We start from the raw sequence: 54076 nt of genomic DNA, 5'->3' as shown, positions 1-54076 counted from the left end.
GCGAGCCGGTCGCCCCGCGGTGACCAGCGAGGGGACTGGTCCTGGCCGGGCCCGCGCGTCAGCTGGCGGGGCGGACTGCTGCCGTCGGGCCGCACCGACCAGATGCACGACACGTAGTCGTCCTGCTCGCGGTCCACGGAACGGACGGTGCAAGCCACTTCGGAGCCGTCCGCTTGCGCGTCCAGTTCCTGGACGGATCGATGCAGGTAGAGGTCTTCGACGGTGAAGGGTTTGGACATGCGCACCATGTTGCAGCGCTCGGCGGTCCACCCTTGTAGGCGGCCGGCGACGCCTGCGCGGCGCCGGTTCGCACAATCCGCCTCAAGCCGCGGCGTAGGCGGGCTGGTTGGCGGCGCGGCCCTGTGCGGCGATGAAGTCCGCCGGCACCAGTTGCTCGAGATCGTCTTCGGCCTCCGGCGCCATCGCGGCGTGGTCCCAGGCGGCCCGGATGGCCAGCATCGCGTCGTCCAGGCTCAGGCGCGAGTCGCCCTTGATCCGCACCCAGTTCGCGCAAAGCGACTTCTCGGCATCGTCGAACTTGCCGCCGTACTGGGCATAGCCGATGTAGCCGACGCAGAAGGCAGGGGCGTAGTCGTCATAGCCGAGGTCGGCACGGTAATAGGGCTGGGCCCAGTAGGCGCTCTGCCAGTACGCGTCCTCGCTCGCGGGACGGACGCGGCCGTCGACGCGGATCTCCGGGTCGTCCACTTGTTCTTGCCAGATATCGTCTTGTGCCAGGGCAGTCATCACCATCTCTCCGTGTTTGTCGCTGGAGTGAATGATCGGCAAGAGGCCAGCCCGACCGTGTAGGACGCGCGGGCCGCGACGCTGTCGGAGCGCGTACCCGCACGGTGCAGGCCACCCCCTTGGCGCCGCGCGCGACGGCGACGGCTCGGCGGGTACGCGTGCTGCCCCTTCGCGCGGCACGCCTGCGCGCGACGGCGTGTCGCCTCGGCGGCTGGCAGGCTGGACCGCATGGTCCGATACTCGCGCCACATCGGAGGTCGCATGGAAATCAAGGACAAGGTGGTGGTGGTCACGGGTGCGGCGAGCGGCATCGGTGCGGGGCTGGCCCAGCGGTTCGCGCGCGAAGGCGCGCAGGGCGTCGTGGTCGCCGACGTGAACCTCGAACGCGCGCAAGGCGTCGCCCGATCCATCGGTGCGCAGGCGATCGCGGTGCGCTGCGACGTGAGCCGGGAAGAGGAGATCCAGGCCCTGGCCGCCAAGGCGCGCGAGCGTTTCGGGCGCATCGACGCCTATGTCTCGAACGCCGGCATCCTGGGGCGCATGGGCGGGATCGAGCTGGAGGACGCCCTCTGGGACAGCATGTGGAAGATCCACGGCATGGCGCACGTGTGGGCGGCACGCGCGGTGATCCCCGAGATGGTGGCCCGCGGCGAGGGCTACTTCCTGGTCACGGCCTCCGCCGCCGGACTCCTGAACATCGTCGAGACGGCCCCTTACGGGGTGACGAAACACGCGGCCGTCGCCATCGCGGAGTGGCTGCGCATCGCCTACGGGCGCAAGGGCGTGCGCGTGTCCTGCCTGTGCCCGCAGTCCGTGCAGACGGACATGACGCGCGACGGCACGGGTTCCGCCGGCATCAACGGCGTGCTGACGCCCGAGCAGGTTGCCGAGGTGGTGCTGCAGACCATGCGCGAAGAACGCTTCCTCGCCCTGCCCCACCCCGAGGTGCAGCAGTACTTCCTGAACAAGGCGCAGGACTACGACCGGTGGCTGGGCGGCATGCAGAAGCTGTACGCCCACCACATGGGCGCCAAGCCTTAGCAGCAGGCTGCTAGCGCCCGAACAGGCCGACGAGGCCGGTGACGATCAGGTAGAGGGCGATGATGTAGTTCAGGAGTCGCGGCATCAGCAGGATGAGGATGCCGGCGATCAGGGCCGTGACGGGACCGATGTGCTGCAAGTAGGGCATGGCTGCTCCCGGGATGCGAGAGCGGCAGTATCGCGGCGCGCGGCCCGCCGTGGGGCGCAAGCGCCTGCGCCGCGCAGATGCTGCGCGGCCATGGCTCCCCGCCGTCGGCCGTCCTCAGGACGACGTGATGTGCCGCTCCCGGATCACCGCCCCGTAGCGGCGGCTGTCGTCGCGCATCACGCTGGCGAACTGCGTGGGCGTGAGCGGCGTCGGATCCGCGGCCAGGGCCGCGATCTGCGCCTTCACCGCGGGCAAGGCGAGCGCCGCGTTCACCTCGCGATTGAGCCGCTCGATGATCGCCGGCGGCACGCCGTCGGGGGCGTACAGGCCGTGCGTCGTCCCCGCGTCGAAGCCCTTGAGGCCAGCCTCGTCCAGCGTCGGCACGTCCGGGTACAGCGGCGAGCGATGCGGCGCCGCGATCGCCAGCATCTTGAGCTTGCCCGCCTTCACGTGCTGCAGCGCGATGCCGGGATCGAAGTAGAAGTCGATGGCGCCGCCCAGCAGGTCCTGCAGCGCGAGCGAGGCGCCGCGGTAAGGCACGTGCACGGCAAAGACCCCGGCCTGGCTCTTGAGCATCTCGCCGGCCAGGTGCAGGCCGGTCGCGTTGCCGGCGGAGCCGTAGGTGAGCTTGCCCGGGTTCTTCTTCAGGTAGGCCAGGAACTCGCGCACGTTGTTCACCGGCAGGTCGCCGCGCGTGACCAGGAACAGGTTCAGGCGCGCGAGCGCGGCCACCGGCACCAGGTCCTTCGCCGGGTCGAAGGGCATCTTGCTGAACACGTGCGGGTTGGTCGTGATGGTGCTGCCCGCCGTCATGAGGAGCGTGTAGCCGTCGGCCGGCGCCTTGGCCACCAGTTCCGCGCCGATCATGCCGCTCGCCCCCGCGCGGTTGTCGATCACGACCGGCTCGCCCAGTGCCTGCTGCAGCGGCTGCGAGATGGCGCGCACCAGCGCATCGGGCGAGCTGCCCGCCGGGAAGTTGCACACGATCTTCACCGGCCGCGAGGGCCAGGCCTCGCCCTGCGCCTGCGCGCTCCAGGACAGGCCAGCGGCCGCTGCGGCACCGGCCTGTGCGAGGAAGCGCCGGCGGCTCGAAAGGAAACGCGGATTCATTGTCTCTCTCCTTGTTCTCAGGCCGCGATCGGCAGCCCGGTGAAATTCTCGGAAAACTGCAGCCGTCCCGGGACGGTGGTGGTCATGTACTCGAGGTCCGCCCGTTGCAGGCGCCGCACGAAGGGGTTCTCGCCCGGGAACTGGTGCACCATCGTGCACAGGCCGGCCGAGAAGCGCTGCACCAGCCACATGCGCTGCAGGCAGACGTCCGAATAGCGCTCCAGCCATCCGCCATTGCCCTGGCGGTAGTGTTCGGTGAAGGCGCGCGCCAGCACCTTGACGTCGGCCATCGCCGAATTGAGGCCCTTCGCCCCCGTGGGCGGCACGATGTGGGCGGCGTCGCCGGCGAGGAACAGGCGGCCATGCTGCATCGGCTCCGAGAGGAAGCTGCGCATGGCCGTGACGCCCTTTTGCGTGATGCGGCCCTCGTTGAGCGTGGGCAGGCCGGGCACGTCCAGGCGCTTGTGCAGTTCGGACCAGATGCGGTCGTCCGACCACGCGTCGGGGCTGTCGTCCGGCGCGCACTGCAGGTACAGGCGCGTCACGCTGGGCGAGCGGATGCTCATCATCGCGAAGCCGTCCTCGTGGCAACCCCAGGTGATGTCCTCGATGGCGGGCTTGGCCTCCGCCAGGATGCCCAGCCAGCCGAACGGATAGATGCGGTCGTAGACCTTGAGCTTGTCCGTCGGGATCGCCGAGCGGCTGACGCCGCGGAAACCGTCGCAACCCGCCACGAAGTCGCACTCGAGCGTGGCGGCTTCGCCCTGGTGCTCGAAGTGGATGACCGGCCGCTTGCCCTCGAGACCCTCGATGCGCGTGACCGGCGCCTCGTACAGCACGGGCCGGCCGCTGCGCTCACGCGCCGCCATCAGGTCCGTGACCACCTCGTGCTGCGGGTACACCCAGGTGTTGCGGCCGCACTCCGCCTCGAAGTCGATGGGGTGCGATTCGCCGTTGAAGCGGAAGTCGATCGCGCGCTGCTTGAGGCCGACGGCGCCGACGCGCTCGCCCACGCCGAACTCGCGCATCATCTCCACGGTGCCCTGCTCCAGCACGCCGGCGCGCAGGCGGCCGCGCACGTGCTCCTGGCTGGAGCGCTCGATGATCACGGATTCGATGCCCTGCAGGTGCAGGATCTGCGCCAGCATGAGGCCCGACGGCCCGGCGCCGATGATGCCGACTTGCGTGCGCATCAGGCGTCCTCCCCGAAGGTGATCAGGCCCATGCCCGTGGTCATGGGGGCGTAGTAGCTGCGGTGCACCTTCTTCGCGCCGCCGGAAAGCGCGCCGCGCATCACGAGCCACATGATCAGCTCGATGCCCTCCACGCCGTACTTGTGCATCATCTCCTCGTGCGTGAGGCGCGCGAGGCTCTCGGGGTCCGTCTCCAGCCTGTCGAGGAACTCCCGGTCTTCCTTCTCGTTCATCGCACCGAAGCTGGGGCCGGTGAGCTGGTGCGACATGCCGCCGGTGCCGACGATGGCCACCCTGATGTCCTTCGGGTAGCTGTCCACCGCGCGGCGGATCGCCTGCCCGAGCTTGTAGCAGCGGCGCGCCGTGGGCAGCGGGTGCTGCAGCACGTTCACTTCCAGCGGCACGCATGCCACGGGCCAGTTGTCGCCCTGCGGGTCGAAGCACAGGTGCATGGGCACGAGGAAGCCGTGCTCCACCGCCATCTCCTGGCAGATGGTCAGGTCGAACTCGTCGTACACGAGCGAGGTGCACAGGTGCTGGGAGAAGGCGACGTCGCCGCGGATCTCCGGCAGCGGCCGCACGCCGAAGCCCTCGTCGGCGATCGCGTAGCGGTCGGCGCAGCCCACCGCGAAGGTCGGGTACTTGTCGAAGAAGAAGTCCGCGCCGTGGTCGTTGTAGACCATGATGCAGACGTCCACCTTCTGCTCCCGCAGCCACTGGCGCACGGGCACGTAGGCGTCGAACAGCGGCTTCCAGGCGGGCGTGGCCGTCTTGCCGCGGTCGTAGGCGCCGCCGATGGAAGGAACGTGGGAGGTGCCGATGCCGGCGACGATGCGTCCCATCAGGTGGCTCCTGCGTCGTTGCGGGTGGCGAGGAACTGCTCGTAGCTTTCGCCACGCATCTTCGCGCCCATCTTGTAGAGGCCGTTGCCGGTGACGACACCGAGCTTGAGCAGGAAATAGATGTTGCCACCGGCCGCCAGCAGGCCGGAGAAGTCGCGGCTGCGCACGAGCTGCTTTTCCTGCTCGCTCAGGGCGAAGCGGGCCATGAAGGCCTCCTCGTCCTGCTGGAAGGCGCTGCGGTTTGGTGCCTGCGACAGCGCGTTGCACATCTTGTTGATGCGATAGCCGCGCCAGGAAGCGGCGAGGTCGAAGACCTCGGAGCCCTGGATGCGTAGGCCGGGGGTGAGTTGGGGGACGGACATCGGGTGGTGCTTCAAAGGATGCCGTCCAGTCTAGGAGCCACCCCGATAATTCATCTATACAACTACCCGCAACGATGTCCCTGGACCGGCCCCGCACCGTCGACGACCTGTTGAACTACCGGCTCAGCCGCCTGTTCGCGGCCAGCGGGGCCATGGTGGTGCGCCTGTGCGAAGGCCGCTACGGCATCACGCGCCGCGAATGGCGGCTGATCGCCCTGCTCGCGGCGCACGGAGCCATGTCGCCTTCCGAGCTGGCCGAGCGTGCGCACCTGGAGCGGGCCCGCACCTCGCGCCACATCACCGAGCTGGCGGCCAAGCGCCTGATCCGGCGGGTGCGCGACGCCGAGGACCGGCGCCGGGCCGAGGTGGACCTCACCGCGGAGGGCCGGGCCCTCTACGACGAGCTGTTCCCGCAGTCCGTGCGTTTCAATGGCCAAGTGCTGTCCGTGCTCTCGCCGCAGGAACTCGCCGCCTTCGAATCGGCCCTGGACAAGCTGACCGGCAATGCGGAGCGCATCTCCGCCGGCAAGCCGGTGGCGGAGAAGGCCGACCGCCGCCACGGCGGCGCGCGCCGGCTGCGGGGACGCTAGTTGTCCGTGGTGCCCGGCGCAATGCCGGTCACCACGCGCGCATAGCGCTGCGAGCTCCAGTAGGCCGAGGCCCAGTCGATCAGCACGACCAGGCGGTTGCGAAAGCCGATCAGGAAGTAGATGTGGGCGAACAGCCAGAACACCCACGCGAGCCAGCCGCTGAACTCGATCCTCTTCCACGGGGTCCACAGGTCCACCACGGCCGAATTGCGGCCGATGGTGGCCAGGTTGCCGTAGTCGCGGTAGCGGAAGGGCTGGGTCGCCTCGCCGCGCAGGCGGCGCAGGATGTTCGCTGCGGCGGTGCGCCCCATCTGCTTGGCCGCCGGCGAGACGCCCGGCACCGGACGCGGCTCGCGCCCGGACACGTGGCTGCGCGCCGCGGCGAGGTCGCCGATGACGCTGATCTCGGGGTGCCCCGGCAGGCTCAGGTCCGGCTCCACCTGCACGCGGCCCGCGCGGTCCACGCTGGCCCCGGTCGCGGCGGCGATCTGCTTGCCCAGCGCCGACGCGGCCACGCCCGCAGCCCAGATGACGCAGCGCGCCGGCAGCCGGTAGGCCTGTCCTTCCGGCGGTTCGACTTCCAGGCCGGCGCCGTCGATGGCCGTCACGCGCGAGCCGGTGCGCACCTCCACGCCCAGGCGCTCCAGTTGCTTTTGCGCCGACGCGCTGAGCGCCTCGGGCATCGCCTGCAGCACGCGCGCGCCGCCTTCCAGCAGCAGGATGCGGGCGGCAGCCGGATCGATGTTGCGGAACTCGCCGGGCAGCGTGCGGCGGGCGATCTCCGCCAGCGTGCCCGCCATCTCCACGCCGGTGGGACCGGCGCCGATCACGACGAACGTCAGCCAGGCGGCGCGCGCCTCGGGATCGCCTTCCTTTTCCGCGGCTTCGAAAGCGAACAGCACGCGGCGCCGGATCTCGAAAGCGTCCGCCAGGGTCTTGAGGCCGGGCGCGAACCGGGCCCAGTCGTCCCGGCCGAAGTAGCTGTGGGTCGCGCCCGCGGCCACGACCAGGTGCTCGTAAGGCAGCGCGGCGCCGTCGGCCAGTCGCACCAGACGCGCGGCAGCATCCACCTCCCTCACCTCCCCCAGCAGGCTGGTCACGTTGGCCTGGTCCCGGAACAGGTGACGCACCGGGGCGGCGATGGCAGGCGCCGACAGTCCCGCCGTGGCCACCTGGTACAGCAGCGGCTGGAACAGGTGGTGGTTGGTCCGGTCGACGATGGTGATGGCGACATCGGCGGCTGCCAGGGCGCGCGCGGCCTCGAGCCCGCCGAACCCGCAACCGATGATGACGACGCGCGGCTTCTTGTTGTTCTGCGTCACGCGTTCAGTCTAGCAGCCGGTGCTTGAGCGCGTAGTACGTGAGGTCGCTGTTGGAGCGCGCATCGAGCTTGCGCATCAGGCGCGCGCGGTAGGTGCTGACGGTCTTGGCGCTGAGCGACAGTTCCGCCGCCACCTCACCCGCGGTGCAACCCTGCGCGAGCTTGAGGAACACCTGCAGCTCGCGCGCCGACAGCTGCTCGTGCAGCCCGCCGGGGGTGGGCGTGATCACCTGCGTCGCGAGCAGTTCGGCAACCACGGGCGTGATGTAGCGCGAGCCCTGCGCCACCCGCCGGATCGCGTCGGCGATCTCGCCGGGCTCGCAGGCCTTGTTCAGGTAGCCGCTGGCGCCATTGCGGATCAGGGGCACCGCGTACTGGTGTTCGGGATAGCCGGAGAGCACCAGCACGCCCACGTGTTCGGCCTTGGCCTTGATCATCGTGAGTGCGTCGATGCCGCTTTGCCCCGGCATGTCCAGGTCCAGCAGCAGCACGTCCACGGCCTGTGTCCGCACGAGGTCGATGGCTTCACGGCCCGAGCCCGCTTCGGCGATCACGCGGATGCCGTCCTGTTCGTCGAGATAGCCGCGCAAGGCCGTGCGCGTGATGGGATGGTCGTCGGCGATGCCCACGCGGATGACGCGACCCGTCCATGAAGCCTGCAGCGGGCCCCCGCTCGGATCGTTCGCAGCAGCGCGTTGCAGCTTCACGGCCGGTACCTGTGCTCCCGGGCCTCGCGGCCCCGACAAGCGCATTAGGAAACGCCGGCCGTATACGCCACGTAGTCTTGCTCCTACAGTGGGGTAGGAAGTTTTCGCATTGTTTCCGCGTGCCATGCGAGGCAGGAGCGCGCCTCAGGGCTGGCGGAATTCCACGTCGGTGACCGACCCCAGGCGCGTGCGCGCCGGCCCCGCGGCGGCATCCGCGCGCGGCGTCCGGCTTGCGGGCGCGCCGGCGCGCCGCACCAGGTCCTCGAAGCCCTGGCGGGGGCCGAAGCGCACCACGAAGGGGCGCACGGGGCGTCCCGTGAGCCGCGCCCACAGCGCACGCGCGGACCACAGCGCGAGCAACAGAGCGAACATGGCAAGGAGGCAGGCCGCGAAAACCAGTCCCGCGAGCACGAGGACGGTCCGCAGGAGGAAGGAGGCGATCAAGGGCATCGTGCCCCCATGTTAGGGCCAAAGAAAAGCCGGGGTCGCGCCCCGGCTTCTCGCGGCAGCGGCGCTCAGGCGGCGGCCGGCTCGCGCCGCTGCCCTTCGCGCTCGCCGAAGTGGAAGACGCCCGGCTCGCGCACGGGATCGACCTCCACCGGGATCGTGCTCTTGGGCGGGAACCGGCCCTCGAGGATCAGACGCGACAGCGGGTTCTCGATCCGTTGCTGGATGGCCCGCTTGAGCGGACGGGCGCCGAACACCGGGTCGAAGCCCACCTTGGCCAGTTCCTCCAGCGCCGCCGGCGACACCTGCAGGTGCAGGTCCATCTTGGCCAGCCGCTGCTCCAGCACCCGCAGCTGGATCTTCGCGATCTGCGCGATGTTGGCCGCGTCCAGGCCGTGGAAGACCACCGTCTCGTCGATGCGGTTGAGGAACTCGGGGCGGAAGTGGTTCTTCAGCTCGTCCCACACCGCTTCCTTCACGTCCTCGTAGGGCTTGCCCACCATCGCCTGGATCATGTGCGAGCCGATGTTGGAGGTCATGACGATCACCGTGTTCTTGAAGTCCACGGTGCGGCCCTGGCCGTCGGTGAGGCGGCCGTCGTCCAGCACCTGCAGCAGCACGTTGAACACGTCGTGGTGCGCCTTCTCGACCTCGTCGAGCAGGATCACGCTGTAGGGCTTGCGGCGCACGGCCTCCGTCAGGTAGCCGCCCTCCTCGTAGCCCACGTAGCCGGGCGGCGCGCCGATCAGGCGGGCCACCGAGTGCTTCTCCATGAACTCGCTCATGTCGACGCGCACCAGGTGCTCCTCGCTGTCGAACAGGAAGGTCGCGAGCGCCTTGCACAGCTCCGTCTTGCCCACGCCCGTCGGGCCGAGGAACAGGAAGGAGCCGGTGGGCCGGTTGGGATCGGACAGGCCGGAACGCGAGCGCCGGATCGCGTTGGCGACCGCGCTGATCGCCTCGTCCTGGCCGACGACGCGCTCGTGCAGCTTCTGCTCCATCATCAGCAGCTTCTCGCGCTCGCCCTGCATCAGTTTGGATACCGGGATGCCGGTGGCGCGCGCCACGACCTCGGCGATCTCCTCGGCGCCCACCTGGGTGCGCAGCAGCTGCGGCTTGCCGCTCTTGCCCTTGGCGGCCTCGGAGGCCTGCGCGTCCTTCAGCTGCTTGTCCAGCGCCGGCAGCTTGCCGTACTGCAGCTCCGCGACCTTGTTGAAGTCGCCCTTGCGCTTGAACTCCTCGATCTGGAAGCGGACCTTCTCCATCTCCTCGCGGATGTGGGCGCTGCCCTGGGCGGCGGCCTTCTCGGACTTCCAGATCTCCTCGAGGTCGGAGATCTCCTTGCGCAGGCGCGCGATCTCGTCCTCGATCAGGCCGAGGCGCTTCTGCGAGGCCTCGTCCTTCTCCTTCTTCATCGCCTCGCGCTCGATCTGCAGCTGGATCATGCGGCGGTCCAGCCGGTCGATGGCCTCGGGCTTGGAATCGATCTCGATCTTGATCTTGGAGGCGGCCTCGTCGATCAGGTCGATCGCCTTGTCCGGCAGGAAGCGGTCGGTGATGTAGCGGTGCGAGAGCTCCGCCGCCGCCACGATCGCGGGGTCGGTGATGTCCACGCCGTGGTGCGCCTCGTACTTCTCCTGCAGGCCGCGCAGGATGGCGATGGTCGCCTCCACGCTGGGCTCGCCGACCAGGATCTTCTGGAAGCGGCGCTCCAGCGCGGCGTCCTTCTCGATGTACTTGCGGTATTCGTCCAGCGTGGTCGCGCCCACGCAGTGCAGCTCGCCGCGCGCCAGCGCCGGCTTGAGCATGTTGCCCGCGTCCATGGCGCCTTCGGCCTTGCCGGCGCCCACCATGGTGTGCAGTTCGTCGATGAACACGATGGTCTGGCCCTCGTCCTTGGCCAGCTCGCTCAGCACGTTCTTCAGGCGCTCCTCGAACTCGCCGCGGTACTTGGCGCCCGCCAGCAGCGCCGCCATGTCCAGCGACAGCACGCGCTTGTTCTTCAGCGTCTCCGGCACCTCGCCGGCGATGATGCGCTGCGCCAGGCCTTCGACGATGGCGGTCTTGCCGACGCCGGGCTCGCCGATCAGCACGGGATTGTTCTTGGTGCGGCGCTGCAGGACCTGGATGGCGCGGCGGATTTCCTCGTCGCGGCCGATCACCGGGTCGAGCTTGCCCTGGCGGGCGCGCTCGGTGAGGTCCAGCGTGTACTTCTTCAGGGCCTCGCGCTGGCCTTCGGCTTCGGGCGAATCCATGCTCTGGCCGCCGCGGACCGCATCGATGGCCGCTTCCAGCGACTTGCGGGTGAGGCCGTTCTCCCGGCCGATGCGGCCGATGTCCTGCTTGGTCTCCGCCACGGCCAGCAGGAACAGTTCGCTGGCCATGAACTGGTCGTTGCGCTTGAGGGCTTCCTTTTCCGTCTGTTGCAGCAGTGCGGCCAGGTCCCGGCCGACCTGGACCTGTTCCTGCCCTTGCACCTGGGGCAGCTTGTGCATGGCGCCCTCGGCGCCGGCCAGCAGCCCGGGCACGTTGACGCCGGCACGCTGCAGCAGCGCCCGCGGCCCATCCTCCTGCCGCAGCATCGCCACGAGCAGGTGGGCCGGCTCGATGTAGGCGTGATCGTTGGCCAATGCCAGGCTCTGGGCGTCGGCCAGCGCTTCCTGGAACTTGGTGGTGAGCTTGTCGAGTCGCATGAAATACTCCGTTACGGCCCCACATAGGCGTGGCCCGGTACTTTTCAAGATCCTGCGTTGCGTTTCAGCCCAGCAGGGATGACTAGAATCAATTCATGCAGATCCACCAGATGTCGGTGACCTACCTGCCGGAGCAGGACCGCATCCTCATGCGCATCAACACCGTCGAAGGCGAGGAGATGCGCATGTGGCTGACCCGGCGCCTGATGGTAGGCCTGTGGCCGCTGCTGTCCAAGCTGCTGACCGAGCACCTGCTCAAGCTGGAGTCCGCGGGCGCCTCGCTGTCCGAGGCCAACGCGGAACTCAAGAAGATGCTGGCGGACTTCCGCAAGGAGGAATTCCTGCAGCATGCGGACTTCGACACGCCTTACAAGGAGGGGCAGCAGCGCCTGCCGCTGGGCGAGGACCCGCTGCTGGTGACCGACGTCGACGCCACGCCGCTGGCCAGCGGGCCGCTGCGCCTGAACTTCAACGAGCGCCCGCCGCAGGGCGACGCCAAGCCGCGCAACTTCCAGATGGAGATGCAGCCCAAGCTGATGCAGGGCCTGATGCACCTGCTGGACCAGGCGCTGCTGCAGTCGCAGTGGCGGGAGCCCTTCGTGCCGGTGCACGCGACGGAGCCTGCCGTGGACGAGGATGGCGCGAAGCCGCGGTACTTGAACTGAGGGCACCGCGGGGCAGCCCTACTTCCCCTTTTCCAGCGCGAACCCCGCCACCTTCTTGTAGTCGTCCGAGATGCGCCGCAGCTCCTCCTGGCTCACCAGGTCGTCGATGCTGCCCGCGAACGGCTTGCCGCCACTGAGTTCGTCGGCCTTCATGATGATGAAGTCCGGCGGCACCGTGCGGTTGGTCTCCACCACCTTGGCGGTCGCGGGCAGGCGCTGCGCCTCGTAGCGCTGCAGGGCAGCGAGCGGATCGCCGCGGGCGGCCAGCAGTTCCGAGAGGGTCGCCGCGTCAATCAGGGCCTGCGCGCTGCCGTTGGAGCCGCGCGGGTACATCGGATGCGCCGCATCGCCGAGGAAGGTCACGCGCCCGAAGGTCCAGCGCGGCACCGGGTCCTTGTCGACCATCGGGTATTCGAGGATCTCGCTCGCCCCCGCGATCAGCGCCGGCACGTCCAGCCAGTCGAACTTCCAGTCCTGGTAGATGGGCAGCACGTCCTCCAGCCGGCCGGGCTTGTTCCAGTCGTTCATCCCCATGTCGGGATGGCGGATCTCGGCCGTCCAGTTGATCAACTGGTTGCCCTGCCCGTCCACGTCGTCGACGATCGGGTAGATCACGATCTTGCCGGTGTCGATCGAGCCGATGCGCATGTAGGTCTTGCCCGTGAGGATGGGACGGTGCACCGTCACGCCGCGCCAGGTGTTGATGCCGGCGAAGGCGGGTTTTTCCTCGGGATAGAACTGGCGCCGCACCGCGGAATTGACGCCGTCGCAGGCGATCACGATGTCGGCTTCGACGGCGGGGCGCAGGCGCCCCTGGCTGTCCTGGAAGGCCAGCGTGACCTGCGCGCTGTCCTGTTGCAGCCCGACCAGCCGGTGGTCCAGGTGCAGGCAGGCCGGGCCCAGGCGCTGCAGCGCCGCGCGGTACATCACCGCATGCAGCTTGCCGCGGTGCATGCCCAGTTCCGGCACCGCGTAGCCCGCATGGCGGCCCCGGGGTTCGCGGTAGATGAACTGGCCCCAGCGGTTGAAGAACACGCTCTCCGCGTTCTCGATGCCCAGCGGCTCCAGTTGCGCCTGCAGCCCGAGCTTGGCCAGCTCGCCCACGGCGTGCGGCAGCAGCGTGATCCCCACGCCCAGCTCCCGCATCTCGGGCGCGGCCTCGTACACGTCGCAGGCGATGCCGCGCTGCTGCAAGCCCAGGGCCAGCGCGAGGCCGCCTATGCCTCCTCCGACGATCGCGATGCGCATCATTCGGCCTTGATCTGCGCGCGGCGCACGAGGTCGGCCCAGCGCTCGGCGTCGCGCGACACCAGGCGGCTGAATTCTTCCGGCGTGCTGGTGGCCGGGTCCATGCCCTGCGTCTGGAAGGCGGTGCGCACATCGGCCCCGCCCAGGATGTCCTTGAGCTCGTGGTTCAGCTTCAGCACCTGGTCGGCGGGTGTTCCGGGCGGCGCGAAGATGCCGAACCACATGTCGACGTTCACGTCGCCCGCACGCGCCTCCTTGAGCGTCGGCAGGTCGGGCAACAGGGGGTGGCGCCTGGCGCTGCCGATGCCCAGCGCCACCAGCTTGCCGGCCTTGACGTGCGGCAGCGCGACGTGGATGGGAAGGAACATGGCATCCACCTGGCCGCCCAGCAGGTCCGTCACGGCCTGCGCCGTGCCGCGGTAGGGAATGTGCGTGAGGTACACGCCCGCCGTCTGCTTGAACAGCTCCATCGACATGTGGTGCGGCGTGCCCACGCCCGGGCTGGCGTAGTTCAGCTTGCCCGGCCTGGCCTTGGCGGCGGCCACCAGGTCGGCTGCGGTCTTGAACCCGCTGGACGGGGGCGTGACCAGGATCAGCTGGCCCCAGCTGGTGAGCGTGACCGGCACCAGGTCCTTCACGGGGTCGAAGGGCAGCTGCGGGTACAGGCTCTTGTTCATCACGAGCGTGTTGACGCTCACCAGCAGCGTGTTGCCGTCGGCGGGCGAGCGCACCACCGCTTCCGTGCCGATGTTGCCGGAGGCGCCCGCGCGGTTTTCCACCACGACCGGCCGGCTCAGCCGCTGGCCGAGCTTGGGCCCGACGGTGCGCGCGACGATGTCGATGCCGGTGCCCGGCGTGAAGGGCACGATCAGCTTGAGGGGCACGCCGGCGTTGGCCGGCGCGGGCTGCGGCGCCTGGGCGAAAGCGGCGGCGGTGCACAGGGCGATCGCGGCGGCGGCCGCGCGGGCGAGCAGTGTCATGGCAAAGGCCTGCGAGTTGGCATGCTAACGAGTATGGCCAGTCCGGGACGAGGCACAATCGGCGCATACCCCAAGGACGTTCGCACGGTGGCCGCCCCGCAGAAGACCCCCCTCGCCCTGTCGCGGCTCTACGCCCGGCCGGGCTTCCTGCTGCGCCGCGCGCACCAGATCTCGGCGGCCGTGTTCGAGGACGCCTGCAAGGACCTGGCGCTCACCCCGGCCCAGTTCGGCGTGCTCACGGTGTTGCAGGCCCATCCGGGGCTCGGGCAGTCCTCCCTGGCGCGCGCCCTCGGCTTCGACAAGGTCACCGTGCTGCGCGTGCTGCGTGGCCTGCAATCGCGCGGGCTGGTGGCGCGCGGGCCGGCCGAGGACAACCGCCGCAACGTGTCGGTGTCGCTCACCCGCGAAGGCGAGCAGATCCTGCAGCAGGCGCAAAGGCCGGCCGAGCGCGCCTACAAGCGGCTCATGGCGCCGCTGGACCGCGCCCAGCAGGAGCAGTTGCTCGAGCTGCTGCAGCTGCTCACCGGCGAGCTGGAGGAGGAGGCGCGCGCCGCCTTCGTGCCGCCAGCGACGCGTCAGGCGGCCTGAGCGGGCGCTGGGTATCCTCGCCGGATGCCCGACCACCAAGCCTTTCCTTCCCGTCCGCTGCGCCGCCTGCTGCTGGCCGGCCTGTTCACCCTGGCCACCGGCCTGGCGCAAGCGCAATCCGGCGCCCCCGTGCGCATCCTGGTGGGCTTTCCGCCGGGCGGGGGCACCGACGCCATCGCACGCACGCTGGCCGAGAAGCTGAAGGACCAGCTGGGCGTGCCGGTCGTGGTGGACAACCGCGCGGGCGCGGGCGGCCAGATCGCCGCGCAGGCGCTGAAGGCGGCGGCGCCCGACGGCCACACCTTCTTCCTGAGCCACGACCACTCGATCTCCATCCTGCCGCTGGTGACGAAGAACGCGGGTTTCGATCCGGCCGTGGACTTCATCCCGGTCGCGGGCTTCGCGACCTTCGCCAACGCGCTGGCCGTGTCCGGCGGCACGCCGGCGAAATCGCTCCCCGAATACGTGCGCTTCGTGCAGTCCGGCGGCGGCAAGGACACGGTGGGCGTGCCCGCGCCCGCCTCCATCCCCGAGTTCCTCGTGGGCATGGTCGGCAGCAAGTACAAGCTGGACCTGCAGGCCGCGCCCTACCGCGGCAGCGCGCCCATGATGGCGGACATGCTGGGCAACCAGATCCGCTCGGGCATCGCTTCCATTCCCGACTTCATCGAGAACCACAAGGCCGGCAAGCTGCGCATCGTGGCGGTCATCGGCGACAAGCGCCAGGCGATCCTGCCGGACGTGCCGACCTTCGCGGAACTGGGGATCAGCGGCCTCGAGGAGCTGCCTTACTACGGCCTGTTCGCGCCGGCGGGTACGCCGCCGGCCGTGATCGAGCGCTTCAACGAGGCGCTGGCGAAAGTCATCGCCATGCCGGACGTGCGCGAGCACCTGACGGCCATGGGGCTGACCGTGGCCTACCAGCCGCAGGCGGGGTTCGCCCGGCGGGTCACCAGCTACACGGCGACCTGGGACAAGATCATCAAGGCGAGCGGCTTCACCCCGAAGTGACATTGCCCGTGTTCCCGCCTGCGCGGGAATGACCGCTAGCGGTTGCTGCTCGCGATGCCCCAGCGCTGCAGCGCCGCGTCGTCCGCCACGCGCGCATCCACCCAGCGCTCGCCTTGCGGCGTCGTTTCCTTCTTCCAGAACGGCGCCTGCGTCTTGAGGTAGTCCATCAGGAACTCGCAGGCGCGGAAGCTCTCGCCGCGGTGGGCCGAGGTGACGACCACCAGGACGATCTGGTCGTGGACCTTCAGCGGCCCCACCCGGTGGACCACCCGCGCGGCGCGGATGTCGAAGCGGCGCAGCGCCTCGTCGATCATCTGCTCGATCGCCGCCTCGGTCATGCCGGGGTAGTGCTCCAGCTCCATCGCGGAGACGCTGCTGCCTTCGCTGCGGTCGCGCACCGTGCCGATGAAGCTGCACACCGCACCGACGCCGCCGTCGCCGGCGCGCAAGGCCGCGATCTCGGCGGAAACGTCGAAGTCCTCCTGCTGGATCGACACGCGGGCCACGGTCAGCCTCCGGTGACCGGCGGGAAGAAGGCCACTTCCGCGCCGTCGCGCAGTGCGGCGGATTCGTCGCTCATGACCTGGTCGAGGGCCATGCGGACGGCGCGGCCGCGCGCCAGCGCGCTCGCATAGGGTTCGCCGCGCGCGATGAGTTCCTCGCGCACGGCGCCCAGCGTCTCGCCGCGGGCCTGCAGCTCCTCGCTGCCCTGCCCCACGGCCTCGCGGATCGAGGCGAAGTAGCGCACCCTGACTTTCATGCCAGCAACTCCGCCAGCGGCAGGAAACGCACGGAGTCGCCGCGCGCGATCGTGGTCCCCGCGGGCACGTCGACCAGGCCGTCGGCCCACACCGTGGACGTCAGCACGCCGGAACTCTGGTTGGGGAACAGCTCCAGGGCCCCCTGGGGCGTGCGGCGCGCGCGCAGGAACTCGCGGCGCTTGTCCGGCCGGGGCCAGTCGAAGTGCGCGGGCAACGCGATCGCCGCCGGCAGCACCTGCGTCGCGCCTTGCAGCTTGAGCAGGAAGGGCCGCACCAGCAGCAGGAAGGTCACGAAGCTGGAGACCGGGTTGCCGGGCAGGCCGATGAAGTGCGCATCGCCCACGTGGCCGTACGCGAAGGGCTTGCCCGGCTTCATGGCGATCTGCCACAGGTCCAGCGCACCGAGCTGCTGCACGGCGGGCTTGATGTGGTCTTCCTCGCCCACCGACACGCCGCCGCTGGTGAGGATCAGGTCGCTGCGGGCCGAGGCGGCGCGCAGGGCTTCGATGGTGGCCTCGCGCCGGTCCGGCACGATGCCCAGGTCCTGCACCTCGCAGCCCAGGCGCAACAGCAGGCTGCGCAGGAAGAAGCGGTTGGAGTTGTAGATGGCGCCCGGCTTCATGGCTTGCGGCGCCACCTTGCCCGGCATCACCAGCTCGTCGCCGGTGGAGAACAGCGCCACGCGCGGACGGCGCGCCACCAGCAGGCGGTCGCGGCCTATGCTGGCGGCCAGCCCTTGCCCCGCAGGCCCGATGCGCTCGCCCCGCGCAAGGATGGTGCTGCCCCGCGTGATGTCCTCGCCGCTGCGGCGGATCCACTGCGCTGCGGAAGGCACCCGGTCGATGCGCACGCGGCCGTCTTCCAGCACCTGCGTGTCCTCCTGCATCACGACCGCATCGGCGCCGGCCGGAATGGGCGCACCGGTGAAGATGCGGGCGATGGTGCCGGGCTGCAGCGGCTGCGCCGCGGCCCCGGCGGGGATGCGCTGGCTCACCGGGAAGGCGACGCCCTCGTCGGGGATCTCGCTGCGGCGCACGGCATAGCCGTCCATGGAACTGTTGTCCTGGGGCGGGACCTGCAAGGGCGACACGAGGTCCTCGGCCAGCACGCGGCCGTCGGCGTCGAAGGTGGCAACGCTCTCGGTTGGCGCCAGCGTGCGCGCATGCGCAAGGAGCGCCTCCAGGGCGTTGTCCAGCGGGCGCAGCGGCGGACGCTTGTCGTTCACGCGTACTTCTCCGCGTCGTAGTCGAACCGGTCCCCATTCTCGACCAGCCACTGCGCGACGGCGTCGGGGTCGTTCAGATCCAGCACCGGCCGCAGGGTGGGCTCGGGCAGCGCGTCCGGCGCGGTGGTCGCGATCGCCACCACGAAGTCGTCGTCCGGATACCGGGCCGGCTTGCCGGCTTCGGGGCGCCAGACCTCGATCTTGAGCAGGTTGCTCTGCTTGAAGCCTTCCACCAGCACCCAGTCCACGCCTTCGTACAGCTCGGCGATCAGCTGGTGGACGCTGAGGTCGGCCGGCTGCTCGAATTCGCGCATCAGCGCCAGCCGGCGGTCGGAGGCGACCACCACTTCGAACGCGCCCGCCTCGCGATGGCGGTAGGTGTCCTTGCCGGGATGGTCGATGTCGAACTTGTGGTGCGCGTGCTTGACCACCGACACGCGCAGGCCGCGCAGCCGGAGCGCCGGGATCAGCTGCTCGACCAGGTGGGTCTTGCCGGCGCCGGAATAGCCGGCGAAGCCGACGGCCTTCATGCCGGCTCTCCGCGCGGCGACGAAGCAGGGAACCGGTAGGTGTTCATGCGCAGTGGGCAGCGATGAACTGCTTGACCTTCGCCGCGTCCGCCGGCAGCAGCGTCACGCGCTTGGGCAGGTCCTCGATGCCGGCGAACCGGGGCGGACGATCGGGCTCCCGGCCCAGCGCCTCCACGATCGTGGCGGCGAACTTGATCGGCAGGGCGGTCTCCAGCACGATCATCGGGATGCCGGGCTGCAGCTGCTCGCGTGCGACCTTCAGGCCGTCGGCGGTATGCGTGTCGATCATGGTGCCGAAGCGCTGGAAGGTGTCGCGGATGGTCGCGACCCGGTCGGCATGCGTGCTCTTGCCCGAGGCGAAGCCGTACTGCGAGCGCGCCCGCGCGATGTCGCCGGACAGGTCGAAGCGGCCCTTGGCCGGCAGTTCCTCGCCGAACAGGTAGCGCACCCTGGCGCCGTCGCGTCCCAGCAGGTCGAACACGAAGCGCTCGAAGTTGCTGGCCTTGGAGATGTCCATCGAGGGACTGGAGGTCTCGTAGGTGTCCTTGCTGCCCCGCACGCGATAGACGCCCGTGCGGAAGAACTCGTCGAGCACGTCGTTCTCGTTGGTCGCCAGCACCAGCTTGTCGATCGGCAGCCCCATCATGCGCGCCACGTGGCCGGCGCAGATGTTGCCGAAGTTGCCCGACGGCACGGCGAAGCTCACCCTGGGAAGCTCGCCCTGCGCGTTTGGGGAAGCGTTGGGGTGGGGGCTGCGCGTCGCCTGGAAATACCCGGCGAAGTAGTAGACGACCTGCGCGACCAGCCGCGCCCAGTTGATCGAATTGACGGTGCCGATGCGGTATTGGCGCTTGAAGGCCAGGTCGTTGGACACGTCCTTCACGATGTCCTGGCAGTCGTCGAACACGCCTTCGATCGCCAGGTTGTGGATGTTGGGGTCCTGCAGGCTGAACATCTGCGCCTGCTGGAAGGGGCTCATGCGGCCTTGCGGCGAGGTCATGAACACGCGCACGCCCTTCTTGCCGCGCATGGCGTATTCGGCGGCGCTGCCGGTGTCGCCCGAGGTGGCGCCCAGGATGTTCAGTTCCTCGCCGCGGCGGTCCAGCTCGTACTCGAACAGGTTGCCGAGCAGCTGCATGGCCATGTCCTTGAAGGCCAGCGTGGGGCCGTTGGACAGCGCCTCGAGGAACACGCCCTCCTCCAGCTGCTTGAGCGGCACGATTTCCCGCGTGCCGAAGACGTCCTGCGTGTAGGTCTTGCGCGTGATCGCGCGCAGGTCCGGCGCCGGGATGTCGTCGATGTAGAGCGAGAGGATCTCGAACGCGAGCTCGTGGTATGGCAGCGCGCGCCATTTCGCCAGCGTGGCGGCGTCGACCTGCGGATAGCGCTCGGGCAGGTAGAGGCCGCCGTCCGGGGCCAGTCCTTCCAGCAGGATCTCGCAGAAATGCTTGCGGTCCGGATGGCCGCGCGTGGACAGGTACAGCATCAGGCCAGTTCTTCCTTGCGGATGCGCACGATGGGCGCCAGCACGGTGGCCAGGCCCTGCATCTGGGCCAGCACCTCGTTCATGGTGCCTTCGCGCACCGTGTGCGTCAGCAGGATCAGGTCGGTCTGCGTCGCGCCCTTGCCGCCCAGGGCCGACGCTTCACGCTGCAGCATCGCGTCGATGCTGACGCCGGCGTTGGCCAGCAGGCTCGCCACCTTGGCCAGCACGCCGGCCTGGTCGGCGACGCGCAGGCGCAGGTAGTAGCTGGTGACGACCTCGCTCATGGGCAGGATCGGTTCCTCGCTCATCGCATCCGGCTGGAACGCCAGGTGCGGCACGCGGTGCGCGGCGTCCACGGTGTGCAGGCGCGTCACGTCGACGAGGTCCGCGATCACGGCGCTGGCCGTCGGCTCGGAGCCCGCACCCTTGCCGTAGTAGAGCGTGGTGCCGACGGCATCGCCTTGCACGACCACGGCATTCATCGCGCCCTCGACGTTGGCGATCAGGCGCTTGCAAGGCACCAGCGTCGGGTGCACGCGCAGCTCGATGCCCTTGCCCGTGCGCTTGGTGATGCCCAGCAGCTTGATGCGGTAGCCCAGCTGCTCGGCGTACTCGATGTCCTGCGAGGACAGCTTGGTGATGCCCTCGACGTAGGCCTTGTCGAACTGCACCGGCACCCCGAAGGCGATGGCGCTCATGATGGTCGCCTTGTGGGCGGCATCGACGCCTTCGATGTCGAAGGTGGGGTCGGCCTCGGCGTAACCCAGGCGCTGCGCTTCCTTGAGCACCACCTCGAAGTCCAGGCCCTTGTCCCGCATCTCGGACAGGATGAAGTTGGTGGTGCCGTTGATGATGCCGGCGATCCACTCGATGCGGTTGGCCGTCAGGCCTTCGCGCAGCGACTTGATGATGGGGATGCCGCCGGCCACGGCGGCCTCGAAGGCGACGATCACGCCCTTGGCATGCGCCGCGGCGAAGATCTCGGTGCCGTGCACCGCCAGCAGCGCCTTGTTGGCGGTGATGACGTGCTTGCCCTGGGCGATGGCTTCCATCACCAGCTGGCGGGCGATGCCGTAGCCGCCGATGAGCTCGATGACGATGTCGATCTCGGGGTTGGCGATGATTTCGCGCGCATCCGTGACCACCCTGGCGTTCTTGCCGACGACGGCTTCCGCCCGGCCGGTGTCCAGGTCCGCGACCATCGTGATCTCGATGCCGCGGCCCGCGCGGCGCTTGATCTCGGCCTGGTTGCGCTTGAGCACGTTGAAGACGCCGCTGCCCACGGTGCCTATGCCCAGGAGGCCGACTTGGATCGGTTTCATTTCGAGTGCCGTCTACGGTATTGCTCGAGGAAGCGCGCGATGCGGCCGACGGCCTCGCGCAGGTCGTCCTCGTGCGGCAGGAACACGATGCGGAAGTGCTGGTGGTCCGGGTAGTTGAAGCCGGAGCCCTGCACCAGCATCACGCGCGTCGCCTGCAGGAGTTCCAGGAAGAACTGGCGGTCGTCGGCGATCGGGTAGATCTTGGGATCCAGGCGCGGGAACATGTACAGCGCCGCCTGCGGCTTGTTGCAGGTGACGCCGGGGATGGCGGTGATCAGCTCGTAGGCCAGGTCGCGCTGGCGCCGCAGGCGCCCGCCGGCTCCCACCAGCGAGCCGATGCTCTGGAAGCCGCCCAGCGCCGTCTGGATGGCCCACTGGCCCGGCACGTTGGCGCACAGGCGCATGTTCGAGAGCATCGTGAGGCCCTCGATGTAGTCGGCCGCGGCGCGCTTGTCGCCCGAGACCACCAGCCAGCCGGCGCGGTAGCCGCAGGAGCGGTAGCTCTTGGACAGGGAGTTGAAGGTGAGCGTCAGCACGTCCTCGGACAGGCTGGCGATCGCCGTGTGCTTGACGTCGTCGTAGAGGACCTTGTCGTACACCTCGTCGGCGAAGATCACCAGGCCGTGCTCGCGCGCGATGGCGACGATCTCCCGCAGCAGCTCGTCGGAGTACAGCGCGCCCGTCGGGTTGTTCGGGTTGATCACCACGATGCCCTTGGTGGACGGGGTGATCTTGCGGCGGATGTCGGCCGGGTCCGGCATCCAGCCGTTGCCCTCGTCGCAGGTGTAGTGCACCGGCGTGCCGCCGGCGAGCGCCGTGCAGGCGGTCCACAGCGGGTAGTCCGGGGTGGGGATGAGCAGCTCGTCGCCTTCGTTGAGCAGCGCGTTGGTGGCGATGGCGATCAGCTCGCTGGCGCCGTTGCCCAGCCAGACGTCGTCCAGGGTCACGCCCTTGATGCCCTGTTGCTGGGTGTAGTGCATCACCGCCTTGCGCGCGGCGAAGATGCCCTTGCTGTCCGAGTAGCCCGCCGAATTCGGCAAGTTGCGGATCATGTCCTGCTGGATTTCCTCGGGCGCGTCGAAGCCGAACGGGGCCAGGTTGCCGATGTTCAGCTTGATGATCTTGTGCCCTTCTTCCTCCATCTGCCGGGCCGCGTCCATGATGGGACCGCGGATGTCGTACAGCACGTTGGCGAGCTTGGTGGATTTCTGGACGGGTTTCAATGGCCCTCCGCAAGGCGGTGACACGAGGTGAAACCTATAATTTGACCATAGATTGAAAGCGGCTCTTCCTGCAGGGGCCGCCCACCCCCAACCCGTCCCTCCCTTGAAGCTCCAGCCCGATCAATCCGACGCCCAGACCATCAGCGGCTACGGCCCCGGCTGGGTGGGCGTGGGCCCCGAAAAGATCACGCACAACGTGGTGCTCGGCTCGCGCGGCGAACGCCTGCCCTGGGCGGGAAGCTACGAGGAGCTCGGTCCCGAGCATTTCGCGCAGCTGGCGGCGCTGAAGGTCGAAGTGGTGATCTTCGGCAGCGGCGCCCGCCTGCGCTTCCCCCAGCCGGCCTGGCTGGCCCCGCTGGCGCGGGCCCGCATCGGGATCGAAACCATGGACACGGCGGCGGCCTGCCGGACCTACAACATCCTGGCGCAGGAAGGGCGGGAGGTCGCAGTGGCCCTCCTGCTCGATCAACCGTCCTGAGGGACGAGGCGCCGAAGAGGCGTTTGGCAGTAAAATCTTGGTTGCGGCAGGGCCTGCGCGAAGCCCGCCGCCACCGCGCAGACTGTCACACAGAACCACACAGCACCAGGAACTATGGCGATCGTTGTCAACAAACCCCTTCCAGAATTCGAAGCGAACGCCACCGGCGGCCTCAAGGTCACCAACACCTCCCACGTGGGGCAGATCCTGGTCCTGTACTTCTATCCGAAGGACAACACGCCGGGCTGCACCACCGAGGCGATGCAGTTCCGCGACAAGTACAAGGACTTCGTCAAGGCCGGCGCCATCGTCCTGGGGGTCTCGCGCGACAACATGAAGTCGCACGACGAGTTCAAGACCAAGCTGGAACTGCCGTTCGAGCTGATCGCCGACACCGAAGAGAAGATGTGCCACATGTTCGGCGTGGTGAAGAACAAGATCATGTACGGCAAGAAGGTCAAGGGCATCGAGCGCAGCACCTTCCTGGTCGGCGCCGACGGCATCCTGAAGCAGGAATGGCGGGGCCTGAAGGTGCCCGGCCATGTGGACGACGTCCTCAAGGCCGTGAAACTGCTGAAGAAGGCCGCCTGACGCCCCCGTCTCGCGCACTCAGAGCACAGGCCGCCATAGGTGCCTCCTGCACCACTGCCGAGCTTTGATGCGCCAGCACAACAGCGTGGCGTCCGACATTGTCCCGTCGCGGGGGCTATGCATAATGGGCCCATGCCGTTGATCCCGACGCGAAGCGTCATCACCGTCAGCCCCGAAGAAGCCGCCTGGCCCGCCTGGCGGCTTTTTTGTTTCTCGCCTACCTCATCCGGAAGCCGTACCACCCATGCCCCTGCCTCCCGCCCCGACCAAGCGCGCTGCCATGCTCCCGCCGGAAGCCTTCGACGCCCCGGCCCGGTCCACGCACAAGGCCGCGCGAAAATCGGAGGCGCCGTCGGCCGATGGCGTGCTCGCCGAGCACCCGCAGGCCCAGGATGATTTCGACCCCCGCGCGGGCGGTGGGGACGTTCCCGCGGGCGCGTACGACACCGACATCGACACCTACCTGGAAGAGCCGCAGCCGGCGCGCAAGAAGAAGGACGTCACCGTCCCGGTGCCGCAGCCCAAGAAGAAGAAGTCCACCGGCCCGGCCAAGGTCTTCGTGCTCGACACCAACGTCCTGATGCACGACCCGATGAGCCTCTTCCGGTTCGACGAGCACGACATCTTCCTGCCCATGGTCGTGCTGGAAGAGCTGGACGGCCACAAGAAGGGCACCACCGAGGTCGCCCGCAACGCCCGCCAGGCCAGCCGCTCGATGGACCAGCTGGCCAGCGCCCAGGGCGCCGACATCAAGGCCGGCCTGCGCCTGGACAGCACCGGCCACAAGGAGTCCGGCGGCTGCCTGTTCTTCCAGACCATGCCGCTGTCGCCCACGGGCCTGCCCATGGGCCTGCCGCCCGGCAAGGCGGACAACCAGATCCTGAGCGTGGTGCAGGCCCTGCAGGAGAAGCACGCCCCGCGGCAGGTGGTGCTGGTGTCCAAGGACATCAACATGCGCGTCAAGGCGCGCGCGCTGGGACTGAATACCGAGGACTACCGCAACGACAAGACCCTGGACGACCTGGACCTGATGTACTCGGGTTCGCTCGCCCTGCCCGCGGACTTCTGGTCCAAGCACGGCAAGACGGTGGAGAGCTGGCAGTCGGGCCAGCACACCTTCTACCGGATCAGCGGGCCGGTGGTGCCCAGCCTGTACATCAACCAGTTCGTGTACTTCGAGGCGCCCGGCGAACCCAGCCTGTACGCGCGCGTGATCGAGATCCGCGGCAAGACGGCGGTGCTCAAGACGCTCAAGGACTTCGGCCACCTGAAGAACGCCGTCTGGGGCGTGACCACCCGCAACCGCGAACAGAACTTCGCGATGAACCTGCTGATGGACCCGGAAGTGGACTTCGTCACGCTGACCGGCACCGCCGGCACCGGCAAGACGCTGATGGCCCTGGCTGCCGGCCTGACGCAGGTGCTGGACGAGCGCCGCTACACCGAGATCATCATGACCCGCGCCACGGTGAGCGTGGGCGAGGACATCGGCTTCCTCCCCGGCACCGAGGAGGAGAAGATGGGCCCCTGGATGGGCGCGCTGGACGACAACCTCGAGGTGCTGGGCAAGACCGAGGGTGCCGCCGGCGAATGGGGCCGCGCCGCCACCAACGAGCTGATCCGCTCCAAGATCAAGATCAAGAGCATGAACTTCATGCGCGGGCGGACCTTCCTGAACAAGTACGTGATCATCGACGAGGCACAGAACCTCACGCCCAAGCAGATGAAGACGCTGATCACGCGCGCGGGCCCGGGCTCCAAGATCATCTGCATGGGCAACCTGGCGCAGATCGACACCCCTTACCTCACGGAAGGCTCCTCGGGCCTGACCTTCGCGGTGGACAAGTTCAAGGGCTGGCCGCACAGCGGCCACATCACGCTGGCCCGCGGCGAACGCTCGCGGCTGGCGGATTTCGCAAGCGAAGTGCTGTAGGCCGGCCGCGGGACGCGGGGCTCCTGACCGCGCAGGCGGCGAGCCGGTGCGTGACAGCGAAAGGGGCGCCAGGCGCCCCTTTTCTGTTTGCGCAAGCCCGGCGGCGGTGGGTTCAGCGCCGCGCCGCGCGCTGTGCGTCCAGCCGCTCCTGCGTGCACGGTGGGCAGGCGGCGATCCCACGGCCCAGCGGCGTGTAGCGCAGGACCTTCGACATCCCCTCGCGGCCGCTGGCGGCGCGCGCGACCAGCGTGGTGGCCAGCAAACCGCCCAGGGCGCGGACGTACCAGCGCCTGTCCTTGCGGGTGAACTGCCAGACCGCGACGCCCAGTCCCAGCACCACCCAGTGCTCCCCCGGGAAACCGGGACGCGCCTGGTCGGCCGCCTTGATCTTCTCGATGGGGGAGGCCTCCTCGTCGATCTCCGGTGGCAGGGGCTCCAGCCGCATCGGCGGGGCGCCGGCTTCCGCCAGCGTGGGCAGCAGGTCGATCTCTTCCGTGGCCATCGTGGTCTCCAGGGTTCTTCTCCGAGAGGATCGCCCGCGGCGCGGTCGCGCCACGTAGGAAATCGGCGGGAAACCGCTTCCTTAAAAGTCGGCGTTGCCCGAGGCGAGGTTCTCGAACTTGGTCAGCTGCTTGAGGAAGGCCAGCTTCACCGTGCCGGTGGGGCCGTTGCGCTGCTTGCTGATGATCACTTCCGAGACGCCGGGCTCCTTGGAGTCCTTGTTGTAGTAGTCGTCGCGGTAGATGAACATGATCACGTCCGCGTCCTGCTCGATGGCGCCCGATTCGCGCAGGTCCGACATCATGGGGCGCTTGTCGGTACGCGCCTCGACGCCGCGCGACAGCTGCGACAGGGCGATCACCGGACAGCCCAGCTCCTTGGCCAGCATCTTCAGGCCGCGTGAGATCTCGCCGACCGCGGTGGCACGGTTCTCGTCGGCCATGCCGCCGGAGACGCTCATGAGCTGGAGGTAGTCGATCACGATCAGGCCGAGCTTGCCGCCGCACTGCCGCGCCAGCCGGCGGGCGTTGGCGCGCAGCTCGCTGACCGTGAGGCCCGGCGTCTCGTCGATGTGCAGCTGGATGTTGCGCAGCTTCTCGATCGCCTCGGTCAGGCGCGGCCACTCGTCGTCGGTGAGCTTGCCCGTGCGCAGGTGCGTCTGGTCGATGCGGCCGATGGAACCCACGATACGCACGGCCAGCTGGTTCGCGCCCATTTCCATGGAGAACACGGCCACGGGCAGGCCTTCGTTCAGCGCCACGTGTTCGGCGATGTTGATGGCCAGGGAGGTCTTGCCCATACTCGGCCGTGCCGCCAGGATGATCAGGTCGCCGGCCTGCATGCCCGAGGTCATGCGGTCGAAGTCGTAGAAGCCGGTGGGCACGCCCGTGATGTCGTTCGGGTTGTCGGCCATCTCCTGGACGCGGTCCAGCAGTTCCACCACCAGGGTGTCCATGGAGTGGAAGCCCTGCTTGGAGCGGGAGCCTTCCTCGCCGATGTTGAAGATCTTCTGCTCGGCCTCGTCCAGGATCTTCTCGACGGCCTTGCCCTGGGTGTTGAACGAGGCAGTGGCGATCTCGTCGCTGGCGGAGATCAGCTTGCGCAGGATGGAGCGCTCGCGCACGATCTCCGCATAGCGGCGGATGTTGGCGGCGCTGGGCACGTACTGCGCCAGGGAGTTCAGGTACGGCAGCCCGCCGATTTCCTCGGCCTTGCCTTGCGACTGCAGCGCCTCGAACACGGTGATGACGTCCGCCGGCCGCGAATTGTTGACCAGGGCGCCGATCGCGCCGTAGATCAGCTTGTGCTCGTAGCGGTAGAAGTCGGCATCCACCAGCAGGTCGCCCACCCGGTCCCAGGCGCCGTTGTCCAGCAACAGGCCGCCGAGCACGCTGGACTCCGCCTCGATGGAGTGCGGGGGGATGCGCAGCTGCGCCACCTGCCGGTCGCGGGGGAAATCGTCGTCGACGGGGCTCAGGACTGCGGACATGGGTTCACTCTCTCTTCCTCAAGCATGGATTGTCCCGCGACCCCTGTAAGCATGTCCAGTGATAACACTGGGGAGCTTCTGTGGACAACCGGGCGGAGCCTGTGCATACGCGGCCCCATGAAAAAAGCCGCCCGAGGGCGGCTTTCCTTTGCGGCCAGGAGCCTTTAAGCCGTCTCGCCGTACACGGTCACGGTGATTTCGACGACCACGTCCGTGTGCAGGGCCACGGAGACCTGGCTGTCGCCGACCGTCTTGATCGGGCCGTTGGGCATGCGCACCTGGGCCTTCGCCACCGGGAAACTCATCTTGGTGAGTTCCTCGGCGATGTCGGCATTCGTGACGGAACCGAACAGGCGGCCGTCGACGCCGGCCTTCTGGGTCAGCTTGACGGTCTGGCCGCCGAGCTTCTCGCCCTGGGCCTGCGCCTCGGACAGCTTGGCGGCGGCCTGCTTTTCCAGTTCGGCGCGCTTGGCTTCGAATTCGGCCTTGTTCGCTTCGGTGGCGCGGCGGGCGTGGCCTTGCGGGATCAGGAAGTTGCGGGCGTAGCCGTCTTTCACCTTCACGATCTCGCCCAGGTTGCCCAGGTTGATGACCTTCTCGAGCAGGATGACTTGCATGGCTACTTCCTCAGATGCGGTGCTGGTCGGAGTACGGGATCATGGCCAGGAAGCGAGCACGCTTGATCGCCGTGTTCAGCTGGCGCTGGTAGATCGCGCGGGTGCCGGTCAGGCGCGCCGGGATGATCTTGCCGTTTTCCGAGATGAAATCGCGCAGGGTGTCGACGTCCTTGTAGTCGATCTCTTCGACGCCGGCGACGGTGAAGCGGCAGAAGCGCTTGCGCTTGAACAGCAGCGACTGGGTGTTGCGCTTCGGACGCTTGTCCTTGTTGAACTTCTTGAAGGCGGGCATGTGGAACCCCTATGAATCTGGATCTTGCTGAAATGACTGGATATGCAGGACCGGGTGCTTGCCGTGGCGGGGAGCGGCCAGGAATCCGGTGAACCGGAATGCGCTGCCGATCGCCTGCCGCGCGAGCGTTTCCGCATCCGTCCCGAAGGCCACCGCCTTGACTTCCACCCTCACCTGCCGCGTGGCGTCCGCTTCGCGGACTTCCGACTCGTGTTCGAGCCGCAGGTCGAGGGCCGGGAGTCCGGCCGGCGTGTAGCGCAGGGCTTGGGCCTCCGCGATACGCGCGCTCAGGATCGTCTGGTTCACACCCGGCGGGAGCCGCCGATTACGACTGGAACTCGGCCTGTTGCGCCTTGCGGGCTTCTTCGCGCTCCACGGTCTTCATCATGGAGGACGGGCCGGTGTCGGCCTTCTTCTTGACCACCGTCAGGTGGCGCAGAACGGCATCGTTGAAGCGGAAGGCGTGCTCCAGCTCGCTCATCACGGCCTGGTCGGCCTCGATGTTGATGCACAGGAAGTGCGCCTTGGCGAGCTTGTTGATCTGGTAGGCCAGCTGGCGGCGGCCCCAGTCTTCGACACGGTGCACCTTGCCGTTGCCGGTGGTGATCATGTTCTTGTAGCGCTCCAGCATGGCCGGAACCTGCTCGCTTTGATCCGGGTGGATCAGCAAGACGATCTCATAGTGACGCATTGGTACTCCTTGAGGATGTGGCGCGCCGCGCGGTCGCGCGGCGCTTGGAACAGCCGCCTCCGGCGTCATGACGGGGTGCGGCAAGGTGAGCCCAAGATTATAGCCCGGGGGTGGAAAGCCTGCCCGGCAGCAGGCTCAGCGGGGCTGGAGGGCGGCTTCGAGCCTGGCGAACTTCAGCGGGCCGACCGCGGCGCGGATGCGCGGCGCGAGCTCCTGGAGCTGCTCCAGGTTTTCCGCGCCTTCCACTGCCAGGTCCAGGTTGCCCCACTTGCCCCCGAGTTCGGCCGTCAGGGCGGTGGCGATCGCATAGGCCTGCAGGTAGCGGTCGCGGTCCAGGCCGCCGGGGCCGGAGTCGCTGAAAGGCTGCACGGGCGGCGCGTCCTGCACCAGCCCGAGTTGCATCAGGTGCTCGATGTCGGCGCGGGTCACGCCGCCGGCGGCCGTGGCGGCCAGCACCTGCTCCAGGGAGCGGTGGCCGTCGAAGAGGATCAGGGCCGCGCGCTGGCGCGGCGACAGGCCGCTGCCGCGCTCCTTGAGCATGCGCAAGCCCGCATCGGTCTTGGCCAGGTTCACCGCGCAACTCCTGCATCTGCGTGGGACGAAAAAAGAAGGCCCGCACGGGGCGGGCCTTCGGTGCGTGGGAGCCAGCTTAATCGCGGGCGTAGATATCCACGTCCTTGGTTTCCCGGATGAACAGCATGCCGATCACGAAGGTGGCGGTCGCCACGACGACCGGGTACCACAGGCCGTAGTAGATGTCGCCGGTCGCGGCCACCATCGCGAACCAGGTGGTCGGCAGCAGGCCGCCGAACCAGCCATTGCCGATGTGGTACGGCAGGCTCATGGAGGTGTAGCGGATGCGCGTGGGGAACAGCTCCACCAGCATCGCGGCGATCGGGCCGTAGACCATGGTCACCAGGATCACGAGGAACACCAGGATGGCCAGCACCATGCCCTTGTTCATCTTGTCCTTGTCGGCCGGCTGGGTCAGCCCCGCGGCCTTGGCGGTGTCACCGACCTGCTTCTTGAAGTCGGCCAGCGCCTTGGCCGAGTCCGGCGCGAAGCCGTGGCGTTCCGCGTTCAGCGTGAGCTGGGGCGCGGTGAAGCTCTTGTCGCCCAGGGTCACCGTCGCGGGCGTGCCGGCCGGCGCGGCCTTGTTCTCGTACGGGATGTAGGCCTGCGCCAGCGCGCGCTTGGCCACGTCGCAGGACGAGCGGAAGTCGATCTCGCGGGCGATCGGGCTGCCCTGGAAGGAGCAGGTGGCGGGATCGGCCGTGACGGTGACCTTGTTGGCGGCCTGGGCGGCGGCCAGGCCGGGGTTGGCGGCCTTGAGCAGCATCGGGAACACCGTGAAGTAGGTCAGCGCGGCGATCAGGCAGCCGGCCATGATGATGGGCTTGCGGCCGATCTTGTCCGACAGCGCACCGAACACCACGAAGAAGGGCGTGCCGATCAGCAGGGAGCCGGCGATCAGCAGGTTGGCCGTCGTGGGATCGACCTTGGCCATCGTGGTCAGGAAGAACAGCGCCTGGAACTGGCCGGTGTACCAGACCACGGCCTGGCCGGCGGTCAGGCCCAGCAGTGCCAGGATCACGATCTTCAGGTTGCGCCACTCGCCGAAGGATTCCTTCAGCGGCGCCTTGGAGGTCTTGCCTTCGGCCTTCATCTTCTGGAAGGCGGGCGATTCGGCGAGCGTCAACCGGATCCACACCGAGATGGCCAGCAGGAGGATGGACACCAGGAAGGGGATGCGCCAGCCCCACTCGGCCCAGGCCTTCGGGTCCATCGACTCACGCACGCCGAGGATCACCAGCAGCGACATGAACAGGCCCAGCGTCGCGGTGGTCTGGATCCAGGAGGTGTAGGCACCGCGCTTGCCGTGCGGTGCGTGCTCCGCGACATAGGTCGCGGCACCGCCGTACTCGCCGCCGAGCGCCAGGCCCTGCAGCAGCCGCAGCGCGATCAGGATGACCGGCGCGGCGATGCCGATGGACTTGTAGCCCGGAAGCAGGCCGACGATGAAGGTCGACGCGCCCATGATCAGGATGGTGACCAGGAAGGTGTACTTGCGCCCGATCATGTCGCCCAGGCGCCCGAACACGATCGCGCCGAAGGGCCGCACGAGGAAGCCGGCGGCGAAGGCGAGCAACGCGAAGATGTAGGCCGAGGTGGGGTCGAGCCCCGAGAAGAACTGCGCACCGATGATGGCAGCGAGGGAGCCGTACAGGTAGAAGTCGTACCACTCGAAGACCGTGCCGAGCGAGGAAGCGAAGATGACCTTCTTTTCCTCGCGCGTCATCGGCCCAGCGGCGGAGCGCGACCCGACGGGCGTACCGGCGGAAGCAGTTGCCATGGTGTCTCCTTGGTTGGGGAGCGCCCAGTGTTGGAAGAGGCTCTGACGCGAGGCTGACACGGTTGCGCTGCCGCCCCTAGGGCATTCCCTAGGAGGGAGGGCTAGTTCCGCCGGGTCGCCAAGCTGACCGCCCAGGTCACGGCGAAGCCCAGCGGCACGCCGAAGACCGCCGCCGACAGGGGCTGGATCCCGAACCACAGCTGCTGGCCCGGCGGCAGGCCCCAGAAGGCACGCACGTTCGGCGCGTTGAGCACCATGTAGCCGACGGTCAGGCCCAGGCCCGCGAGCATGCCGGCGGTCGCCCCGGTGCGGTTGGCGCCGCGCCAGAGGATCCCCAGCAGCATCGCGGGCACGAACGCGGAAGCGGCGAGCGAGAAGGACGCGGACACCAGCGGCAGGATGTCCGCCGGCTTGAGCGTGGCGACCACCGCGGCGACGAGGGCGACGGCCATCAGCGCGAACTTGGACAGGATCACGCGCTGCTCCGCCGGCAGCTGCGGCTTCACGTCGTGGCAGAAGATGTCGCGCACCAGCGCGTTGCTGATGGTGAGCAGCAGGCCGTCCGCCGTGGACAGCGCCGCCGCCAGGCCGCCCGCCGCGACCAGCCCGGAGATGACGTAAGGCAGGCCGCCGAGTTCCGGCGTGGCCAGCATGATGATGTCGGCGCCCAGGCGGATCTCGCCCCACTGCAGGATGCGGTCGCCGTTGACGTCCGCCACCGAGAGCAGCGATGGGTCCACCCTCGCCCACTGCGCGATCCAGGGCGGCAGCGCGTCGAAGCTGCTGCCCACCAGGTTGTTCATCACCTCGAACTTCACCAGCGCCGCCAGCGCCGGCGCGCTGACGTACACCAGCGCGATGAAGAACAGCGACCAGGCCACCGAGGCGCGCGCCGCCGCCACGCTGGGGGTCGTGTAGTAGCGCGTGAGCAGGTGCGGCAGGCCCGCGGTGCCCACCATGAGGCAGAACATGAGGGCCAGGAAATTGCGCCGCGACAGGTCGAAGGCTTCGCGTTCCTGCTCCGAGCCGTCCGGGTCGCCGGCGAAGGGCTGGCTGTGGCGCGGGATGCCGCCCAGCGGCCGGGCCCGCTCGTAGCTTTCGTGCATGGCGCGTGTCCACTGCTCGCGCGCGCCCGCGGCGTCGCGCGGCAGCGCGGCCAGCGCGCGGTTGGCGGCATAGACCTGCGCCGAGTCGGCCCCCTGCTGCTTGAGCCCGCGGATGCGGTCCTGCGCTGCGGCACGCTCCTGCGCCAGGGCCGCATCCACGTCGCGCAGCTTGGCCTCGTAGGCGCGGGCACGCCGCAGGAAGACGGCGGCCACCTGCTGCTCCGCCGGGTCGTTGGCGAAGCGTTCCTCCAGCGCGGAGATCTTCTGCAACTGCGCCCCGTACACCAGCGGCGCGGCGGGCTGCCCGAGCTGCTTGTAGGCGAGCCAGGACACCGGGATCAGGAAGGCCAGCAGCATGACCACGTACTGCACCACCTGCGTCCAGGTGATCGCCCGCATGCCCCCGAGGAAGGAGCACAGCAGCACGCCGCCAAGTCCCAGCAGGATGCCGATCTCGAACTGCACGCCGGTGAGGCGGGAGGCGATCAGGCCGATGCCGTAGATCTGCGCCACCACGTAGATGAAGGAGCACAGCACCGCGGACAGCGCCGCGACCACGCGCGGGCCGCGGCCGCCGTAGCGCAGTTGGAAGTAGTCCGGAACCGTGTACAGATTGAGCTTGCGCAGGTGCGGTGCGATCAGCAGCGCCACCAGGCAGAAGCCGCCGGTCCATCCCAGCACGTAGGCCAGCCCGCCGGCCTGTCCCGGACTGCCGCCGTACCCTTGCAGGTAGAGGCCGCCGGCCATGCTGATGAAGGAGGCGGCACTCATCCAGTCGGCGGCGGCGGCCATGCCGTTGTACAGCGGCGGGATCCGCCGGCCGGCCACATAGTACTCCTCGGCGTCCGTGGTGCGCAGCCGGATGCCGATCACCGCGTACATCATCACGGTGGAGAAGATGAAGATCGGCCCCAGCCAGAAGCGCGAAAGGCCCTGGTGCTCGGCCCAGGCGAGCAGGCCCAGGAAAGCGAGGAAGGACAGGATGAAGGTGAAGAGGATGCGGCGCAGCCGCCGCTCGTAGGCGTTCACCGGTCCGCGCCTTCCCTGCCGTCCTCGGGCTGCAGGCGCTTCATCGCCCAGGCGTACACGACGACGATGGCGATGAAGGCCAGCAGCGCGCCCTGGGCGGCGAACCAGTAGCCGAAGGGCCAGCCCAGGACGACGAAATCCAGCTCGCGCGCGAAGTAGACCGAGCCGAAGCTGACCGCCGCCCACAGCGCCAGCAGGCCCAGCTTGAGGGCCAGCACGCGCGGCGGCGGCGGATCGGTGGGCGGCAGTTCAGCCATGGCGCGGCATCATCGCACCGCCATGGCCGCCCTGCCCTTAGCGCTTTCGCCTAGGAGCCTGCGAGCTTCTGCCAGGTGGAGATCACGCTGTCCGGGTTCAGCGAGATGGAGGTGATGCCCTGCTCCACCAGCCATTGCGCGAAGTCCGGGTGGTCGCTGGGGCCCTGCCCGCAGATGCCCACGTACTTGCCCTGCTTCACGCAGGCCTGGATGGCGCGCGAGAGCAAGGCCTTGACGGCCGGGTCGCGTTCGTCGAAGTCCGCCGCCAGCAGTTCCAGTCCGGAGTCGCGGTCCAGGCCCAGCGTGAGTTGCGTCAGGTCGTTGGAGCCGATGGAGAAGCCGTCGAAGTACGCCAGGAACTCGTCGGCCAGGATGGCGTTGCTGGGGATCTCGCACATCATGATCACCTTCAGCGCGTTCTCGCCGCGCTTGAGGCCGCGATCGGCCAGCAGCTTGGTCACGCGCTCGGCCTGCGAGAGCGTGCGCACGAACGGCACCATCACCTGCACGTTGGTCAGGCCCATCTCGTTGCGCACGCGCACGAGCGCCTCGCACTCCATCTCGAAGGCCGCCTTGAACTCCGAGCTGATGTAGCGCGCAGCGCCGCGGAAGCCCAGCATCGGGTTCTCTTCCTCCGGCTCGTAGCGGCTGCCGCCAATGAGCTTGCGGTACTCGTTGGACTTGAAGTCCGACAGGCGCACGATCACGGGCTTGGGCCAGAAGGCCGCGGCGATGGTGGCGACGCCTTCGGCGACCTTGTCCACGTAGAACGCGCGCGGCGAGGCGTGGCCGCGCGCCACCGACTCCACCGCCTTCTTCAGGTCCGCGTCGACGTTCGGATAGTCGAGGATGGCCTTGGGGTGGACGCCGATGTTGTTGTTGATGATGAATTCCAGGCGGGCCAGCCCCACGCCGTGGTTCGGCAGCTGGGCGAAGTCGAAGGCCAGCTGCGGATTGCCGACGTTCATCGCGATCTTGGTCTGGATCGGCGGCATCTCGCCGCGCTGGACCTCGGTGATCTCGGTTTCCAGCAGGCCGTCGTAGATGAAGCCGGTGTCGCCCTCGGCGCAGCTGACCGTGACCAGCGTGCCGTCCTTGAGCAGCTCGGTGGCGTTGCCGCAGCCCACGACCGCCGGGATGCCCAGCTCGCGCGCGATGATGGCGGCGTGGCAGGTGCGGCCGCCGCGGTTGGTGACGATGGCACTGGCGCGCTTCATCACCGGCTCCCAGTTGGGATCGGTCATGTCGGTGACCAGCACGTCGCCGGGCTGCACGCGGTCCATCTCCGCGGTGCTGTGCACCAGGCGCACCGGGCCGGTGCCCACCTTCTGGCCGATCGCCCGGCCTTCGGCCAGCTTGGCGCCCTTGCCCTTGAGCTTGTAGCGCAGCTCGCTCTTGCCCTCAGCCTGGCTCTTCACCGTTTCCGGGCGCGCTTGCAGGATGTACAGCTGGCCGTCGGTGCCGTCCTTGCCCCATTCGATGTCCATGGGCCGCTGGTAGTGCTCCTCGATGATCAGGGCGTACCTGGCCAGGTCCTGCACGTCCTCGTCCGTGAGCGAATAGCGGTTGCGCTGCTCCAGCGGCACGTCGACCGTTTTCACCAGCTTGCCGCCGGCCGCCTTTTCGGGGTCGGTCGTGAACACCATCTGGATCAGCTTGGAACCCAGGTTGCGGCGGATCAACGCCTTCTTGCCGGCCTTGAGCATCGGCTTGTGGACGTAGAACTCGTCCGGGTTCACCGCGCCCTGCACCACGGTCTCGCCCAGGCCGTAGCTGGACGTGATGAACACCACGTCCTTGAAGCCGGACTCGGTGTCGATGGTGAACATGACGCCCGCGGCGCCCAGGTCGGACCGCACCATGCGCTGCACGCCCGCGGACAGCGCCACGTGCTCGTGAGCGAAGCCCTTGTGGACGCGGTAGCTGATGGCGCGGTCGTTGTAGAGGGAGGCGAAGACCTCCTTCATCTTGTGCAGCACGTCCTCGATGCCGACCACGTTGAGGAAGGTCTCCTGCTGGCCGGCGAAGGAAGCGTCGGGCAGGTCTTCGGCCGTGGCGGACGAGCGCACGGCGAAGCTGGCGGCAGGATTGCCGGCGGACAGCTTGGCGAACTCGGCGCGAATCTCGCGTTCGAGCTCCGGCGGGAAGGGTTGCGCTTCCAGCCAGCCGCGGATCTCGGTGCCGGCCACCGCCAGCGCCCGCACGTCCTCGGTGTCCAGGCTGGCCAGGCGCTCGCGGATGCGCGCGTCCAGGCCGCCGTGCTTGAGGAACTCGCGGAAGGCATGCGCCGTGGTCGCGAAGCCGGTGGGCACGCGCACGCCGTGGGGCAGCTGCGAGATCATTTCGCCGAGGCTGGCGTTCTTGCCGCCGACCGCCTCGACGTCGGACATTCTCAGGTTCTCAAACGGAACGACCAGGGCGGTCGCGCTGAAGCGGGCAGACATGGGAAGACTCCGGAAGTTGGTAATCGGTCTGCGCGCGGGCGCAAGGCGCGATGGAGCCCTGCCGCGGGGCTTTGTGCTTGTTCGAATGGGCTGCGGCAGGTCATCGGCTGGGAATTCGGATAATCGTGGAATTGTAGGCGTCGCCCGGGTCGCCCGGGTCCGGGGCAGCTTACGATCCCCGCCATGCACACCCGCACCGTCTTCTTCGTCTCCGACGGCACCGGCATCACCGCGGAGACCTTCGGCAACGCCATCCTGGCGCAGTTCGAGTTCAAGCCGCGCCACGTGCGGCTGCCTTTCATCGAGACGGTCGACAAGGCGCACCAGGTCGTGCGCCAGGTGAACCACACGGCAGAGGTCGAGGGGCGGCGGCCGGTGGTCTTCACCACCCTGGTGAACGTCGAGGTGCTGCAGGTGATCGAGGAAGGCTGCAAGGCGATGGTGCTGGACATGTTCGGCACCTTCGTGCGGCCGCTGGAGATCGAACTGGGCATGAAGTCCAGCCACCGCGTGGGCCGCTTCTCGGACGTGAGCAAGAGCAAGGAATACCACGACCGCATCGAGGCGATCAACTTCAGCCTGGTGCACGACGACGGCCAGTCGAACGCGGACCTGGAGCAGGCGGACGTGATCCTGATCGGCGTCAGCCGCAGCGGCAAGACGCCCACCTCGCTGTACCTGGCCATGCAGCACGGGCTGAAGGCGGCGAACTATCCGCTGATCCCGGAGGATTTCGACCGGCGCCAGATGCCCCCGGCACTGGTGCCCTTCCGCAAGAAGATCTTCGGCCTCACGATCCAGCCGGAGCGCCTGAGCGAGATCCGCAACGAGCGCCGGCCCAACTCCCGCTATGCCTCGCTGGAGAACTGCCGCCACGAGGTGGCCGAGGCCGAGGCGATGATGCGGCGCGAGGGCATCCGGTGGCTGTCGACCACCACCAAGTCGATCGAAGAGATCGCCACGACCATCCTGCAGGAAATCCGGCCCGAGCGCCTGGAGTACTGAGGCTCGTCTTCACCCCAGCGCCTGCACACAGGCGGCGATAGCCGACACCTAAGGCCCCGATGCCCCCTTTCAATGGGAAAGGGGCGCCGCAGCCCTTATCATTGATAGGCGCGCTTCATTGGAAGTCGCCTGTTTATAGAGGAAAACAATGTCCCTGATCAATACCCCCATCCAGCCGTTCAAGACCGAAGCCTTCCACAACGGCAAGTTCGTGCCGGTGAGCGACGATTCCATGAAGGGCAAGTGGTCCGTGCTGATCTTCATGCCGGCCGCCTTCACGTTCAACTGCCCGACGGAAGTCGAGGACGCGGCGGACAACTACGCCGAGTTCCAGAAACTGGGCGCCGAGGTCTACATCATCACGACCGACACCCACTTCTCGCACAAGGTCTGGCACGAGACGTCTCCCGCCGTCGGCAAGGCGAAGTTCCCGCTGGTGGGCGACCCGACCCACACCCTGACGAACGCGTTCGGCGTGCACATCCCGGAAGAGGGCCTGGCGCTGCGCGGCACCTTCATCGTCAACCCGGACGGCATCATCAAGACGGCCGAGATCCACTCCAACGAGATCGCCCGCGACGTCAAGGAAACGCTGCGCAAGCTGAAGGCCGCCCAGTACACCGCCTCGCACCCGGGCGAAGTCTGCCCGGCCAAGTGGAACGAAGGCGCCAAGACCATCGCCCCGTCGCTGGACCTGGTCGGCAAGATCTAAGCCCCCCACGGCAATCCACCGGCGCCGCGAGCGCCGGACGCAAGCCCACCAAGGCCCGGGCACGCCCGGGCCTTGCCGTTTCCGAACACCAGAACTCGAAAGGACACGTCCCATGCTCGACGCCAACATGAAAGCCCAGCTCGCCGCCTACCTGGAGCGCATGACGCAGCCGGTGGAGATCGTCGCCTCGCTCGACGACACGCCCGCGTCGGCCGACATGCAGGCGCTGCTGAAGGACATCGCGGACGCATCGCCGAAGGTCACGGTCAATGAGACGCGCGGTGGCCCGCAGCGCACGCCGTCCTTCCAGATCAACAAGCCGAGGCACACGGACGGCCCGCGCTTTGCCGGGCTGCCGATGGGGCACGAGTTCACCTCGCTGGTGCTCGCCCTGCTGCAGGTCGGCGGCTACCCGCCCAAGGTGGAACAGGCGCTGCTGGAACAGATCCGCGCGCTGGACGCCGACCTCGACTTCGAGGTGTACGTCTCCCTCACCTGCCACAACTGCCCGGACGTCGTTCAGGCCCTGAACCTGATGGCCGTGCAGAACCCGCGCATCAAGGCGACCATGGTCGAAGGCGGCCTGTTCCAGCAGGAGATCGAGGAGCGCCAGGTCATGGGCGTGCCCACCGTGTTCCTCAACGGCACCTTCTTCGGCTCGGGCCGCATGAGCCTGGAGGAGATCGTCGCCAAGGTGGACAGCGCGGCGGGTGAACGCGAGGCGCAGAAGATCTCCGCCAAGGACCCGTTCGACGTGCTGATCGTCGGCGGCGGGCCCGCGGGCGCGGCGGCGGCCGTGTACGCGGCGCGCAAGGGCATCCGCACGGGCATCGCCTCCGAACGCTTCGGCGGCCAGGTGCTGGACACCCTGGGCATCGAGAACTACATCTCGGTGAAGGAAACCGAGGGCCCGAAGTTCGCGATGGCGCTGGAAGAGCACGTGCGCCACTACGACGTGGACATCATGAACCTGCAGCGCGCCCGGGCGCTCAAGGGCGGCGAGCTGGTCGAGGTGGAACTGGAAAGCGGCGCGAAGCTCAAGGCCAAGACCGTGGTCCTGAGCACCGGCGCGCGCTGGCGCAACATCAACGTGCCCGGCGAAAAGGAGCTGAAGAACAAGGGCGTGGCCTACTGCCCGCACTGCGACGGCCCGCTGTACAAGGGCAAGCGCGTGGCGGTCATCGGCGGCGGCAACTCCGGCGTCGAAGCGGCAATCGATCTCGCCGGCATCGTGAAGCACGTGACGCTGGTCGAATTCGACACGCAACTGCGGGCGGACGCCGTGCTGCAGGCCAAGCTGCGCTCGCTGCCCAACGTCGACGTGGTCCTGAACGCGCAGACCACCGCCATCACCGGCAGCGACAAGGTGGACGGCCTGACTTACAAGGACCGGGCCAGCGGCGAAGAAAAGCGCGTGGACCTGGAAGGCGTGTTCGTGCAGATCGGCCTCGTGCCCAACACGGAGTGGCTCAAGGGGGCGTTGGAGCTCTCCAAGCACGGCGAGATCATCGTCGATGCCCGGGGCCAGACCTCGGTGCCGGGCGTGTTCGCCGCCGGCGACTGCACGACCGTGCCCTACAAGCAGATCGTGATCGCGGCCGGCGACGGCGCGAAGGCGGCGCTGTCGGCGTTCGACCACCTGATCCGCAACTGAGGGCTGGATGCAAAAGGGGGCGCAAGCCCCCTTTTTTCTGCGCCACAATCGCCGCACAAGAACCGACGAGAACCGACCATGCAAGGCGATCCCCAAGTCATCCAGCACCTGCAGGCGCAGCTGAAGAACGAACTCACGGCGACGAGCCAGTACTTCCTGCACTACCGCATCCTGAAGCACTGGGGCTTCGCGCGGCTGGCGAAGACGGAATACGAGGAATCGATCGGCGAGATGAAGCACGCCGACAAGCTGATGGAGCGCATCCTCTTCCTCGACGGCCTGCCCAACCTGCAGGACCTGGGCAAGCTGCTGGTGGGCGAGAACGTCCCGGAGATCCTGGACTGCGACCTCAGGAGCGAGCGCGGAGCGCAGGCGACGATCAAGGCGGGCATCGCCCAATGCGAATCCGTGCAGGACTACGTGTCGCGCGACATCCTCGCGGCGATCCTCGACGACACCGAGGAACACATCGACTGGCTGGAGACGCAGCTGGACCTGTTGAACAAGGTGGGGCTGCAGAACTACTTGCAGTCGCAGATGGGTGAAGGGTCCTGAGGAGAGCACGCGCCGGACGGAGCGCACAAGCGGTACCTGATCGGTGCATTCGCAGGGTGGTGGAGAGCCAGGCGAACCCCGCCGCTCAGCCCGCCCCCAGCGCGAGCGCAATCCGGTACGTCACGAACGACGCCGCATACGCCAGCGCGAACAGATACCCGGCCATCACCAGCGGCCACTTCCAGCCGCCCGTCTCGCGCCGCACCGTCGCCAGCGTCGCCATGCACTGCGGCGCGAACACGTACCACGCCAGCAGCGACAGCGCGGTGGCCAGGCTCCAGCCCTGCGCGATGATGGGCGTCAGCGCCTTGGCCGTGTCGTCGCCGGTCGCGGACAGGGCATAGACCGTTCCCAGTGCACTCACCGCAACCTCGCGCGCCGCGAGGCCGGGCACCAGCGCGATGCTGATCTGCCAGTTGAAGCCGATGGGCGCGAGCAGCAGCGACAGGCCGTGTCCCAGCATGCCGGCCAGGCTGTACTCGATCGCCGGCCGCGTCGCGCCCGCCGGCGGTGACGGGAAGCTGGCCAGGAACCACAGCGCGATGGTCAGCACCAGGATGATGGTGCCCACCCGCTTCATGAAGATCGCGGCGCGCTGCCACAGGCCCAGCACGACGCTGCGCACATGCGGCCAGTGGTAGGTGGGCAATTCCATCATCAGCGGCCGCACCAGTCCGCGCGCCGTCGTGCGCTTGAGGACCCACGCGACGGCGAGCGAGCCGAGGATGCCCGCCAGGTACAAGGCGAACAGCACCAACCCCTGCATCTCCAGCCCGGCGACCTTGCGCTGCGGGATGAAGGCCCCGATCAGCAGCGCGTACACCGGCAGCCGCGCCGAGCAGGTCATCATCGGCGCGATCATGATCGTGACCAGGCGGTCGCGCGGGTTCGCGATCGTGCGCGTGGCCATGATGCCGGGGATCGCGCAGGCGAAACTGGAAAGCAGCGGGATGAAGGAGCGGCCCGACAGCCCCACCCCGCCCATGACGCGATCGAGCAGGAAGGCGGCGCGCGGCAGGTAGCCCGACTCCTCCAGCACCAGGATGAAGAAGAACAGGATCAGCACCTGCGGCAGGAAGACGACCACGCCGCCCAGGCCCGCGATCAGGCCGTCGGTGAGGAAGCTGCGCAGGTAACCCGCGGGCAGCACGGCGCCGACCTGCGCGCCCAGCCAGGCGGTCGCCCCTTCGATCCAGGCCATGGGCGCTTCCGCCCACGCGAAGACGGCCTGGAACACCAGGAACAGCAGCACCGCGAGCAGCAAGGGCCCGGCGACGGGATGCAGCACCACGCGGTCGATGCGGTCGCTCGCCAGGTGCGGCGCCACGGTGTCCAGGCCCAGGCGTTCGAGGATCTGGCGCACGCGGTCGTGGTCCGGCAATTCATCGCCCGCGGGCTGCGGCACCGGCATCAGGCTGGTCATCGGCTGCCAGATCTCGGGGCGTTCGAGCAGCGCCCGCAGCGCGGCGTCCCCTTCGCCCTGCACGGCCACCGTGCTGACGACCGGAACGCCCAGTTCCGTTGCGAGCGCATCGGGGTCCAGGCGCAGGCCGCGGCTGGCGGCGAGATCCGCCATGTTCAACGCCACCACGCAGGGCAGGCCCATGCGCTTGACGCCCAGGACCAGGCGCAGCCCGCGCCGCAGGTTGGTCGCGTCGACCACGCAGACCACAAGGTCCGGGCGCTTCTCGCCGCGCGCCGTGCCGTTGAGGACCTCGCAGGTGATGCGCTCGTCGGGCGAGCGCGGATGCAGGCTGTAGGTGCCGGGCAGGTCCAGCACGCGCAGGGTCTTGCCCGAAGGCAGGCTCAGCCGCCCCTCCTTGCGCTCGATGGTGACGCCGGCATAGTTGGCGACCTTCTGGTTGCTGCCGGTCAGCCGGTTGAACAACGCGGTCTTGCCCGCGTTCGGGTTGCCCACCAGCGCCGCGAGGCGCCCCGGCGGGTGCAGGTGGACGACGGCCTCGTTCATGCCGTGCGTGCAGCCACCCTTTCGACCTGGATGCAGGCCGCCTCGGCCCCGCGCAGCGCGAAGGTGGACTGGCCCACGCGCACGACGAGCGGGTCGCCGCCCGGAATGCCGCGGGTCATCACCATCACCTGCTCGCCGGGATTGAAGCCGATTTCCTCCAGCTGCCGCGCGCGTTCCGGCACGCGCGGGTCGGCCAGGACGCGGCGGACCACGAGGCGCTGCCCCAGCGGCGCGCGGTCGAGGCAGGACACGGGCGTGTCCGGGCGGGTCGGCGGCTGTTCGGGCGTGGAGAAAGTGTCGCGTCGCATGGGTGCGGCCTCCGGGTTCCGGTTCATTGTATTGCAAATGCGAGAGATTCGCATTTAGAATCGCCCGCTGCTTTACCGGCCAGCCAGACCACGCCCCTCCGGGCCCCAGCCAGCCTTCGAACAACAACCGTCCGCCCCTCGCGCGGACCCGCTGGAGGCCCTCGATGGCTCAGGAAAGAACTCGCCCGGAACCCGCCCTGCTCCCGCTCGGAGCGCTCATGCTGGCGGCCTCGGCCGGCGCCCTCGCCCAGACCCCGCCGGACGCCGCCACGCGCACGCTGCCCACGGTGCGGGTGGTCGACCAGGCCGAGGTCCCCCAGACCAAGAACGACCTGCGCGTGCGCCGCACGCAGATCGGCAAGGGCAACCAGGAACTCAAGGACATTCCGCAGTCCGTCACCGTGCAGACCGAACGCCTGATCGACGACCGCAACCTCGACGATTTCCGCGAAGTGCTCAAGTCCACCGCGGGCATCACCTTCCAGGCCGGCGAGACCGGCGAGGAAGACGTGCGCCTGCGCGGCTTCTCGCTGCAGCAGGCCGGCGACATCTACCGCGACGGGCTGCGCGACGCGCCACTGTACGAGCGCGACACCTTCAACGAGGACCGGGTGGAAGTGCTCAAGGGATCCGCGTCCATGCTCTTCGGCAAAGGATCCACCGGCGGCGTGGTGAACCAGGTCAGCAAGCAGCCCTTCCTGATGACGCAGCACGAGGTGGACTACACGCTGGGCACGGGTGGGTTCAACCGCCTCACCGGCGACTTCAACATCCAGACCGGCGAGAGCGCGGCCCTGCGCATCAACGCCATGGTCCACGACAACGACAACTACGGCGCCAGCCAGCAGAAGCTGGGCATCGCGCCGAGCTACCGGTGGGGCATAGGCACGGCCAACGAGTTCTCGGTGGGCCTGTACCACCTGGAGATCCAGGGCCGGCCGCTCTACAACCACCCCTGGTTCCTGAGCGAAGGCACGCGCGGCACCATCATCCCCAAGCTGCCGGCGCGCAACTACTACGGCCTGGCGAACGACCACCTGGAGACCAAGGCGGACTTCGCGACCTTCTCGCACGTCCACCGCTTCGACGGCGAGGCGCAGCTGAAGACCACGCTGCGCCACGGGGAGTACGAGCGCGACTTGCTTGCCAGTGCGATCTCCTTCGCCCCCGGCACCACGCAGGCCAATTTCAGCGACGCCACCGTGCTGCGCCGCGCGCCCAAGGCCCGCATCGGCGAAACCGAACTCACGCAGCTCACCAGCGATTATTCGAACGCCTTTGACTGGGGCGGCCGCCGCCACGAGCTGCTCGCGGGCATCGACCTGTACCGCGACGAGTCCAGGCGCAACAACAACGCCACGGCCGGTCTGGCCCCGGCGCCGGCGACGCTGGCGGGCACGCCCAACGACGGCGCGGTGCGGCCGGACACGCGTGGCCCGATCGCCTTCACCACCTACGACGCCCAGGACCTCGGCGTGTACGCGCAGGACACGGTGGCGCTCACGCCGTCGGTGAAACTGGTGGGCGGCCTGCGCTTCGACCACTTCACCGCCTCGTACCGCAGCACCACCGGCGTGGAGACCAGCGCCCGCGCGGAAAACCTGTGGTCCCCGCGCGTGGGCGCGCTGTACCAGCCGAGCGCCGTCGAGAGCTACTACGTGTCCTTCGGCACCTCGTACAACACCTCGGCGGACACCTACCAGTTCACGCCGGCGCCGCCCGCGAACGCACGCGCCGCCAACACGCCCGCGGAGAAGAGCCGCAACCTCGAGATCGGCGGCAAGTGGGAGCTGTTCGAGCGCAAGGTGCTCGCGGGGGTCGCGGTCTTCTACAGCGAGAAGTACAACGAGCGCAACACCGACCCCGACACGGCCGCCTCGCAGGAACTGCTTTCGGGCAAGCGCCATGCGGCGGGCATGGAGTTCAACCTCGCCGGCCGCATCGACCCGAAGTGGGACGTCTTCTTCAACCACACCTGGATTCCCGAGGCGCGGATCGACGAGAGCAACGTCACGCTCAACGCGGCCGGCACCGGCGCGCAAGTCAAGGGCGACCGCCCCGGCCTCACGCCCAGGCACAGCGGCAGCCTGTGGACCACCTATCGCGTCCTGCCCAAGCTGCGCCTGGGCGTCGGCCTCAACTGGCGCGGCGAACAGAACCCGGACGGCGCGCGGCACGTCACGGCCGACAGCTTCGTGACCGCCGACGCGATGGCGGAGTACACCTTCAGCGACACCTGGTCGGCCAAGCTGAACGTGAGCAACCTCGCCGACAAGCTGTACGCTGACGGCCTGTACCGCGGCTTCTACATGCCGGGCGCGCCGCGCCGCGTGGAGCTCACGGTCAAGTCCATGTTCTGAGCCGCATGCTGCTGCACCTGAAAGCCATCCTGCGTCCCGACGAGGTCGCCACCGCGCGCGCGCTCCTCGGACAGGACGCTCCGTGGGTGGATGGGCGCAGCAGCGCCGGCGGGCAGGCGATCGCGCAGAAGAACAACGAGCAGCTGGCGCAGGACAGCGCGCAGGCGGCGCAGCTGCGTGCGCTGGTGCTGGCCGCGCTGCAGCGCGACGCGCTGTTGTTCTCTGCCGCGTTGCCGCGTCGCATCTTCAATCCGCTGTTCAACCGCTACCGCGGCGCCAGCAACCACTACGGCGCGCACGTGGACGGCGCCATCCTGCACTCGCGCGACCCCGCGCACTGGGTGCGCACGGACCTGTCCTGCACGTTGTTCCTCTGCGACCCGCAGGACTACGAGGGGGGCGAGCTGGTCGTTCGCGAGCCGCAAGGCGAGCAGCGCTTCAAGCTGCCGGCGGGCGACCTGCTGCTGTATCCCGGTTCGACGCTGCACGAGGTGACGCCGGTCACGCGCGGCGCGCGCATCGCCAGCTTCTTCTGGATCGAGAGCATGGTGCGCAGCGCCGAGCAGAGGCAGCTGCTGTTCGAGATGGACATGGCGCTGCTGAAGCTGCGCGCAAGCGCCGGCGAGGACGATCCGGCCATCGTGCAGCTCACGGGCACGTACCACAACCTCCTGCGCATGTGGGCGGACACGTGAACGCGCCGTCCGCGCAGCAGCGCGTGCCCGCAGGCATCCGCTGCGTGGCCGACTACGAGGCGCATGCGCGTGCCGCGCTCAGCGAAGACGCCTGGGCCTACTTCTGCGCCCAGGCGGGCGATGGCGCGACCGCGCGCCACAACCACGCCGCCTGGGACGCGTGGGCCTTGCTGCCGCGCGTTCTTCGCGGCGTGCGCGCCATCGACACGTCGCGCGAACTGCTGGGACAGCATCTGCCCTGGCCGGTGCTGGTCGCGCCCATGGCGCTGCAGCGACTCGCCCATCCCGACGGCGAGCTCGCCACGGCCCTGGCTGCTTCGGCGCTCGGCGCCGGACTGGTCCTGGGCAGCCAGGCGAGCCAGCCGCTGGAGACCGTCGCGCGCGCGTTCGCTCCGGGCGCCGAGCGCGGCCCGCTGTGGTTCCAGCTCTACCTGCTGCCCGATCGCGGAGCGACGCTGGAACTGGTCCGCCGCGCCGAAGCAGCGAACTACCAGGCCCTGGTCGTGACGGTCGACGCCAGCGTGCGCGCCGCGCGGCCCTTGCGGCTGCCGCCCGGCATCGCCGCCGTGAACCTCCCGGCTGCCGACAATGGCGACAGCTCCTTTCAGCACCTGCTCGCCCAGGCGCCGACCTGGGACGACATCGCCTGGCTGCGCGGCCAGACACGGCTGCCGCTGCTGCTCAAAGGAGTCCTGCACCCCGGGGACGCACGGGAAGCAGCCCGCCAGGGCGTCGCCGGCCTCGTGGTGTCCAACCACGGCGGCCGCGTGCTGGACGGCGCGGCTGCGACCGCCACGGCCCTTCCCGCCATCGCGGATGCGGTGGGCAGCACCCTGCCCCTGCTGGTCGATGGCGGCATCGCGCGCGGCACCGACGTTCTGCGCGCGCTCGCCCTGGGCGCGCGCGCCGTGCTGGTCGGCCGCCCTGTTCTCTGGGGCCTGGGCGCCGCCGGCGCGGCAGGCGCCGCCCACGTCCTGCGCCTGTTTCGGGATGAGCTGGAACTGGTAATGGCCCAGTGCGGCCTGGCGTCGCTCGACCAGGCGGACCGCAGCCTCCTGACCCGCGCGAACCCGGGAAACCTGTAAATCCCAAGGTTTTCGCTATCGCGATGATTGCAAATGCGAGCGATTCGCATTTATACTGCGGGCACTTCTTCAACAGCCAGCCAAGCCGCACTGCCATGATCGTCTGTGTCTGCCGCCGAGTCTCCGACCGCGAGATCGCCCGCCACGCCCGGGCCGGCATGAGCTTCGACGACATCCAGTTCGAACTCGGTGTGGCCACCCAGTGCGGCAACTGCGAAAGCTGCGCCCGCGACGTGGTGGCCCAGTGCAATGCCGTGCATCCCGTCGCCGCCGTCGAGGGCGAGGCACGCTGCCACACCGTCCAGCTCGCCGCACGCATCCAGGAGAGCGCGGCATGGCCTACTTCCCCGTCCTTGTCGGCAGCCTGATCCTGGTCCTCGCCGCTGCGCACTGGGCCTTGCGCAAGAAGAAGAACAAAGAACAATGAGCGACGTGCCGCTTCCCGCCGGATCGTCCTTCAGCTCGCGCCGCAACGTCGCCATCGCCGGCGGCGTCGTGCTGTTCCATGTCGCGGCGCTCTGGGCACTGCAAAGCGGCCTGATGCGCCGCGCGGTCGAGGTGCTGGTCCCGGTGTCCGTGATCAGCGACATCATCACGCCGCCGGCTCCCAAGGTCGAGGCGCCTCCCCCGCCGGCCAAGCCGCCGGAACCCGTGCCGCAGCCGGTGGTGCCACGCAAGCCGCTCGCCCCACCCCCGGCGCCCAGGATCGCCGCGGCGCCCGACCCCTCGCCGGTCCCCGCACCGAACGCGCCGACGGCCACGCCCGAGCCGCAACCCGCGCCGCCGCCGATCAGCGCCCCTGTGGCGGCGGCTCCCGCGCCCGTCGCACCGGCGCCGCCGCCCAAGGTGGAGCTGCCTTCGAGCAGCGCGGACTACCTGCAGAACCCCAAGCCCGCCTATCCGCCCACCAGCAAGCGCCTGGGCGAACAAGGCAAGGTGATCGTGCGCGTGCTGATCGGCGCCGACGGCACCGCGCAGGACGCGCAGCTCAAGACCTCGAGCGGCTACGAGCGACTGGACAACGCCGCCCTGGAGACCGTGCGCAAGTGGCGCTACGTCCCCGGCAAGCGCGGCGGCGTGCCGGAAACCATGTGGTTCGACGTCCCCATCCATTTCGTCCTGGAGTAAACAAGAAGACATGAACGCAGAATTCGGGCTCGCCCACCTCTGGAACCAGGGCGACGTCGTCACCAAGGCCGTTGCCGTGATCCTGCTGGCGATGTCGCTCGCCTCCTGGATGGTGATCATCATCAAGGCGCTGGACCTGCGCCGCTTCCTCGGCCAGTCGCGCAGCATCGAGAGCTTCTGGCACGCGGCCGATTTCGCCGACGGCCTGAACAAGCTGGGGACCGATCCGGCCAACCCCTTCCGTGCGCTGGCCCTCGAAGGCCGCGAAGCCGCGGCGCACCACAACGCGCAGACGCAGCTGCACGACTCGCTGGGCGCGAGCGAATGGCTCACGCGCGCCATGCGCAACTCCATCGACGAGACGACGGCACGCATGCAAGGCGGCCTGGCCGTGCTGGCCTCCGTGGGCTCCACCGCGCCCTTCGTCGGCCTCTTCGGCACCGTCTGGGGCATCTACCACGCCCTGCTCGCCATCGGCACCGCGGGCCAGGCGACGATCGACAAGGTCGCGGGCCCGGTGGGCGAGGCGCTGATCATGACGGCGCTGGGCCTGGCCGTCGCGATCCCGGCGGTCCTGGGCTACAACGCGCTGGTGCGGGGCAACAAGAGCGTGCTGTTCAAGCTGAACCGCTTCGCCCACGACCTGCACGCCTACTTCGTCACCGGCGCGCGGGTGTCGGCCGCGGGTGCCACGAAAGTCGTCTCGATGAAGAAGGGCGCCTGAGATGGCCTTCGGCACCCAGGACGAAACCGACGACGTCATGAACGAGATCAACATGACGCCCCTCGTGGACGTCATGCTGGTGCTCCTGATCATCTTCATGATCACGGTGCCGGTGATGAAGCACTCGGTGGAAGTGGACCTGCCGCGGGCGAGCAGCCAACCGCAGGACGTCAAGCCGCAGACCGTGCGCCTGTCCGTGGACGCGCAGGGCCGCTACTGGTGGAACGAGTCCCCCGTGCGCGACGAGGACCTGCCCAACATGCTGCGCGCCGAGGCAGCGCGCGAACCGCAGCCCGAGCTGCACATCCGCGGCGACAAGAACGTGCGCTACGAGCGCGTGGCGCAGGCGATGGCCGCCGCGCAGCAGGCGGGGCTGCGCCGCATCGGCTTCATCACCGAACCCAAGGCGCCCTGATGGAACGCGGCAGCGAGAGGCCCTCGACGCTGTCCGGCGAACCGCCGGCAGCACCGGCGCGCCTGGAGCCGCGCCGCGCCGCCTTGTCCAGCGAGAAGCTGCTGCAAGGCGCGCGCATGGTGGAGATCGTGCACAACGGCGAGGTCTACCGCCTGCAGGCCACGCGGCTGGGCAAGCTGATCCTCACCAAGTAGCACCTGCTGGCACCGGCGCCGCGGGGCCGCCCGCTACAGCCCGAGCGCCGCGATCCCCGCGTGCGCGATCTGGGCGTCCTCCGTGGACTTCACGCCGCTGACGCCCACGGCGCCCAGGCACACGCCGTCCTTGAGGATGGGCACCCCGCCTTCCAGCATGCCTTCGGCCGGCGCGCTGAGGAAAGACGTGCGGCCGCCATTGATGATCTCCTCGTACACGCGGCTGTCGCGGCGGCCCAGCGCCGCCGTCTGCGCCTTGGCCGGCGCGATCTTGGCGGAGATCGGTGCGGCGCCATCGAGGCGCTGCAGCCACAGGAGGTGGCCGCCGTCGTCGGCGATGGCGATGGTCACGGCCCACTTGTTGGCGAGGGCTTCTGCTTCCGCGGCGGCGGCGATGGCCTTGACATCGGCAAGTTCGAGGGCAGATCGGGTTTTCATGGTGGGCAATGCCGGGAAACGACAGGAAAGCGGCGAGCATAGCCGCTCGTCGGGGACTTTCTTGCCGAGCTCCAAGGGAACCCCCCTAGAATGCGCCCATCTAACGGCCGTGAAGGCTCGAGGAGTGCAGCAATGAACGATCCCATCCAGTCCACCGCCCCGTCCTATGGCTACGGCGGCATCACCACGGTCGAACAGCGCAACAAGGTCCTGCGCAACACCTACTGGCTGCTCGCCCTGAGCCTGGTTCCCACGGTGCTCGGCGCCTGGCTGGGCGTGGCCACCGGCATCACGCGCGCGCTGAGCGGCGGGCTGGGGCTGATCGTCTTCCTGGGCGGCGCCTTCGGCTTCCTCTACGCGATCCAGAAGACCAAGGATTCCGCCGCCGGCGTGCCGGTGCTCCTGGCCTTCACCTTCTTCATGGGCCTCATGCTCTCGCGCCTGCTCGCGATGGTCCTGGGCATGAAGAACGGCACCGGCATCGTGATGACGGCCTTCGGCGGCACCGCCGGCGTGTTCTTCGTGATGGCCTCGCTGTCGACGATGATCAAGCGCGACCTGTCGGGGATGAGCAAGTGGCTGTTCGCCGGCGCCGTGGTCATCATGGTGGGCGCCGTCATCAACGTGTTCGTCGGTTCGACGGTCGGCGTGCTGGTGATCAGCACCCTGGCGATCGGCATCTTCAGCCTGTACATGCTGTACGACCTCAAGCAGATCGTTGACGGCGGCGAGACCAACTACATCAACGCCACGCTGGCGCTGTACCTGGACCTGTTCAACATCTTCCAGAGCCTGCTGATGATCCTGGGGATTACCTCCGGCGACGATTGACGGCGGATCACCGATGAAAAAAGGGCCCTGCGGGGCCCTTTTCTCTTGCCAGTCGTCAACCCGGCTGCGTCATGCCCGGTCGAACACCGCCATCGATTCCACGTGCGCCGTGTGCGGGAACATGTTGACCACGCCGGCGGCGCGGCAGGTGTAGCCCGCCTGGTGCACGAGCAGGCCCGCGTCGCGCGCCAGCGTCGCCGGGTTGCAGCTCACGTACACGATGCGCCGCGGCGGCGTCCAGCCGGCGGGGCGCAAGGCGGGGTCCTGCTCCAGGTCGGCCAGCGCCTTGGCGAGGGCGAACGCGCCTTCGCGCGGCGGGTCCACCAGCCAGCGGTCGGCCACGCCGTCGGCCACCAGGTGCTGCGGGGTCATCTCGAACAGGTTGCGCGCGACGAACTCGGTCGGCGCCAGCGGCAGCGCGCGGCCCTGCTGGTTGCGCTCGTAGTTCTCGCGCGAGCGCGCCACCAGCGTCTCGCTGCCCTCGATGCCCAGCACCTGGCCGGCCTGCGTGGCCAGCGGCAGCGTGAAGTTGCCCAGGCCGCAGAACCAGTCGATGATGCGCTCGCCGCGCTGCACCTCCAGCATGCGCACCGCCCGTTCCACCAGCACGCGGTTGATGTGCGGGTTGACCTGGGTGAAGTCGGTCGGCTTGAAGGGCATGGTGATGCCGAACTCCGGCAGCGTGTAGGAGAGCGCAGGGCCGCCCTCGTCCAGCAGCTTCACAGTATCCGGCCCCTTGGGCTGCAGCCACCACTGCACGCCGGCGGCGGCGTGCGCCTGCGCAAAGGCGCGCAGCTTGGCGGTGTCGCCCGCGGACAGCGGCTCCAGGTGCCGCAACACCAGCGCGGTGACGCCTTCGCCCACCGCCAGTTCGATCTGCGGGCAGGTCTCGATCGCATCCATGGACCCGACCAGTGCCCGCAGCGGCAGCAGCAGGTCGCTCACATGCCGGGGCACGACATGGCATTCGCGGATGTCGGCCACGTAGCGGCTCTTGCGCTCGTGGAAGCCCACCAGCACCGTCCCCTTCTTGCGCACGTGCCGCACGCTGAAGCGCGCGCGCCAGCGGTAGCCCCAGGCCGGTCCCTCCAGGGCGGGCAGGATGGTGTCCGGCCGCACCTTGCCGAGATGCCAGAGGTTGTCCTCCAGCACGCGCTGCTTGATCGCCACCTGCGCGCCGACGTGCAGGTGCTGCATCTTGCAGCCGCCGCACGCGCCTTCGTGCAGGCCGAAATGCGGGCAGCGCGGCCGCACGCGCTGCGCCGACTCGCGGTGCAGCTGCGTCAGCGAGGCCTGCTCCCAGTTGTTCTTGCGGCGGTGGACGTTGACGCTCACCCATTCGCCGGGCAGGGCGCCATCGACGAACACCACCTTGCCGTCGGGCCGCCGCGCGACGCCCTGGGCCTCGATGTCCAGCGATTCGATTTCCAGCCAGCCCTCGGGGTGCGGGGCGGGCAGCTCCTTGTCACTCATGTCCGGATTGTCTCAGGCGGTGGGGTTCGCTTGGCGCTCACCTGCCGGCGGCGCGCGGCCGCCGTCACCCTACTTCCATGCGGCAAGGTACTCCCGCCAGTGGGTCTCTTCGTGCGCGAGCCCGCCCAGCGTCTCCTTCACGAAGGCGATCTCCTGCTCGTACTCGGCCTCGGTGAAGCCGCAGCGCATCTTCTGGAAGCGGCAGTACAGCAGGTAGGTGTTCATCACGTCCGTCTCGCAGTAGCGGCGGATCTCCTCCAGCTTGCCGTCGAGGAATGCGGAATACACCTGCGAGCCGTCCATGCCCAGCTTGCCGGGAAAGCCGCAAAGCTTGGCCATGGTGTCCAGCGGCGCGTTGGCGCGCGGCTGGTACATCGCCAGCAGGTCCATCAGGTCCAGGTGGCGCATGTGGTAGCGGCTGATGTAGTTGTTCCACTTGAACTCGCGGTCGTCCGCCGCGCCGCCCTCGCCCATGCACCAGTAGCGGTCCGCCGTGACGCCGTGGCGCAGGCCGCGGTAGTGCAGCACCGGCAGGTCGAAGCCGCCGCCGTTCCAGCTCACCAGCTGCGGCGTGTGCTTGTCCAGCGAGTTGAAGAAGTTCTGGACGATGCGCCCCTCGCTCGCGTTGTCGCGGTCGACGAAGGAATGCACGCGCAAGCCTTCGGCGTTGCGGAACACGCAGCTGATCACCAGCACCCGCTGCAGGTGGTGCGGCATGAAGTCGCTCTGGTTGTTGTCCTTGCGTTCCTGCAGCCAGGCCGCGTAGACCTGCTGGTCGCTGACTTCCGGCGGCGCATCGCGCAGCAGGCGCAGGCCCGCGATGTCGGGAATGGATTCGATGTCGAAAACGAGGACGGGCCAGGGCATGGAAGCGACTGTATCAGTCGCTTTCATGCCCTGGCCGTTGGCCATATCACGAGCCCCCCATCCCGGCCTTCCCCCCGGAGGGGGGAAGGAGTCCAGCATGAAAGTGGGTTGCTAGAAGAGGGAGTCGCGGTCGACGCCGCTGCGCGCCATCTGGCGTTTGAGCTTGGTCAGCGCCTCGTTCTGGATCTGCCGCACGCGCTCGCGCGTGAGGCCCAGGCGGTCGCTGAGCACCTCCAGCGTCTCGGGCTCGCGGTGGTGCAGGCCGAAGCGGCCCTCCAGCACTTCCTTCTCGCGGTGCGACAGCGAGTCGATCCATCCTGCGAGCAGGCGTTCGACCTCGTGGTTCTGCGTGACCCCGGTCGGGTCGAGCGCGAGCTCGTCGGCCATGAAGTCGCCCAGCGTGTGCTCGTCGTCGGAGCGGTCCACCACGGCATCGAGCGACTTGGGGGTCTCCGCCATGGCCAGCAGCTGCGAGACTTCCTGCACGTCGCGCCCGAGCAGCGCCGCCACGTCCTCCACCCGCACGCCCTCGCCTTCGCCGTTGCGCGCCGCCATGAAGGCCGGGTCGTTTTCCAGGGTGCGGCGCGCACGCAGCACCTGCTGCAGGTCGCGCACCACGTGCACCGGCAGCCGGATCACCCGCCCCTGGTTCATCACGGCACGCTCCACCGCCTGCCGGATCCACCAGGTCGCATAGGTGGAGAAGCGGAAGCCCCGCTCGGGCTCGAACTTGTCGATCGCGTGCATGAGGCCCAGGTTGCCTTCCTCGATCAGGTCCGACAGCGGCACGCCCCGCCCGAGGTAGCCCTTGGCGATGCTCACCACCAGGCGCAGGTTGTGCTCGATCATGGACTGGCGCGCGGTGAACTCGCCGGCCCGCGCGCGCACCGCGGTCTCGTATTCCTCTTCGGCGGTGAACAGCGTGGTACGACGCACGTCGCGCAGGTACAGCGTCAGCGTGTCGCTGCTTTCGCCGGACAGGTCCGAGGCGACTTCGCGCACGGGGATCTCCACGGCGGGCTCGCGCAGTGGAGCTTCCGGCTCATCCATGGGAACGCCGTCCGCATCCGGGCGGGCGCCTCCAGGCGTCGGCAAGCCGTGCCCGTTGCGCCGCTTCATCGCTACCTCGGTGGCAGGTACCTCGCGGGATCGACCGGCTTGCCCTGCCGGCGGATCTCGAAATGCAGCTTCACGCGGTCGGTGTCGGTCGACCCCATCTCCGCGATCTTCTGCCCCTTGCGCACGGACTGGTCCTCTTTCACCAGCAGGGACTGGTTGTGCGCGTATGCGGTCAGGTAGGTGTTGTTGTGCTTCAGGATGATCAGGTTGCCGTAGCCGCGCAGGCCGGCGCCCGCATAGACCACGCGGCCGTCGGCCGCGGCCAGCACCGGGTCGCCGGCGCGGCCCGCGATGTCCACGCCCTTGTTCTTCTGCTCGTCGAAGCCGGCCAGCACCGTGGAACTGCCGTTGGTGGGCCAGCCCCACGGAATGTCGTCGTCGGGACCCGAGGGCACCGGTGCAGGCGCGGGCGCGGGCGTGGGCGCGGCTGCGGTCAACGTACCGCGCGCCGCGCTGCTGGCCGCACTGGCCGGCGGCAGGGCCGCGGAGGCCGTGGCCACCGGCGGCAGCGCCGTCGCCGTCG

General features: G+C 68.7%; 59 protein-coding genes (1 of these 59 cut by a window edge). 21 read left to right on the top strand and 38 right to left on the bottom strand.

Going from position 1 to position 54076, the window contains the following annotated elements:
* Both AC3EGR_RS23545 and AC3EGR_RS23540 read right to left on the bottom strand, forming a co-directional pair.
* Positions 1-239, bottom strand: the 5' portion of a protein-coding gene (locus tag AC3EGR_RS23545) for a S9 family peptidase (protein WP_488548965.1). It extends 1759 nt beyond the left edge of the window; 239 of the gene's 1998 nt are visible here — the first part of the coding sequence; it begins with the start codon at positions 237-239; its stop codon lies beyond the left edge, outside the window.
* 82 nt (positions 240-321) lie between these two features.
* A complete protein-coding gene (locus AC3EGR_RS23540; protein ID WP_488548964.1) occupies positions 322-747 on the bottom strand; it encodes a hypothetical protein in 426 nt (141 codons plus the stop codon).
* A gap of 261 nt (positions 748-1008) precedes the next feature.
* Between AC3EGR_RS23540 and AC3EGR_RS23535 the strand changes: the two genes are divergently transcribed.
* Entirely contained in the window at positions 1009-1788 is a 780-nt protein-coding gene (locus AC3EGR_RS23535) for an SDR family oxidoreductase (protein ID WP_488548963.1), read from the top strand.
* Positions 1789-1798: 10 nt separating this feature from the next.
* Here the strand turns inward: AC3EGR_RS23535 and AC3EGR_RS23530 are convergent, their stop codons facing one another.
* The 5 genes from AC3EGR_RS23530 to AC3EGR_RS23510 form a co-directional block, all read right to left on the bottom strand.
* Entirely contained in the window at positions 1799-1936 is a 138-nt protein-coding gene (locus tag AC3EGR_RS23530) for a DUF3096 domain-containing protein (protein ID WP_488548962.1), read from the bottom strand.
* Positions 1937-2050: 114 nt separating this feature from the next.
* Positions 2051-3046, bottom strand: coding sequence for a Bug family tripartite tricarboxylate transporter substrate binding protein (locus AC3EGR_RS23525; protein ID WP_488548961.1), 996 nt, complete (start codon positions 3044-3046; stop codon positions 2051-2053).
* 17 nt (positions 3047-3063) lie between these two features.
* Positions 3064-4239: a 4-hydroxybenzoate 3-monooxygenase gene (locus AC3EGR_RS23520; protein ID WP_488548960.1), complete on the bottom strand. Its 1176-nt coding sequence runs from the start codon at positions 4237-4239 to the stop codon at positions 3064-3066.
* Positions 4239-5081, bottom strand: a complete 843-nt coding sequence (locus tag AC3EGR_RS23515) for a class III extradiol dioxygenase family protein (protein WP_488548959.1) — start codon at positions 5079-5081, stop codon at positions 4239-4241. Before AC3EGR_RS23515 ends, AC3EGR_RS23520 begins: the two co-directional genes overlap by 1 nt.
* The gene (locus AC3EGR_RS23510) at positions 5081-5443 is read right to left on the bottom strand and encodes a protocatechuate 3,4-dioxygenase (RefSeq protein ID WP_488548958.1); all 363 of its coding nucleotides are present in this window, start codon (positions 5441-5443) and stop codon (positions 5081-5083) included. Before AC3EGR_RS23510 ends, AC3EGR_RS23515 begins: the two co-directional genes overlap by 1 nt.
* Positions 5444-5517: 74 nt before the next feature.
* Between AC3EGR_RS23510 and AC3EGR_RS23505 the strand changes: the two genes are divergently transcribed.
* The gene (locus tag AC3EGR_RS23505) at positions 5518-6033 is read left to right on the top strand and encodes a MarR family winged helix-turn-helix transcriptional regulator (protein WP_488548957.1); all 516 of its coding nucleotides are present in this window, start codon (positions 5518-5520) and stop codon (positions 6031-6033) included.
* Here AC3EGR_RS23505 and AC3EGR_RS23500 read toward each other — a convergent pair.
* The 4 genes from AC3EGR_RS23500 to clpB all read right to left on the bottom strand — a co-directional run bounded on the left by AC3EGR_RS23500 (position 6030) and on the right by clpB (position 11201).
* A complete protein-coding gene (locus AC3EGR_RS23500; RefSeq protein ID WP_488548956.1) occupies positions 6030-7355 on the bottom strand; it encodes an NAD(P)/FAD-dependent oxidoreductase in 1326 nt (441 codons plus the stop codon). The two genes, AC3EGR_RS23505 and AC3EGR_RS23500, sit on opposite strands and share 4 nt — an antisense overlap.
* Positions 7356-7359: 4 nt before the next feature.
* Positions 7360-8016: a response regulator gene (locus AC3EGR_RS23495; RefSeq protein WP_488548971.1), complete on the bottom strand. Its 657-nt coding sequence runs from the start codon at positions 8014-8016 to the stop codon at positions 7360-7362.
* Positions 8017-8205: 189 nt separating this feature from the next.
* Positions 8206-8511 carry a hypothetical protein gene (locus AC3EGR_RS23490; protein WP_488548955.1) on the bottom strand — a complete coding sequence of 102 codons (306 nt, stop codon included), beginning with the start codon at positions 8509-8511 and terminating at the stop codon, positions 8206-8208.
* Positions 8512-8576: 65 nt separating this feature from the next.
* Positions 8577-11201, bottom strand: coding sequence for an ATP-dependent chaperone ClpB (clpB, locus tag AC3EGR_RS23485; protein ID WP_488548954.1), 2625 nt, complete (start codon positions 11199-11201; stop codon positions 8577-8579).
* 95 nt (positions 11202-11296) lie between these two features.
* Between clpB and AC3EGR_RS23480 the strand changes: the two genes are divergently transcribed.
* A complete protein-coding gene (locus tag AC3EGR_RS23480) occupies positions 11297-11866 on the top strand; it encodes a hypothetical protein (protein WP_488548953.1) in 570 nt (189 codons plus the stop codon).
* 18 nt (positions 11867-11884) lie between these two features.
* On the opposite strand, the gene AC3EGR_RS23475 is transcribed toward AC3EGR_RS23480, so the two are convergent.
* The gene (locus AC3EGR_RS23475; RefSeq protein ID WP_488548952.1) at positions 11885-13114 is read right to left on the bottom strand and encodes a flavin-dependent oxidoreductase; all 1230 of its coding nucleotides are present in this window, start codon (positions 13112-13114) and stop codon (positions 11885-11887) included.
* Entirely contained in the window at positions 13114-14094 is a 981-nt protein-coding gene (locus AC3EGR_RS23470; RefSeq protein WP_488548951.1) for a tripartite tricarboxylate transporter substrate binding protein, read from the bottom strand. Before AC3EGR_RS23470 ends, AC3EGR_RS23475 begins: the two co-directional genes overlap by 1 nt.
* An 87-nt stretch (positions 14095-14181) precedes the next feature.
* On the opposite strand from AC3EGR_RS23470, the gene AC3EGR_RS23465 reads away from it, so the two are divergent.
* Positions 14182-14682: a MarR family winged helix-turn-helix transcriptional regulator gene (locus tag AC3EGR_RS23465; RefSeq protein ID WP_488548950.1), complete on the top strand. Its 501-nt coding sequence runs from the start codon at positions 14182-14184 to the stop codon at positions 14680-14682.
* Between the two features lie 24 nt (positions 14683-14706).
* Entirely contained in the window at positions 14707-15693 is a 987-nt protein-coding gene (locus AC3EGR_RS23460; RefSeq protein WP_488548949.1) for a Bug family tripartite tricarboxylate transporter substrate binding protein, read from the top strand.
* Positions 15694-15728: 35 nt separating this feature from the next.
* Here AC3EGR_RS23460 and AC3EGR_RS23455 read toward each other — a convergent pair whose 3' ends face one another.
* Genes AC3EGR_RS23455 through AC3EGR_RS23425 form a run of 7 tightly spaced genes read right to left on the bottom strand, consistent with a single transcriptional unit; the run spans position 15729 to position 22240 of the window.
* Positions 15729-16205, bottom strand: coding sequence for a molybdenum cofactor biosynthesis protein MoaE (locus tag AC3EGR_RS23455; protein WP_488548970.1), 477 nt, complete (start codon positions 16203-16205; stop codon positions 15729-15731).
* Positions 16202-16453, bottom strand: a complete 252-nt coding sequence (gene moaD, locus AC3EGR_RS23450; RefSeq protein WP_488548948.1) for a molybdopterin converting factor subunit 1 — start codon at positions 16451-16453, stop codon at positions 16202-16204. The genes AC3EGR_RS23455 and moaD overlap by 4 nt, the downstream gene beginning before the upstream one ends.
* Positions 16450-17679 (bottom strand): molybdopterin molybdotransferase MoeA, encoded by a 1230-nt coding sequence (locus tag AC3EGR_RS23445; RefSeq protein WP_488548947.1) that lies wholly within the window; start codon positions 17677-17679, stop codon positions 16450-16452. Before AC3EGR_RS23445 ends, moaD begins: the two co-directional genes overlap by 4 nt.
* Positions 17676-18209, bottom strand: a complete 534-nt coding sequence (gene mobB / locus AC3EGR_RS23440) for a molybdopterin-guanine dinucleotide biosynthesis protein B (protein ID WP_488548946.1) — start codon at positions 18207-18209, stop codon at positions 17676-17678. The genes AC3EGR_RS23445 and mobB overlap by 4 nt, the downstream gene beginning before the upstream one ends.
* A 43-nt stretch (positions 18210-18252) precedes the next feature.
* Positions 18253-19695: a threonine synthase gene (gene thrC, locus AC3EGR_RS23435; RefSeq protein ID WP_488548945.1), complete on the bottom strand. Its 1443-nt coding sequence runs from the start codon at positions 19693-19695 to the stop codon at positions 18253-18255.
* Entirely contained in the window at positions 19695-21017 is a 1323-nt protein-coding gene (locus tag AC3EGR_RS23430; protein ID WP_488548944.1) for a homoserine dehydrogenase, read from the bottom strand. The genes thrC and AC3EGR_RS23430 overlap by 1 nt, the downstream gene beginning before the upstream one ends.
* The gene (locus AC3EGR_RS23425; RefSeq protein ID WP_488548943.1) at positions 21014-22240 is read right to left on the bottom strand and encodes a pyridoxal phosphate-dependent aminotransferase; all 1227 of its coding nucleotides are present in this window, start codon (positions 22238-22240) and stop codon (positions 21014-21016) included. Before AC3EGR_RS23425 ends, AC3EGR_RS23430 begins: the two co-directional genes overlap by 4 nt.
* 103 nt (positions 22241-22343) lie before the next feature.
* Here AC3EGR_RS23425 and AC3EGR_RS23420 point away from each other — a divergent pair, with 103 nt between their 5' ends.
* The 3 genes from AC3EGR_RS23420 to AC3EGR_RS23410 all read left to right on the top strand — a co-directional run bounded on the left by AC3EGR_RS23420 (position 22344) and on the right by AC3EGR_RS23410 (position 25242).
* Positions 22344-22718 (top strand): Mth938-like domain-containing protein, encoded by a 375-nt coding sequence (locus AC3EGR_RS23420; RefSeq protein ID WP_488548942.1) that lies wholly within the window; start codon positions 22344-22346, stop codon positions 22716-22718.
* 114 nt (positions 22719-22832) lie between these two features.
* Positions 22833-23309 carry a peroxiredoxin gene (locus tag AC3EGR_RS23415; protein ID WP_488548941.1) on the top strand — a complete coding sequence of 159 codons (477 nt, stop codon included), beginning with the start codon at positions 22833-22835 and terminating at the stop codon, positions 23307-23309.
* A 244-nt stretch (positions 23310-23553) separates the two neighbouring features.
* Entirely contained in the window at positions 23554-25242 is a 1689-nt protein-coding gene (locus tag AC3EGR_RS23410) for a PhoH family protein (RefSeq protein WP_488548940.1), read from the top strand.
* A gap of 112 nt (positions 25243-25354) precedes the next feature.
* Here AC3EGR_RS23410 and AC3EGR_RS23405 read toward each other — a convergent pair whose 3' ends face one another.
* The 11 genes from AC3EGR_RS23405 to ppsA form a co-directional block, all read right to left on the bottom strand.
* Entirely contained in the window at positions 25355-25744 is a 390-nt protein-coding gene (locus AC3EGR_RS23405) for a hypothetical protein (RefSeq protein ID WP_488548939.1), read from the bottom strand.
* An 81-nt stretch (positions 25745-25825) separates the two neighbouring features.
* Positions 25826-27232 (bottom strand): replicative DNA helicase, encoded by a 1407-nt coding sequence (gene dnaB / locus AC3EGR_RS23400; protein ID WP_488548938.1) that lies wholly within the window; start codon positions 27230-27232, stop codon positions 25826-25828.
* Between the two features lie 164 nt (positions 27233-27396).
* Positions 27397-27849 (bottom strand): 50S ribosomal protein L9, encoded by a 453-nt coding sequence (gene rplI / locus AC3EGR_RS23395; RefSeq protein WP_488548937.1) that lies wholly within the window; start codon positions 27847-27849, stop codon positions 27397-27399.
* Between the two features lie 10 nt (positions 27850-27859).
* A complete protein-coding gene (gene rpsR, locus AC3EGR_RS23390; RefSeq protein WP_332823801.1) occupies positions 27860-28141 on the bottom strand; it encodes a 30S ribosomal protein S18 in 282 nt (93 codons plus the stop codon).
* Positions 28142-28150: 9 nt separating this feature from the next.
* A complete protein-coding gene (priB, locus tag AC3EGR_RS23385; protein WP_488548936.1) occupies positions 28151-28447 on the bottom strand; it encodes a primosomal replication protein N in 297 nt (98 codons plus the stop codon).
* A 19-nt stretch (positions 28448-28466) separates the two neighbouring features.
* Positions 28467-28832, bottom strand: a complete 366-nt coding sequence (gene rpsF, locus AC3EGR_RS23380; RefSeq protein WP_488548935.1) for a 30S ribosomal protein S6 — start codon at positions 28830-28832, stop codon at positions 28467-28469.
* Positions 28833-28967: 135 nt separating this feature from the next.
* Entirely contained in the window at positions 28968-29405 is a 438-nt protein-coding gene (locus tag AC3EGR_RS23375; RefSeq protein ID WP_488548934.1) for a hypothetical protein, read from the bottom strand.
* 76 nt (positions 29406-29481) lie between these two features.
* Positions 29482-31185 (bottom strand): MFS transporter, encoded by a 1704-nt coding sequence (locus tag AC3EGR_RS23370; protein ID WP_488548933.1) that lies wholly within the window; start codon positions 31183-31185, stop codon positions 29482-29484.
* 101 nt (positions 31186-31286) lie between these two features.
* Positions 31287-33320, bottom strand: a complete 2034-nt coding sequence (locus tag AC3EGR_RS23365) for a VC_2705 family sodium/solute symporter (protein WP_488548932.1) — start codon at positions 33318-33320, stop codon at positions 31287-31289.
* Positions 33317-33577, bottom strand: coding sequence for a DUF4212 domain-containing protein (locus tag AC3EGR_RS23360; RefSeq protein WP_488548931.1), 261 nt, complete (start codon positions 33575-33577; stop codon positions 33317-33319). The genes AC3EGR_RS23365 and AC3EGR_RS23360 overlap by 4 nt, the downstream gene beginning before the upstream one ends.
* Before the next feature lie 50 nt (positions 33578-33627).
* Positions 33628-36021 carry a phosphoenolpyruvate synthase gene (ppsA, locus tag AC3EGR_RS23355; RefSeq protein ID WP_488548930.1) on the bottom strand — a complete coding sequence of 798 codons (2394 nt, stop codon included), beginning with the start codon at positions 36019-36021 and terminating at the stop codon, positions 33628-33630.
* 183 nt (positions 36022-36204) lie between these two features.
* Between ppsA and ppsR the strand changes: the two genes are divergently transcribed.
* The 4 genes from ppsR (at position 36205) to bfr (ending at position 39947) form a co-directional block, all read left to right on the top strand.
* Complete coding sequence (gene ppsR, locus AC3EGR_RS23350; protein ID WP_488548929.1) at positions 36205-37026, top strand: posphoenolpyruvate synthetase regulatory kinase/phosphorylase PpsR; 822 nt, start codon at positions 36205-36207, stop codon at positions 37024-37026.
* 148 nt (positions 37027-37174) lie between these two features.
* The gene (gene ahpC / locus AC3EGR_RS23345; protein WP_488548928.1) at positions 37175-37738 is read left to right on the top strand and encodes an alkyl hydroperoxide reductase subunit C; all 564 of its coding nucleotides are present in this window, start codon (positions 37175-37177) and stop codon (positions 37736-37738) included.
* A 112-nt stretch (positions 37739-37850) separates the two neighbouring features.
* Positions 37851-39392 carry an alkyl hydroperoxide reductase subunit F gene (gene ahpF, locus AC3EGR_RS23340; protein WP_488548927.1) on the top strand — a complete coding sequence of 514 codons (1542 nt, stop codon included), beginning with the start codon at positions 37851-37853 and terminating at the stop codon, positions 39390-39392.
* A gap of 78 nt (positions 39393-39470) precedes the next feature.
* Entirely contained in the window at positions 39471-39947 is a 477-nt protein-coding gene (bfr, locus tag AC3EGR_RS23335; protein ID WP_488548926.1) for a bacterioferritin, read from the top strand.
* A gap of 85 nt (positions 39948-40032) precedes the next feature.
* Here the strand turns inward: bfr and feoB are convergent, their stop codons facing one another.
* Together feoB and AC3EGR_RS23325 are read right to left on the bottom strand one after the other, a co-directional pair.
* The gene (gene feoB, locus AC3EGR_RS23330; protein ID WP_488548925.1) at positions 40033-41916 is read right to left on the bottom strand and encodes a ferrous iron transporter B; all 1884 of its coding nucleotides are present in this window, start codon (positions 41914-41916) and stop codon (positions 40033-40035) included.
* Complete coding sequence (locus AC3EGR_RS23325) at positions 41913-42224, bottom strand: FeoA family protein (RefSeq protein ID WP_488548924.1); 312 nt, start codon at positions 42222-42224, stop codon at positions 41913-41915. The genes feoB and AC3EGR_RS23325 overlap by 4 nt, the downstream gene beginning before the upstream one ends.
* A gap of 218 nt (positions 42225-42442) precedes the next feature.
* Between AC3EGR_RS23325 and AC3EGR_RS23320 the strand changes: the two genes are divergently transcribed.
* The 8 genes from AC3EGR_RS23320 (at position 42443) to hemP (ending at position 48825) form a co-directional block, all read left to right on the top strand.
* On the top strand, positions 42443-44584 hold the full coding sequence (locus AC3EGR_RS23320) for a TonB-dependent receptor (RefSeq protein WP_488548923.1): 2142 nt from the start codon (positions 42443-42445) through the stop codon (positions 44582-44584).
* A gap of 5 nt (positions 44585-44589) precedes the next feature.
* Positions 44590-45279, top strand: a complete 690-nt coding sequence (locus tag AC3EGR_RS23315) for a Fe2+-dependent dioxygenase (protein ID WP_488548922.1) — start codon at positions 44590-44592, stop codon at positions 45277-45279.
* A complete protein-coding gene (locus AC3EGR_RS23310) occupies positions 45276-46364 on the top strand; it encodes an alpha-hydroxy acid oxidase (RefSeq protein WP_488548921.1) in 1089 nt (362 codons plus the stop codon). The genes AC3EGR_RS23315 and AC3EGR_RS23310 overlap by 4 nt, the downstream gene beginning before the upstream one ends.
* A gap of 95 nt (positions 46365-46459) precedes the next feature.
* Positions 46460-46732 carry a (2Fe-2S)-binding protein gene (locus tag AC3EGR_RS23305; protein WP_488548920.1) on the top strand — a complete coding sequence of 91 codons (273 nt, stop codon included), beginning with the start codon at positions 46460-46462 and terminating at the stop codon, positions 46730-46732.
* Between the two features lie 55 nt (positions 46733-46787).
* Entirely contained in the window at positions 46788-47492 is a 705-nt protein-coding gene (locus tag AC3EGR_RS23300; RefSeq protein WP_488548919.1) for an energy transducer TonB, read from the top strand.
* A 10-nt stretch (positions 47493-47502) separates the two neighbouring features.
* Positions 47503-48216: a MotA/TolQ/ExbB proton channel family protein gene (locus AC3EGR_RS23295; protein WP_488548918.1), complete on the top strand. Its 714-nt coding sequence runs from the start codon at positions 47503-47505 to the stop codon at positions 48214-48216.
* Between the two features lies 1 nt (position 48217).
* A complete protein-coding gene (locus AC3EGR_RS23290; protein WP_488548917.1) occupies positions 48218-48631 on the top strand; it encodes an ExbD/TolR family protein in 414 nt (137 codons plus the stop codon).
* Positions 48631-48825, top strand: a complete 195-nt coding sequence (hemP, locus tag AC3EGR_RS23285; RefSeq protein ID WP_488548916.1) for a hemin uptake protein HemP — start codon at positions 48631-48633, stop codon at positions 48823-48825. Before AC3EGR_RS23290 ends, hemP begins: the two co-directional genes overlap by 1 nt.
* A 33-nt stretch (positions 48826-48858) precedes the next feature.
* Here hemP and AC3EGR_RS23280 read toward each other — a convergent pair whose 3' ends face one another.
* Positions 48859-49263 carry a GlcG/HbpS family heme-binding protein gene (locus AC3EGR_RS23280; protein WP_488548915.1) on the bottom strand — a complete coding sequence of 135 codons (405 nt, stop codon included), beginning with the start codon at positions 49261-49263 and terminating at the stop codon, positions 48859-48861.
* Positions 49264-49395: 132 nt separating this feature from the next.
* Between AC3EGR_RS23280 and AC3EGR_RS23275 the strand changes: the two genes are divergently transcribed.
* Positions 49396-50094, top strand: coding sequence for a Bax inhibitor-1/YccA family protein (locus tag AC3EGR_RS23275; RefSeq protein ID WP_488548914.1), 699 nt, complete (start codon positions 49396-49398; stop codon positions 50092-50094).
* Positions 50095-50163: 69 nt separating this feature from the next.
* On the opposite strand, the gene rlmD is transcribed toward AC3EGR_RS23275, so the two are convergent.
* From rlmD to AC3EGR_RS23255, 4 genes are all read right to left on the bottom strand, one after another.
* Entirely contained in the window at positions 50164-51567 is a 1404-nt protein-coding gene (rlmD, locus tag AC3EGR_RS23270; RefSeq protein WP_488548913.1) for a 23S rRNA (uracil(1939)-C(5))-methyltransferase RlmD, read from the bottom strand.
* 69 nt (positions 51568-51636) lie between these two features.
* Positions 51637-52434: a 3'-5' exonuclease gene (locus AC3EGR_RS23265; RefSeq protein ID WP_488548912.1), complete on the bottom strand. Its 798-nt coding sequence runs from the start codon at positions 52432-52434 to the stop codon at positions 51637-51639.
* A gap of 111 nt (positions 52435-52545) precedes the next feature.
* Positions 52546-53484 carry an RNA polymerase sigma factor RpoS gene (rpoS, locus tag AC3EGR_RS23260; protein ID WP_488548911.1) on the bottom strand — a complete coding sequence of 313 codons (939 nt, stop codon included), beginning with the start codon at positions 53482-53484 and terminating at the stop codon, positions 52546-52548.
* A 71-nt stretch (positions 53485-53555) separates the two neighbouring features.
* The coding region (locus AC3EGR_RS23255; protein ID WP_488548910.1) for a peptidoglycan DD-metalloendopeptidase family protein at positions 53556-54076 on the bottom strand (521 nt) is incomplete at its 5' end.

Source organism: Ramlibacter sp. G4-7, assembly GCF_057784995.1.
This window is presented reverse-complemented; position numbering and strand designations above follow the sequence as displayed.

Coding starts and splice junctions, on each gene's coding strand:
- mobB (WP_488548946.1), bottom strand. CDS start 18,209: ATGAAGGCCGTCGGCTTCGCCGGCTATTCCGGCGCCGGCAAGACCCAC.
- dnaB (WP_488548938.1), bottom strand. CDS start 27,232: ATGTCCGCAGTCCTGAGCCCCGTCGACGACGATTTCCCCCGCGACCGG.
- rplI (WP_488548937.1), bottom strand. CDS start 27,849: ATGCAAGTCATCCTGCTCGAGAAGGTCATCAACCTGGGCAACCTGGGC.
- AC3EGR_RS23275 (WP_488548914.1), top strand. CDS start 49,396: ATGAACGATCCCATCCAGTCCACCGCCCCGTCCTATGGCTACGGCGGC.
- thrC (WP_488548945.1), bottom strand. CDS start 19,695: ATGCTGTACCTGTCCACGCGCGGCCATCCGGACCGCAAGCATTTCTGC.
- AC3EGR_RS23280 (WP_488548915.1), bottom strand. CDS start 49,263: ATGAAAACCCGATCTGCCCTCGAACTTGCCGATGTCAAGGCCATCGCC.
- AC3EGR_RS23315 (WP_488548922.1), top strand. CDS start 44,590: ATGCTGCTGCACCTGAAAGCCATCCTGCGTCCCGACGAGGTCGCCACC.
- AC3EGR_RS23430 (WP_488548944.1), bottom strand. CDS start 21,017: ATGAAACCGATCCAAGTCGGCCTCCTGGGCATAGGCACCGTGGGCAGC.
- AC3EGR_RS23540 (WP_488548964.1), bottom strand. CDS start 747: ATGACTGCCCTGGCACAAGACGATATCTGGCAAGAACAAGTGGACGAC.
- AC3EGR_RS23300 (WP_488548919.1), top strand. CDS start 46,788: ATGAGCGACGTGCCGCTTCCCGCCGGATCGTCCTTCAGCTCGCGCCGC.
- feoB (WP_488548925.1), bottom strand. CDS start 41,916: ATGAACGAGGCCGTCGTCCACCTGCACCCGCCGGGGCGCCTCGCGGCG.
- AC3EGR_RS23415 (WP_488548941.1), top strand. CDS start 22,833: ATGGCGATCGTTGTCAACAAACCCCTTCCAGAATTCGAAGCGAACGCC.
- AC3EGR_RS23325 (WP_488548924.1), bottom strand. CDS start 42,224: ATGCGACGCGACACTTTCTCCACGCCCGAACAGCCGCCGACCCGCCCG.
- ahpC (WP_488548928.1), top strand. CDS start 37,175: ATGTCCCTGATCAATACCCCCATCCAGCCGTTCAAGACCGAAGCCTTC.
- AC3EGR_RS23515 (WP_488548959.1), bottom strand. CDS start 5,081: ATGGGACGCATCGTCGCCGGCATCGGCACCTCCCACGTTCCTTCCATC.
- AC3EGR_RS23460 (WP_488548949.1), top strand. CDS start 14,707: ATGCCCGACCACCAAGCCTTTCCTTCCCGTCCGCTGCGCCGCCTGCTG.
- ppsA (WP_488548930.1), bottom strand. CDS start 36,021: ATGTCTGCCCGCTTCAGCGCGACCGCCCTGGTCGTTCCGTTTGAGAAC.
- rpsF (WP_488548935.1), bottom strand. CDS start 28,832: ATGCGTCACTATGAGATCGTCTTGCTGATCCACCCGGATCAAAGCGAG.
- AC3EGR_RS23520 (WP_488548960.1), bottom strand. CDS start 4,239: ATGCGCACGCAAGTCGGCATCATCGGCGCCGGGCCGTCGGGCCTCATG.
- AC3EGR_RS23290 (WP_488548917.1), top strand. CDS start 48,218: ATGGCCTTCGGCACCCAGGACGAAACCGACGACGTCATGAACGAGATC.
- bfr (WP_488548926.1), top strand. CDS start 39,471: ATGCAAGGCGATCCCCAAGTCATCCAGCACCTGCAGGCGCAGCTGAAG.
- AC3EGR_RS23360 (WP_488548931.1), bottom strand. CDS start 33,577: ATGGCTGAACTGCCGCCCACCGATCCGCCGCCGCCGCGCGTGCTGGCC.
- AC3EGR_RS23480 (WP_488548953.1), top strand. CDS start 11,297: ATGCAGATCCACCAGATGTCGGTGACCTACCTGCCGGAGCAGGACCGC.
- AC3EGR_RS23265 (WP_488548912.1), bottom strand. CDS start 52,434: ATGCCCTGGCCCGTCCTCGTTTTCGACATCGAATCCATTCCCGACATC.
- AC3EGR_RS23320 (WP_488548923.1), top strand. CDS start 42,443: ATGCTGGCGGCCTCGGCCGGCGCCCTCGCCCAGACCCCGCCGGACGCC.
- AC3EGR_RS23525 (WP_488548961.1), bottom strand. CDS start 3,046: ATGAATCCGCGTTTCCTTTCGAGCCGCCGGCGCTTCCTCGCACAGGCC.
- clpB (WP_488548954.1), bottom strand. CDS start 11,201: ATGCGACTCGACAAGCTCACCACCAAGTTCCAGGAAGCGCTGGCCGAC.
- AC3EGR_RS23370 (WP_488548933.1), bottom strand. CDS start 31,185: ATGGCAACTGCTTCCGCCGGTACGCCCGTCGGGTCGCGCTCCGCCGCT.
- hemP (WP_488548916.1), top strand. CDS start 48,631: ATGGAACGCGGCAGCGAGAGGCCCTCGACGCTGTCCGGCGAACCGCCG.
- rpoS (WP_488548911.1), bottom strand. CDS start 53,484: ATGGATGAGCCGGAAGCTCCACTGCGCGAGCCCGCCGTGGAGATCCCC.
- AC3EGR_RS23490 (WP_488548955.1), bottom strand. CDS start 8,511: ATGCCCTTGATCGCCTCCTTCCTCCTGCGGACCGTCCTCGTGCTCGCG.
- rlmD (WP_488548913.1), bottom strand. CDS start 51,567: ATGAGTGACAAGGAGCTGCCCGCCCCGCACCCCGAGGGCTGGCTGGAA.
- AC3EGR_RS23475 (WP_488548952.1), bottom strand. CDS start 13,114: ATGCGCATCGCGATCGTCGGAGGAGGCATAGGCGGCCTCGCGCTGGCC.
- AC3EGR_RS23305 (WP_488548920.1), top strand. CDS start 46,460: ATGATCGTCTGTGTCTGCCGCCGAGTCTCCGACCGCGAGATCGCCCGC.
- AC3EGR_RS23510 (WP_488548958.1), bottom strand. CDS start 5,443: ATGTCCGTCCCCCAACTCACCCCCGGCCTACGCATCCAGGGCTCCGAG.
- AC3EGR_RS23535 (WP_488548963.1), top strand. CDS start 1,009: ATGGAAATCAAGGACAAGGTGGTGGTGGTCACGGGTGCGGCGAGCGGC.
- ahpF (WP_488548927.1), top strand. CDS start 37,851: ATGCTCGACGCCAACATGAAAGCCCAGCTCGCCGCCTACCTGGAGCGC.
- AC3EGR_RS23505 (WP_488548957.1), top strand. CDS start 5,518: ATGTCCCTGGACCGGCCCCGCACCGTCGACGACCTGTTGAACTACCGG.
- AC3EGR_RS23470 (WP_488548951.1), bottom strand. CDS start 14,094: ATGACACTGCTCGCCCGCGCGGCCGCCGCCGCGATCGCCCTGTGCACC.
- moaD (WP_488548948.1), bottom strand. CDS start 16,453: ATGAAAGTCAGGGTGCGCTACTTCGCCTCGATCCGCGAGGCCGTGGGG.
- AC3EGR_RS23295 (WP_488548918.1), top strand. CDS start 47,503: ATGAACGCAGAATTCGGGCTCGCCCACCTCTGGAACCAGGGCGACGTC.
- AC3EGR_RS23530 (WP_488548962.1), bottom strand. CDS start 1,936: ATGCCCTACTTGCAGCACATCGGTCCCGTCACGGCCCTGATCGCCGGC.
- rpsR (WP_332823801.1), bottom strand. CDS start 28,141: ATGCCCGCCTTCAAGAAGTTCAACAAGGACAAGCGTCCGAAGCGCAAC.
- ppsR (WP_488548929.1), top strand. CDS start 36,205: ATGCACACCCGCACCGTCTTCTTCGTCTCCGACGGCACCGGCATCACC.
- AC3EGR_RS23410 (WP_488548940.1), top strand. CDS start 23,554: ATGCCCCTGCCTCCCGCCCCGACCAAGCGCGCTGCCATGCTCCCGCCG.
- AC3EGR_RS23405 (WP_488548939.1), bottom strand. CDS start 25,744: ATGGCCACGGAAGAGATCGACCTGCTGCCCACGCTGGCGGAAGCCGGC.